This window comes from Desulfosporosinus shakirovi (assembly GCF_020595055.1).
Lineage (GTDB): Bacteria > Bacillota > Desulfitobacteriia > Desulfitobacteriales > Desulfitobacteriaceae > Desulfosporosinus > Desulfosporosinus shakirovi.
In genome coordinates, this window is the sequence record NZ_JAJDOO010000006.1 from 57,672 (window position 1) to 113,762 (window position 56,091).

At 41.8% G+C, this 56,091-nt stretch carries 64 protein-coding genes and 2 pseudogenes (1 of these 66 cut by a window edge); 19 read left to right on the forward strand and 47 right to left on the reverse strand.

The window, feature by feature from the left end; genetic code table 11:
• The 4 genes from LJE72_RS07025 to LJE72_RS07040 form a co-directional block, all read right to left on the reverse strand.
• Positions 1-611: the 5' portion of a DUF4097 family beta strand repeat-containing protein gene (locus tag LJE72_RS07025; RefSeq protein WP_229246913.1), read on the reverse strand. 358 nt of this gene lie to the left of the window's left edge; the window shows 611 of its 969 coding nt (coding positions 1-611); the start codon lies at positions 609-611; its stop codon lies off the left edge, out of view.
• A gap of 84 nt (positions 612-695) precedes the next feature.
• Positions 696-1,346, reverse strand: coding sequence for a TetR/AcrR family transcriptional regulator (locus LJE72_RS07030; RefSeq protein WP_229246914.1), 651 nt, complete (start codon positions 1,344-1,346; stop codon positions 696-698).
• A 166-nt stretch (positions 1,347-1,512) separates the two neighbouring features.
• Positions 1,513-1,662, reverse strand: a complete 150-nt coding sequence (locus tag LJE72_RS07035; RefSeq protein WP_229246915.1) for a hypothetical protein — start codon at positions 1,660-1,662, stop codon at positions 1,513-1,515.
• Positions 1,663-1,735: 73 nt separating this feature from the next.
• Positions 1,736-2,629: an AraC family transcriptional regulator gene (locus LJE72_RS07040; protein ID WP_229246916.1), complete on the reverse strand. Its 894-nt coding sequence runs from the start codon at positions 2,627-2,629 to the stop codon at positions 1,736-1,738.
• 209 nt (positions 2,630-2,838) lie between these two features.
• Between LJE72_RS07040 and LJE72_RS07045 the strand changes: the two genes are divergently transcribed.
• The gene (locus LJE72_RS07045) at positions 2,839-3,594 is read left to right on the forward strand and encodes an SDR family NAD(P)-dependent oxidoreductase (protein WP_229246917.1); all 756 of its coding nucleotides are present in this window, start codon (positions 2,839-2,841) and stop codon (positions 3,592-3,594) included.
• A gap of 180 nt (positions 3,595-3,774) precedes the next feature.
• Here the strand turns inward: LJE72_RS07045 and LJE72_RS07050 are convergent, their stop codons facing one another.
• From LJE72_RS07050 to LJE72_RS07065, 4 genes are all read right to left on the reverse strand, one after another.
• Positions 3,775-3,975 (reverse strand): hypothetical protein, encoded by a 201-nt coding sequence (locus LJE72_RS07050; protein ID WP_229246918.1) that lies wholly within the window; start codon positions 3,973-3,975, stop codon positions 3,775-3,777.
• Between the two features lie 669 nt (positions 3,976-4,644).
• Positions 4,645-5,124 (reverse strand): flavodoxin family protein, encoded by a 480-nt coding sequence (locus LJE72_RS07055; protein WP_092330711.1) that lies wholly within the window; start codon positions 5,122-5,124, stop codon positions 4,645-4,647.
• Between the two features lie 145 nt (positions 5,125-5,269).
• Positions 5,270-6,070, reverse strand: coding sequence for a hypothetical protein (locus LJE72_RS07060; protein WP_229246919.1), 801 nt, complete (start codon positions 6,068-6,070; stop codon positions 5,270-5,272).
• 383 nt (positions 6,071-6,453) lie between these two features.
• Positions 6,454-6,936 carry a MarR family transcriptional regulator gene (locus LJE72_RS07065; RefSeq protein WP_229246920.1) on the reverse strand — a complete coding sequence of 161 codons (483 nt, stop codon included), beginning with the start codon at positions 6,934-6,936 and terminating at the stop codon, positions 6,454-6,456.
• 193 nt (positions 6,937-7,129) lie between these two features.
• On the opposite strand from LJE72_RS07065, the gene LJE72_RS07070 reads away from it, so the two are divergent.
• The 3 genes from LJE72_RS07070 to LJE72_RS26700 are packed head-to-tail and all read left to right on the forward strand — an operon-like array spanning position 7,130 to position 8,447.
• A complete protein-coding gene (locus LJE72_RS07070) occupies positions 7,130-7,708 on the forward strand; it encodes a cyclase family protein (RefSeq protein ID WP_229246921.1) in 579 nt (192 codons plus the stop codon).
• A 45-nt stretch (positions 7,709-7,753) separates the two neighbouring features.
• Positions 7,754-8,167 (forward strand): hypothetical protein, encoded by a 414-nt coding sequence (locus tag LJE72_RS07075; RefSeq protein ID WP_229246922.1) that lies wholly within the window; start codon positions 7,754-7,756, stop codon positions 8,165-8,167.
• On the forward strand, positions 8,160-8,447 hold the full coding sequence (locus LJE72_RS26700) for a type II toxin-antitoxin system HicA family toxin (RefSeq protein WP_396390585.1): 288 nt from the start codon (positions 8,160-8,162) through the stop codon (positions 8,445-8,447). The genes LJE72_RS07075 and LJE72_RS26700 overlap by 8 nt, the downstream gene beginning before the upstream one ends.
• Before the next feature lie 202 nt (positions 8,448-8,649).
• Here LJE72_RS26700 and LJE72_RS07080 read toward each other — a convergent pair whose 3' ends face one another.
• The 4 genes from LJE72_RS07080 to LJE72_RS07095 form a co-directional block, all read right to left on the reverse strand.
• Positions 8,650-10,476, reverse strand: a complete 1,827-nt coding sequence (locus LJE72_RS07080) for a M56 family metallopeptidase (protein ID WP_229246923.1) — start codon at positions 10,474-10,476, stop codon at positions 8,650-8,652.
• Positions 10,473-10,832, reverse strand: a complete 360-nt coding sequence (locus LJE72_RS07085) for a BlaI/MecI/CopY family transcriptional regulator (RefSeq protein WP_229246924.1) — start codon at positions 10,830-10,832, stop codon at positions 10,473-10,475. Before LJE72_RS07085 ends, LJE72_RS07080 begins: the two co-directional genes overlap by 4 nt.
• Before the next feature lie 181 nt (positions 10,833-11,013).
• A complete protein-coding gene (locus LJE72_RS07090) occupies positions 11,014-12,210 on the reverse strand; it encodes a TIGR04053 family radical SAM/SPASM domain-containing protein (RefSeq protein WP_229246925.1) in 1,197 nt (398 codons plus the stop codon).
• A 213-nt stretch (positions 12,211-12,423) separates the two neighbouring features.
• Entirely contained in the window at positions 12,424-12,750 is a 327-nt protein-coding gene (locus LJE72_RS07095; RefSeq protein WP_229246926.1) for a hypothetical protein, read from the reverse strand.
• 221 nt (positions 12,751-12,971) lie between these two features.
• Here LJE72_RS07095 and LJE72_RS07100 point away from each other — a divergent pair, with 221 nt between their 5' ends.
• A complete protein-coding gene (locus tag LJE72_RS07100) occupies positions 12,972-13,271 on the forward strand; it encodes a hypothetical protein (RefSeq protein ID WP_229246927.1) in 300 nt (99 codons plus the stop codon).
• Positions 13,272-13,431: 160 nt separating this feature from the next.
• Positions 13,432-13,602, forward strand: a complete 171-nt coding sequence (locus LJE72_RS07105) for a transposase (protein WP_229246928.1) — start codon at positions 13,432-13,434, stop codon at positions 13,600-13,602.
• Positions 13,603-13,653: 51 nt separating this feature from the next.
• On the opposite strand, the gene LJE72_RS07110 is transcribed toward LJE72_RS07105, so the two are convergent.
• Positions 13,654-14,109: a hypothetical protein gene (locus tag LJE72_RS07110; RefSeq protein WP_229246929.1), complete on the reverse strand. Its 456-nt coding sequence runs from the start codon at positions 14,107-14,109 to the stop codon at positions 13,654-13,656.
• Positions 14,110-14,228: 119 nt separating this feature from the next.
• Entirely contained in the window at positions 14,229-14,408 is a 180-nt protein-coding gene (locus LJE72_RS07115; RefSeq protein ID WP_229246930.1) for a hypothetical protein, read from the reverse strand.
• Between the two features lie 250 nt (positions 14,409-14,658).
• Between LJE72_RS07115 and LJE72_RS07120 the strand changes: the two genes are divergently transcribed.
• Complete coding sequence (locus LJE72_RS07120) at positions 14,659-15,834, forward strand: Rho termination factor N-terminal domain-containing protein (protein WP_229246931.1); 1,176 nt, start codon at positions 14,659-14,661, stop codon at positions 15,832-15,834.
• Positions 15,835-16,010: 176 nt separating this feature from the next.
• On the forward strand, positions 16,011-16,604 hold the full coding sequence (locus LJE72_RS07125; protein WP_229246932.1) for a GNAT family N-acetyltransferase: 594 nt from the start codon (positions 16,011-16,013) through the stop codon (positions 16,602-16,604).
• Positions 16,605-16,982: 378 nt separating this feature from the next.
• On the opposite strand, the gene LJE72_RS07130 is transcribed toward LJE72_RS07125, so the two are convergent.
• The 10 genes from LJE72_RS07130 to LJE72_RS07170 all read right to left on the reverse strand — a co-directional run bounded on the left by LJE72_RS07130 (position 16,983) and on the right by LJE72_RS07170 (position 27,228).
• Positions 16,983-18,317, reverse strand: a complete 1,335-nt coding sequence (locus LJE72_RS07130; protein ID WP_229246933.1) for a cell wall-binding repeat-containing protein — start codon at positions 18,315-18,317, stop codon at positions 16,983-16,985.
• A gap of 398 nt (positions 18,318-18,715) precedes the next feature.
• Positions 18,716-18,856: a helix-turn-helix domain-containing protein gene (locus tag LJE72_RS07135; RefSeq protein WP_229246934.1), complete on the reverse strand. Its 141-nt coding sequence runs from the start codon at positions 18,854-18,856 to the stop codon at positions 18,716-18,718.
• A 289-nt stretch (positions 18,857-19,145) separates the two neighbouring features.
• Positions 19,146-19,952 carry an alpha/beta fold hydrolase gene (locus LJE72_RS07140; RefSeq protein ID WP_229246935.1) on the reverse strand — a complete coding sequence of 269 codons (807 nt, stop codon included), beginning with the start codon at positions 19,950-19,952 and terminating at the stop codon, positions 19,146-19,148.
• 16 nt (positions 19,953-19,968) lie between these two features.
• Entirely contained in the window at positions 19,969-20,529 is a 561-nt protein-coding gene (locus LJE72_RS07145) for a PadR family transcriptional regulator (RefSeq protein ID WP_229246936.1), read from the reverse strand.
• Positions 20,530-21,057: 528 nt separating this feature from the next.
• A complete protein-coding gene (locus LJE72_RS26175) occupies positions 21,058-21,192 on the reverse strand; it encodes a hypothetical protein (RefSeq protein ID WP_282437854.1) in 135 nt (44 codons plus the stop codon).
• A 60-nt stretch (positions 21,193-21,252) separates the two neighbouring features.
• Positions 21,253-21,657, reverse strand: a complete 405-nt coding sequence (locus tag LJE72_RS07150) for a cobalamin B12-binding domain-containing protein (RefSeq protein ID WP_229246937.1) — start codon at positions 21,655-21,657, stop codon at positions 21,253-21,255.
• Positions 21,658-21,676: 19 nt separating this feature from the next.
• Positions 21,677-23,437: an acyl-CoA mutase large subunit family protein gene (locus tag LJE72_RS07155; protein WP_229246938.1), complete on the reverse strand. Its 1,761-nt coding sequence runs from the start codon at positions 23,435-23,437 to the stop codon at positions 21,677-21,679.
• Between the two features lie 2 nt (positions 23,438-23,439).
• Complete coding sequence (gene meaB, locus LJE72_RS07160; protein WP_229246939.1) at positions 23,440-24,399, reverse strand: methylmalonyl Co-A mutase-associated GTPase MeaB; 960 nt, start codon at positions 24,397-24,399, stop codon at positions 23,440-23,442.
• 46 nt (positions 24,400-24,445) lie between these two features.
• Positions 24,446-25,192 (reverse strand): SDR family NAD(P)-dependent oxidoreductase, encoded by a 747-nt coding sequence (locus LJE72_RS07165; protein WP_229246940.1) that lies wholly within the window; start codon positions 25,190-25,192, stop codon positions 24,446-24,448.
• A gap of 269 nt (positions 25,193-25,461) precedes the next feature.
• On the reverse strand, positions 25,462-27,228 hold the full coding sequence (locus LJE72_RS07170; protein WP_229246941.1) for a sigma-54 interaction domain-containing protein: 1,767 nt from the start codon (positions 27,226-27,228) through the stop codon (positions 25,462-25,464).
• 944 nt (positions 27,229-28,172) lie between these two features.
• On the opposite strand from LJE72_RS07170, the gene LJE72_RS07175 reads away from it, so the two are divergent.
• Together LJE72_RS07175 and LJE72_RS07180 are read left to right on the forward strand one after the other, a co-directional pair.
• Complete coding sequence (locus LJE72_RS07175) at positions 28,173-30,212, forward strand: heterodisulfide reductase-related iron-sulfur binding cluster (protein ID WP_229246942.1); 2,040 nt, start codon at positions 28,173-28,175, stop codon at positions 30,210-30,212.
• A gap of 51 nt (positions 30,213-30,263) precedes the next feature.
• Positions 30,264-31,247: a M23 family metallopeptidase gene (locus tag LJE72_RS07180; RefSeq protein WP_229246943.1), complete on the forward strand. Its 984-nt coding sequence runs from the start codon at positions 30,264-30,266 to the stop codon at positions 31,245-31,247.
• Between the two features lie 158 nt (positions 31,248-31,405).
• Here LJE72_RS07180 and LJE72_RS07185 read toward each other — a convergent pair whose 3' ends face one another.
• From LJE72_RS07185 to LJE72_RS07220, 8 genes are all read right to left on the reverse strand, one after another.
• Positions 31,406-31,747 carry a TfoX/Sxy family protein gene (locus LJE72_RS07185; RefSeq protein WP_229246944.1) on the reverse strand — a complete coding sequence of 114 codons (342 nt, stop codon included), beginning with the start codon at positions 31,745-31,747 and terminating at the stop codon, positions 31,406-31,408.
• Positions 31,748-31,935: 188 nt separating this feature from the next.
• The gene (locus LJE72_RS07190; RefSeq protein ID WP_229246945.1) at positions 31,936-32,355 is read right to left on the reverse strand and encodes a type II toxin-antitoxin system death-on-curing family toxin; all 420 of its coding nucleotides are present in this window, start codon (positions 32,353-32,355) and stop codon (positions 31,936-31,938) included.
• Entirely contained in the window at positions 32,352-32,543 is a 192-nt protein-coding gene (locus LJE72_RS07195) for a hypothetical protein (RefSeq protein ID WP_229246946.1), read from the reverse strand. Before LJE72_RS07195 ends, LJE72_RS07190 begins: the two co-directional genes overlap by 4 nt.
• Before the next feature lie 104 nt (positions 32,544-32,647).
• Entirely contained in the window at positions 32,648-32,848 is a 201-nt protein-coding gene (locus tag LJE72_RS07200; RefSeq protein WP_229246947.1) for a hypothetical protein, read from the reverse strand.
• Positions 32,849-32,890: 42 nt separating this feature from the next.
• A complete protein-coding gene (locus tag LJE72_RS07205) occupies positions 32,891-33,490 on the reverse strand; it encodes a hypothetical protein (RefSeq protein WP_229246948.1) in 600 nt (199 codons plus the stop codon).
• A 96-nt stretch (positions 33,491-33,586) separates the two neighbouring features.
• The gene (locus tag LJE72_RS07210; protein ID WP_229246949.1) at positions 33,587-34,102 is read right to left on the reverse strand and encodes a GNAT family N-acetyltransferase; all 516 of its coding nucleotides are present in this window, start codon (positions 34,100-34,102) and stop codon (positions 33,587-33,589) included.
• The gene (locus LJE72_RS07215) at positions 34,099-34,848 is read right to left on the reverse strand and encodes an N-acetyltransferase (protein ID WP_229246950.1); all 750 of its coding nucleotides are present in this window, start codon (positions 34,846-34,848) and stop codon (positions 34,099-34,101) included. The genes LJE72_RS07210 and LJE72_RS07215 overlap by 4 nt, the downstream gene beginning before the upstream one ends.
• A gap of 191 nt (positions 34,849-35,039) precedes the next feature.
• Positions 35,040-35,735 carry a M23 family metallopeptidase gene (locus LJE72_RS07220; protein ID WP_229246951.1) on the reverse strand — a complete coding sequence of 232 codons (696 nt, stop codon included), beginning with the start codon at positions 35,733-35,735 and terminating at the stop codon, positions 35,040-35,042.
• Between the two features lie 152 nt (positions 35,736-35,887).
• Here LJE72_RS07220 and LJE72_RS07225 point away from each other — a divergent pair, with 152 nt between their 5' ends.
• Genes LJE72_RS07225 through LJE72_RS07235 form a run of 3 tightly spaced genes read left to right on the forward strand, consistent with a single transcriptional unit; the run spans position 35,888 to position 38,238 of the window.
• A complete protein-coding gene (locus LJE72_RS07225; protein ID WP_229246952.1) occupies positions 35,888-36,691 on the forward strand; it encodes an SDR family oxidoreductase in 804 nt (267 codons plus the stop codon).
• Between the two features lie 15 nt (positions 36,692-36,706).
• The gene (locus tag LJE72_RS07230; protein WP_229246953.1) at positions 36,707-37,405 is read left to right on the forward strand and encodes a nuclear transport factor 2 family protein; all 699 of its coding nucleotides are present in this window, start codon (positions 36,707-36,709) and stop codon (positions 37,403-37,405) included.
• Entirely contained in the window at positions 37,402-38,238 is an 837-nt protein-coding gene (locus LJE72_RS07235) for a nitroreductase family protein (RefSeq protein ID WP_396390601.1), read from the forward strand. The genes LJE72_RS07230 and LJE72_RS07235 overlap by 4 nt, the downstream gene beginning before the upstream one ends.
• Before the next feature lie 616 nt (positions 38,239-38,854).
• Here LJE72_RS07235 and LJE72_RS07240 read toward each other — a convergent pair.
• The 7 genes from LJE72_RS07240 to LJE72_RS07270 all read right to left on the reverse strand — a co-directional run bounded on the left by LJE72_RS07240 (position 38,855) and on the right by LJE72_RS07270 (position 44,790).
• A complete protein-coding gene (locus LJE72_RS07240) occupies positions 38,855-39,373 on the reverse strand; it encodes a PadR family transcriptional regulator (protein WP_229246954.1) in 519 nt (172 codons plus the stop codon).
• Between the two features lie 13 nt (positions 39,374-39,386).
• Complete coding sequence (locus tag LJE72_RS07245; protein WP_396390604.1) at positions 39,387-39,716, reverse strand: hypothetical protein; 330 nt, start codon at positions 39,714-39,716, stop codon at positions 39,387-39,389.
• Between the two features lie 12 nt (positions 39,717-39,728).
• Positions 39,729-41,723 (reverse strand): ABC transporter permease, encoded by a 1,995-nt coding sequence (locus tag LJE72_RS07250; protein WP_229246955.1) that lies wholly within the window; start codon positions 41,721-41,723, stop codon positions 39,729-39,731.
• Complete coding sequence (locus LJE72_RS07255) at positions 41,716-42,483, reverse strand: ABC transporter ATP-binding protein (protein ID WP_229246956.1); 768 nt, start codon at positions 42,481-42,483, stop codon at positions 41,716-41,718. The genes LJE72_RS07250 and LJE72_RS07255 overlap by 8 nt, the downstream gene beginning before the upstream one ends.
• A gap of 160 nt (positions 42,484-42,643) precedes the next feature.
• A complete protein-coding gene (locus LJE72_RS07260) occupies positions 42,644-43,225 on the reverse strand; it encodes a Uma2 family endonuclease (RefSeq protein WP_229246957.1) in 582 nt (193 codons plus the stop codon).
• A 302-nt stretch (positions 43,226-43,527) separates the two neighbouring features.
• Positions 43,528-43,854, reverse strand: a complete 327-nt coding sequence (locus LJE72_RS07265) for a hypothetical protein (RefSeq protein WP_229246958.1) — start codon at positions 43,852-43,854, stop codon at positions 43,528-43,530.
• A 477-nt stretch (positions 43,855-44,331) separates the two neighbouring features.
• Positions 44,332-44,790, reverse strand: coding sequence for a hypothetical protein (locus LJE72_RS07270; protein WP_229246959.1), 459 nt, complete (start codon positions 44,788-44,790; stop codon positions 44,332-44,334).
• 846 nt (positions 44,791-45,636) lie between these two features.
• On the opposite strand from LJE72_RS07270, the gene LJE72_RS07275 reads away from it, so the two are divergent.
• The 4 genes and pseudogenes from LJE72_RS07275 to LJE72_RS07290 form a co-directional block, all read left to right on the forward strand.
• Complete coding sequence (locus tag LJE72_RS07275) at positions 45,637-46,041, forward strand: BlaI/MecI/CopY family transcriptional regulator (RefSeq protein WP_229246960.1); 405 nt, start codon at positions 45,637-45,639, stop codon at positions 46,039-46,041.
• A 6-nt stretch (positions 46,042-46,047) separates the two neighbouring features.
• Positions 46,048-47,199, forward strand: coding sequence for a M56 family metallopeptidase (locus LJE72_RS07280; protein WP_229246961.1), 1,152 nt, complete (start codon positions 46,048-46,050; stop codon positions 47,197-47,199).
• Positions 47,200-47,230: 31 nt separating this feature from the next.
• Complete coding sequence (locus tag LJE72_RS07285) at positions 47,231-47,482, forward strand: hypothetical protein (RefSeq protein WP_229246962.1); 252 nt, start codon at positions 47,231-47,233, stop codon at positions 47,480-47,482.
• A gap of 164 nt (positions 47,483-47,646) precedes the next feature.
• Positions 47,647-47,766: pseudogene (locus LJE72_RS07290) on the forward strand (type II 3-dehydroquinate dehydratase); the annotation flags it as partial.
• Positions 47,767-47,916: 150 nt separating this feature from the next.
• Here the strand turns inward: LJE72_RS07290 and LJE72_RS07295 are convergent.
• Positions 47,917-48,210, reverse strand: a pseudogene (locus LJE72_RS07295) (ATP-binding protein); the annotation flags it as partial.
• Between the two features lie 169 nt (positions 48,211-48,379).
• Complete coding sequence (locus LJE72_RS07300) at positions 48,380-48,757, reverse strand: hypothetical protein (RefSeq protein WP_229246963.1); 378 nt, start codon at positions 48,755-48,757, stop codon at positions 48,380-48,382.
• 1,193 nt (positions 48,758-49,950) lie between these two features.
• Here LJE72_RS07300 and LJE72_RS26180 point away from each other — a divergent pair.
• On the forward strand, positions 49,951-50,220 hold the full coding sequence (locus LJE72_RS26180; RefSeq protein ID WP_282437858.1) for a DUF3102 domain-containing protein: 270 nt from the start codon (positions 49,951-49,953) through the stop codon (positions 50,218-50,220).
• Here LJE72_RS26180 and LJE72_RS07310 read toward each other — a convergent pair.
• From LJE72_RS07310 to LJE72_RS07320, 3 genes are read right to left on the reverse strand one after another with little or no spacing between them, the layout of a single operon-like run.
• Positions 50,103-51,149, reverse strand: coding sequence for a sensor histidine kinase (locus LJE72_RS07310; protein WP_229246964.1), 1,047 nt, complete (start codon positions 51,147-51,149; stop codon positions 50,103-50,105). The genes LJE72_RS26180 and LJE72_RS07310 overlap by 118 nt on opposite strands.
• 1 nt (position 51,150) lies before the next feature.
• Positions 51,151-51,822 carry a response regulator transcription factor gene (locus LJE72_RS07315; RefSeq protein WP_229246965.1) on the reverse strand — a complete coding sequence of 224 codons (672 nt, stop codon included), beginning with the start codon at positions 51,820-51,822 and terminating at the stop codon, positions 51,151-51,153.
• A 34-nt stretch (positions 51,823-51,856) separates the two neighbouring features.
• A complete protein-coding gene (locus LJE72_RS07320; protein WP_229246966.1) occupies positions 51,857-52,768 on the reverse strand; it encodes a DMT family transporter in 912 nt (303 codons plus the stop codon).
• Between the two features lie 121 nt (positions 52,769-52,889).
• On the opposite strand from LJE72_RS07320, the gene pdxR reads away from it, so the two are divergent.
• Positions 52,890-54,287, forward strand: coding sequence for a MocR-like pyridoxine biosynthesis transcription factor PdxR (pdxR, locus tag LJE72_RS07325; protein WP_229246967.1), 1,398 nt, complete (start codon positions 52,890-52,892; stop codon positions 54,285-54,287).
• A gap of 89 nt (positions 54,288-54,376) precedes the next feature.
• Here the strand turns inward: pdxR and LJE72_RS07330 are convergent, their stop codons facing one another.
• The 3 genes from LJE72_RS07330 to LJE72_RS07340 all read right to left on the reverse strand — a co-directional run bounded on the left by LJE72_RS07330 (position 54,377) and on the right by LJE72_RS07340 (position 56,043).
• A complete protein-coding gene (locus LJE72_RS07330; RefSeq protein ID WP_229246968.1) occupies positions 54,377-54,520 on the reverse strand; it encodes a hypothetical protein in 144 nt (47 codons plus the stop codon).
• Positions 54,521-54,649: 129 nt separating this feature from the next.
• Positions 54,650-55,621, reverse strand: a complete 972-nt coding sequence (locus LJE72_RS07335) for a DUF3658 domain-containing protein (RefSeq protein ID WP_229246969.1) — start codon at positions 55,619-55,621, stop codon at positions 54,650-54,652.
• Positions 55,622-55,776: 155 nt separating this feature from the next.
• Positions 55,777-56,043, reverse strand: coding sequence for a hypothetical protein (locus tag LJE72_RS07340; RefSeq protein ID WP_229246970.1), 267 nt, complete (start codon positions 56,041-56,043; stop codon positions 55,777-55,779).
• Positions 56,044-56,091 lie beyond the last annotated feature (48 nt).

A 56,091-nucleotide genomic window follows, 5' to 3' on the forward strand; every position in this document is an offset into this window, starting at 1 on the left:
GTAGTGTTGGCGCTGGTGGACTGAATATAAATGGTGTCCATATCAATCGTGTCAAAGGTTAAATTGCCACTTGTGCTAACAATTTTTAATGCAGACGCAGTAAAGCCTTTCCCTTCTGCTCTGCCGCTTGTTGTGGTAATGTTAATAGCCGATGCTTTTATATCGGACACATTTATCATCCCGCTCGTTGTATCAACACTAAAATTCCCGGACAAATTCAGAGGAATTTTAGTATCTACGGTTCCGCTTGTAGAGTGCAGGGATAGGCTGTCGCTATAATCCTGGGGAATACATAGCTCAATGTAAGATTCAAAGCCGGACCGCCTTGGCCGATCACCTTCTGTTATGAGCAGTTCTCCATTTTGAATGGTTGTTCTGGCGTAGTAATTCTTTTTATCCTCATTCATGTATTCTTTCAATACGACCTTATCGCTTTCGCTTTTTAAAACGTAAATATCATCCGCATCATAATCAAGCCGTATGCTTTGAAAATCCCCGATGTCGAACGCAAGAGTGTTCACAAGTGATATTGCTTTCTGATTGCCGCAACCCGACAGGGCTCCAATGAGCAAAATACATACAAGTGCAACAGATAATATATTGGGCTTCATAAATATCTCCTCCTTCTATTGATTGAATCGTTCATTCAATTTAATAGTATATTTTCACGGAGCCCGCGCTCCGTAAAAAATAGTTTATCCTTTATATGCGTGAAGTAGATTATCCATACACACGCTCTTGGACACTTCGAACGGAATATCCTTTTGCACCTCGAAGGCATCATTCGTGATGTGCATACCCCACCATGACAAGGTTTCGATGATGAGCCGTGTGCAGTACTCAGGATGTTCTACCTTTCGGAAGGTTCCTTTCCTCATATAAAGCGTAATATACGATAAAACCTGATCATAAAATTTCCGCCGATATTCTTTATAATGGATTGTCAGTTTTCCTAAATTATCCGGATTCTTTTCAATCACCAGACAGCCAATACTATATTTTGAAATGACATCAAAGGCATCAGACAGCATTTGTTCCAAAGGATAATCTGCAATATTGTCAAGATGCGCTGAAAAAGCTTTTGTATTCCTTTCAAAGGCATCCATAATCTCATTATCCAAGGAATCAAATATTTCCGAACATACTGGCAACTCGAATTCCTGCGTTATAAATGCCGGATCAATTGTACCTTTCATAATAAAGCTAAGAATATCTCGTTTCCCTGTAAAGTATACATACAGCATTCCTGTTGATAAGCCAATCTCTTTTGCAATGTCTTTCATCTGGGTTCTGGCATACCCCTTATTGATAAACAAGTGGCTGGCTGCGTCAAATATCAATTCCATTCTATTTTCCATCATACACCTCGAATAATTGAACGAACGGTTCATTTAATAGCATTATAAATCTATTTCTTTAGAATCGTCAAGCCGTTTGTTTATTCGAATGTTTGTCCGACTCCCAAAGTATGAGTTAAGGATACCCTCCAAACCCGTAAATCTGGAGGGCTTATTAGCGATGTTCAGGCATGGAAAGAGTCCCGGCAAACTCACGTTTTTTTGTTGGGTTTTGTCCTTTCTCATCAATGTGCAAATTAACATCTTGGTTAAAAAAAACACTGTTTTTTTGGCCGCCTTGCCAGACGCTGGACACTTTCTGCATTGAATACTCCTCCTATTTCCATGACAGCCTGCAGCTAAGGTTTCGAGGTGATCTGTTTATCGCGAACTGCCGGCTAATCCCTTGCGTTTTCGATGAGTCTTAGTTTTTCAGTGTCCCGGGCTGGAGATGAACCGAAGAAGCGGGAGTACTCCCGATTAAACTGTGAGGGACTCTGATAGCCGACTTGATATGCGGCACCGGCTACAGCATAGCCCTCAAAGGCAATGAGGTTTCTAGCCTCCAAAAGCCTTAATTGCTTTTGAAATTGAATCGGGCTTAAACCCGTTGCCCTTTTAAACTGACGGTGAAACGTATTTATTGCCATCCCGGATTTTGCTGCCATCTCACTGATGTCTACCTGCCTCGTATAGTTAACGCGAAGCCATTTTACAGTCTGAGAAATCCTGGAGAAATTACTTTCTTGCAAGCCAAGCTGCCTCAGATACCATCCCTGGGGTCCCATCAGAACCCGATAAAGAATCTCCCGTTCATAAGCCGGGGCAAGAGCCGGAATATCTCTTACTGTTCTCGTTAATCGCAATAAGCGCAGCCATGCCTCCATCAATTCAAAGTCTATTTTACAAGCTCCGAAATGTTCAGAAGCAGTTGGAATGAGATCTTCAGGAAGATCTCTCAATAAACTCTGAAGGACAGTCTGATTCAGCTCAAGACCAAGAGACATGTAAGGACGGCCCTCACTGTCCGGATGTACACTCGCCGTTGCGGGAACATGCAGCGGCAACACGTAATATGAAGGCCCTGCCATAATAGTGCTGCGCTCCCCAATGGAAAGAATCTTTGTTCCTTGAATCGTAAAACCAATCATTGGCTTGTAGAGGGCTGCAAGTTGATGGGCGGGAATGTCTCCCTTAATCATACTTAGCCCCGGTACTCCGGTTTCCATGGGTCGAGTGCCTGCTTCTTTCATCAGATCGATAATTTCATCTAAAACGTTATTCATATCCATAGTCTATCACACGCCTTGCTGTTTTCCAATACAAGACTGAAACCTCGCGGCATTTTCAGGCTATTTTTATATTGACACAGCAGATAATACAGGTGTTTCAAAATCGTCATTGGTGGTTTTAGGCAATCAAAGGGCACTATTGGATCTAGGTTATTTGAGCAGAAACGACTAAAATAGAATTCAGATCGGACAACAAAAAGGAGGACCTTATGAAAATAGCAATCGTAACAGGCGGAAGTAACGGCATCGGCAAAGCGACCGCCCTTGAGCTTGGCAAGCGCGGAATCAGCGTCATTCTCACCTACAATTCCTATCAGGATAGAGCAGAAGCTGTCGTTAAGGAGGTTGAGAAGAATACAGGAGTTCGAGCTGCAGCACTGAAGTTGGATCTGACTCAACTATCAACCTTCGAAGGTTTCGTTCTGGAAGTGAAAAAGAGCCTCAAAGAAATTGGGAACAGAACGACGTTTGACTATCTAGTTAATAATGGCGGCGTTGGCGGGCCCATGATGTTCTCTGAAATGAGCGAAGAGTACTTCGACAAGATTCTAAATACGAACTTCAAGGGACCCGTTTTTTTAACTCAACTTCTCGTCCCCTTCATGGATGATGGTGGAGCCATCGTCAATACCACGAGTACAGCCAAAAACCAATCTTTTCCCGGCTACTCCGCCTACGGCTCCATAAAAGCAGCCTTCTCCTCTTGGACCCGCTACATTGCCAAAGAACTGGCCCCCCGCAAAATCCGGGTCAACGCAGTTTCCCCCGGTCCTACCCACAGCAATTTTGGTGATGGAGCATTCGACAAACATCCTGAATTTATCCAGCCGCTGGCTGAGCAATCTGTGTTTGGCCGAATCGGCCAACCCGAAGATCTTGCCAAGGTGATTGTGAACCTATTGTCCGATGATTTCGGCTGGGTTACAGCCCAGGACATTGAAGTGTCCGGCGGACATTTGCTTTAAGAAGGTTAAGAAAAATTCGGCAGTTTTGAGGAGAATAATCTGGATTAGTCACTTCAAAACGCCGAATTTTACATTTAATTTCCCGAAAGTATTAGGCAAACATCTACAAAGGACGAGTGGTTCCCAAAACTGCCCCGAACGGGTTGAAAGGCTCCGCGGGCAGCAGTTCGCTGCGCATACCTACGTCTTGGGCTTTAAGCCGTCGGAACAAAAGCGCTTGCCTAAACCCGTTATCAGCTTTCTTAAAACTTTAGCATAAAATCCGTTCATCCTTTCCGCATTCCGAAGCTCATAAAGCAGATACAGATAATCCACACCCTCATCCTTGCAATAGCTGTACAGTACTTCATCTTTCTCTTTGTAACGGTAATACTTGATCATTTAGAACACCTCACTAGAATAATGTTGATTTTCCCGGGCTGAACTCTCTTTTTATGTAAAAAGAGAGTGGTTAAATCCTTTTCATCGGACTTAACCACTCTCCTGATAAATGCTCTTAAGTATAATCCTTATACCGGACATCATCGTATCAAAGAAGGTCATCGAGAAAAGTGAAACTTGAGTAACCAGAATCGGAAAAAGTATGATCAAAAACTGCCCGAGCTTTTCTTTAATAGAATGGGTTTACTCCATTTCAGGTAACCGTTGGGAAGACGTCTCTAGTGATGCTGTTGTAGCAGTACCACATCTAAATAGAGGCGTCTTTTTCCTTTCTTCAAGGATAACGTCATGGTCATTATATTCGTCAACTTAGGGCCAGGCAATACCAGCAGCTTTTGGACTTTTTAATTCAGCGTCAACACCAAGGAATAGAAATAAAAAAACAAAGGCATCCGTTTATTATCTTAGTGCCTTTGTTTTTTTCTGTGTGAAATTGTCATCATGCTGTCACCGGTTTCCCGCATCTATCGTTTTTCTGAAATAAACTACTGCAACTTAAAAATTCGGCGGTTTTGAGATGACTAATCTAGATTAGTCAGACCTCAAACTGCCGAATTTTTAAACATCCAGACCTTGGCATCTACCAATTGACCCAAGTGACTTTTGATGTTAGTTAAACAATTCCACCGCTTTTCTAGCGATCCTTTCCCCAAATATTTTTGCTCGCTCTTTTTGACCATCATCCCCATCTTTAATGCACACAGCTCCATAATGAATAAAAGGCTGTCCCTCAGCAACTCCTGAAGAGTAGACCAACATACCTTTTACCAACATCTCAGCAATCATGGAGATTTCCGCCACCTCTGCACCACCGCCAACATAATTTGCTGTAGCAAAAACAGCTCCAAGTTTTCCTCCGACATTTTTAGCTGTATCTAACCATTGCTTTAATTGCCCTGCAAAGGTTCCCGCAATCGTCGGCGACCCAAAGATAACTGCTTTGGCTTCGGTCAAGAAGTCATCGTCAATTGCTTCGATGGACATACTTTTGACTTCGACTTTTTCAATTTTCTTTGCACCTTCAGCTACAAGATCTGCAACCTTTTGGGTATTACCAGATTTACTGTAATATACAATAGCTATTTTCACAAAATCCCCCTCCTTTTGAACACTATTCTAATACTATTTCCATTGCTTGGAAATAGTTATTCAATGAGGATAAGCAATTCTAACCAGTATATACAAAAAAACGGGATTTACAGGGGCTGCAGTTCTGTTGAGGAAGAAATTAGGCCTAACGCTCTGCTTTATTTATTGAGTTATTCCAAGTATCTAATGAAAAGGGATTTTTTTGGCATTCCTCTAGAAACTTCTTAAACGATTCTTCATCTTCCCTTTTTTGCTCTTCATCAATAGTCACCATCATTTTTAATTTTTCACAAGAGATGACACCATGATTCTGATATTCTTCAATCACCCGCTCAATGGTATTAGTATCAAATTCCGGATCATTTTTAAACACCGAATCATCAAAACCTTCGGGTAACCTATAGGTCGTATAGTCATTAAAGAGCATGACTTCCATATGAGTTTCAGCTTTTCTAAATTCAAGGTTGGTTAATTCTGCAAAGCTTTCAAGGCAATTCTGATCATAACTTTGAGAAATAATATTCTCTACAAACAATCGTACTACTTTATCCCCCAGGAAACCTCCATGAAATTCCAGAATCATGGATTCCCTAGACTTTTCAATAATCCGAATTTTTGCTTCGTGAAAACCTGGCCAACTTCCCTTGAAACCTTTTACTAATTCATCCGAACCTTCTATCATTTCAGGAGCTAAAATTAAACTCATTTCTGCCGGACCACAGGGAATATGGGGACGTTCCTCCTTATTATGCAGGTACATAAAGGCGTTACTATTGAGAAAAAGAAGATAGTTACCATATTCATCCTTTCCTTTTTCAACGACAAAACCTTCCTGACATAGTTGATTTGCAAATTTCAGCTTATATTTATATGCCATCCCGTAATTACCTAAAAATTCTTCGTCCAGCCAAATTCTGTCTGATACCGCAGAGATATTTCTTTGCACTGTTCCGGTACCGTCTTTATTGTCAGTAACTATTGTATGGCTTTTGTTCTGAATAAAGGATTTGTTGTCCTCAGCTCTTATTACCTGCATGAATATTTTCCTCCTCTAAAAGCTATTGTGAATATAAAAAATCCCTCTCAATTCTCTTGAACCTTTCGCTAAGTTCTTGTTCCAGACATTAAGCATCAAATTTCCAAGATATAATTCCACGTCTTTTCTACATTTCCTCTTAAGATAAGATTCCTCTAAATGGGACGCTGCCGGCAAAGGCATCCAACTAGCTGGCGGCTGAAGCCGGTACCACTTTCTGCAATTTTCCGGAATTGGCGGTGCCTGTGGCAGATCGCGTCGACCTCCACGCAGTGCATATACCTCTAATGCTTCTAAATTATTTCAGAAAGACCACTAATAAATTCGATAATTTTTTTTAATTCTTCAGCAGTAAAACGATCTAGAAACAGGTTAGCCCTTTGATATAATTTTTCATGGAGTCTTTCATGAACTAAAAATACTTCTCTTCCAAGTGGAGTTAACAAGTAAAATATTTCCTTTTTATTCCCTTCTTGGCGATATATTTTAATCAGTTTCTTTTTTAACAATTTAGAACTAATTTTTGAAATGCCACCTTTTGTTATATTCATCTTTTGTGAAATTCCAATTGCATTAATTAACGGATTTCTTTCAATACAATCAATAACATGGCACTCTGTTAACGTAATATCTGATATATTTTTATATTGCTCTTCTCCTAGTAATTCTTTAAGATATTCATTCTCGTGGTTTTCCATATTAATTTTGTTTATAAAACGGTCAAAGTTTACAATAAGCTCTCTTTTCAATTTTTGTTCTCTCTCTAAGTTGTTCATAAGCTTTCTCCTTACAATGAATAGTATCGGGTATATTTAGAAAAGAAACGCTACATTTCTGTAAACTATTATCATTATACCAGATTTGAATTATTTGAAAACATCATGTTTAACAATGGTTGACAAGGAAACTATTACGAGGTATACTCACAATAGTTGACGAGGAAACAATTATATTGGAGGTAAAACAGAGATGATAATTGATTTGACTTACCCTTTACCCAAGGAAAAATTGGAGCAGTTACTGGAATTAGCGACAACAGCTAAGTATTCTGAAAAATTCGGGCACTTTGGAACTCATTTTGACTGTATGGGACATGAATTTTCAATTGATAATTGCAAAAGGAATGGAAAAATATTTGATATAAGTTCTATAAGGGAACGAGAAGTTAACCTAGAAGATATCGACATATCAAAAATTGAAGAAAACGATTTTATAATCTTCTATACCGGGATTATGGAAAAGAACGAATATGCAACGCCAGAATATATGAAAAATAATCCTGAGTTGTCTAATACACTTATTCGTTACCTGATTGATAAGAAGGTAAGTCTTATAGGTTTTGATATGGGAGGAATTAGAAAATCATCTGAACATGCAATCGTAGATCAATATTGCGCCGATAATGGTGTATTTATAATTGAAAATTTAACTAACCTGAATAAACTTATTGAATTCAAAGACAAGCAATTTATTGTGTATACCTATCCAATTCTGATTGTTGGTTCCACTGGACTACCTACACGAGTGATAACAGAAATCTTTCAGTAACAATTATAACTATCATAAAATAATGAACTCTTAGAAAGAAAAACAATGAATAGTTTAAGACAATTTTATCTGAAACTAAAATTACTGAATACAAAAAAATATTATGAGAATAGTAAAGGCTTTAGCCACACTGAGGGAGGTACTGAAGACGGCGGTTCCGCTGTCCGCCCAATGCAATCAAACTTATCCATATATGAATTAACAATAGAGTTTGAACAAAATGAAGACGGTCGATATGCCGGCAGCATTGAACAAATTCCCGCTATAGTTGCGGATGGAGAAACTTTAGAGGAGTTGCGAATGGAATTAGTTTATCATCTCTTTGAATATGCTAAAGATTACTACGCTGATTTTAACCGTTATTTCAACAGTCCCAATCGCCATTCCCACGCCTACTATATCCTCCGAGTGTTACTGGAAGATAACTTAGAATCAGTATCCGGTATGCTTCATGCCTAGTTGGAGTGATTTAGAAAATTACTTAAAGCGAAATGTGTGGGAGTTGGTTAAGCAAAACGGCAGAGATAAAATTTACGAAAAAACTATGCCTGACGGGATGATCCGCAGGACAGCGGTGTCAAAATCTAGTGGTGAAATTGGTAAAGGTTTATTTAGTCGGATACTAAAACAGCAACTTGGAATCAATAAAAAGGATTTTAATTCTCAAAAATTGTCAGTTGTGAAAAACTTAAGGGGATACGCACCTGTATTGCGCATCCCCTTTTTTGACTGTTATTAACTTTTGGCAGTAGTTTATAGTACCCGCCGTTCAATCCGCCGACTACAATAGCCCCAACTCCCGAAGTTCAGCACCTCCACCCGGCTGTGACTCCTCCCGCTGTCCCCGGTGAAGGTGAGGAGCCTCTGCAGAAGGAACCGGGCATCCTGGGTCCGGTTCAGAAAGATCATTTTTCTTAAAGATTACCTTAATCTATTCTAAGCTATAACCGGATTAGCGATCCTTTGGGAGCGTTTTGATGCACCCAGTCTATACCATTTTCATTCGCCAACCTTTGTATATGACCTTTATAGTTGTCATACCAATCTTGAGGGGTTGTTACCGCAGACTTAATATCCTCGCCGCCTAGAATAGTTCTACATAAGTTCATCATGATCTGTCCCTTTAATCCATTTTGTCCGCCTTTTTTAAACTCGGAAAATAAATAGGTCAGGGCTTTATGATCCATAGCGAGAATTGCGTTATATTCAGTTTCATGTGCCTTGATATAATCCTGTGGATTGGACGACATTTGAGGAGAAGACATGATTGTTGTAAGATTTTTCTCAATTTGGTCCATATATGGACCTTGCACCGTGATCTTGTTAGTCTCTGGCGGGATGATCTGTTGACCAAAGGGAATGCTGTTTATGCGGTCTATAAATTTTATAATCGTGCCGGTGTTGCTGGCATAGCCGCGAACATCACCATCCATCAACTGCTCTGCATATTCTCTAGTATGAGGAAAAGTAGATGTGGAAATAGAAGGCGTGTTGGTGATATCAAAGATTGAGCTGTAAATAACATCAACATTGTCCACTAAGCTAAAGAGCATTATGGCATTATGAAAAGCATACGTGTTATCTAGTCCTTCCAACTCACTCACCGTGTAATGAATGGTTATACTATAGGGCGTAGCGGATGTCTGAAGCTCTACGCTATCACGTACGACACCAGCGGGCAAGGGCATGGCATCGATGAGTGCAACAACCTTGCTGTTGTCACCTACGTATTGGGTTTTGTTGGCCATTAATGTCTCCGTTTTAAAGCCTGAGTAAACGCCTGTCGCCAAGAGATCATTCTTCGGATTTGCAGTAAGGAGCACAACCAGAGCAAATGTTACTATTAGCGTTGCTACTACAACCCAAAAAGGAGGTTGCTTGTAGCTTAAAACATTCTTGATCCTTGCTTTCGTGTTGCTTTCTCCAAAGGCTAGTGGACTTCCGGAAATCAACTGACGTTTACCGGTGGCCAGAGCTAACAAAGATTTGCTGTAATCGGCTCTAGTCTCATCGCCGAATAGTTTCAGAACGCTTTCATCGCAGGACATTTCCAGGTCTTTGCTCATCAGAAAAAAGCTGAGCCACATCAACGGATTAAACCAGTGAACTGACAGGACTAGAAACACAAACGGCTTGATGAGGTAATCTAGCCGTTTTATATGCACCCTTTCGTGTGCCAGGATATAGGGTAGCTCACTTTGTGAAATATCTGTTGGAATATAAATCTTAGGTTTTATGAACCCGCAAACAAACGGTGTAACGATTCTATCTGTTTCGAAAATCTCATCTCTTACGAGAGTCGATGTTTTAACATTGTTAATGACCTTCAGATAGGAAATTACATTATATATTATAAGCAGAGCGACACCGACCACCCATACTATACTCAAAATAGCCATAACCATCTGCATGGGGTTCACACTGGCAGTTTGTACCGCCTGCGGCAACGAACTATTGACCACTTTGTTTATGCTATCGACACCAACATCAATACCTGGAGTTTGCATAAGACCCATATTATAGGGCACATAAGCTAAAGCTCCCGTAGTTTGCTGCGTTCCCGGTTTAATCACGGTTAAAAAGCTAAATGTTGATGTGAAAGAGACAGGGATAACAAGTCGTATGAGTACCGCTGACCATAGTGAATATGAAAAAATCCTGGGCATTTTTTTGAGCATTAAACGAGCGATGATAACCCCTATGGCAACAAAGGATGCCGTGATGCTCATGTTGAGGACGGTTGTAAAAACCACTTGTAATGTATTCATTTGATCGCCTGCTCAATGATGGTTTTCAGTGCCGCTGCATCTTTGGATGTTAATCGTTTCCCATCTAAGAAAGCGGTCAAAAATTGTGGTAGCGACCCGTTGAAAGCTTTCTCAATCAATGTTTCACTCTCATATTTTTGGACCTCTTCACGTTTTACGAGTGAAGTGACAACCGCATCTTCGTTTTTCAAGATTCCTCTCTCACTTAATTTTCTGAGGACTGTGTAGGTAGTGGACTTTTTCCACCCTAATTTTTCGAGGCAAAGCCGTACCAGCTCTGTAGAATTCACAGGCTCGTTTTCCCAAATGAGAGATACAAATTTATGTTCTGCATCAAATAACTTGTATTTTTCCATAACGTCACCTCCCCTAAAGTTTATTGCGATAGACCTTGACTTGAGTTTATTGCAATAAACCTTTTCTGTCAATAGGAAGTTTTGTGACTTATTCTAATTCAATAAAAATTCATGATGGAACCCCAATTGATAGATGGAACAAAAAACGCCCACAATAATCGCAGGCGTTCACAATATAATTCTATTTCTTTCTCATCTTCTCTGGAATATACACGCAGAATGGCTCTGAGGCCATATAGTTTCCAGTTGCCGCGTAGGCACGTGCTCTTGATCCGCCACATACTTTGTTGTACTCACAAATACCACATTTACCTTCGTACTTATCAGGTGAACGCAAGTCTTTTAAAATAGGGCTTTCGCGGTAGATGTCGCGCAGTCTATTTTCCTTAACGTTACCAACTACTAATGGTAAAAATCCACTGGGTGAAACGTCACCAGTGTGTGATACGAAGATGAAACCATTTCCATCGTTAACTGCTTTTGGTGCTCTTGCCAGACCGTCAATGAACTGAGCCATGTCACGTGTCTTAGTACCTTCGAACGTGATTCCCTCACCTGTAGTACCATTTTCCTTAGCACGTTGTTGGAATACAACACGACGATAGTGCTGACCGGCAGTTGTTTTTATATCATAAGGCGCATTTTTACTTAACTCGTAAAGCCACTTGAATACTTCTTCGTGCTCAGCAGCTGTTATGCAATCATCCAATGATGCACGTCCAGTTGGAATCATCATTAAAATGTACCAAACCGACGTCTTCAACTCTTTCATCAATTCCGCCATTTGCTCAAGTTGGTGTAAGTTTGCTTTATTAATGCAAGTATTAATTTGGTGAGAAATACCAATTTCGTTTAAATATTTAAGTTTCTCGATTGTTAAATCAAACGTTCCCTCGACTCCACGGAAAGCATCGTGGGTCTTAGCATCTGCACCGTCAATTGAGAAACTCCAACGAGAAATCCCAACTTCTTTGGCCATGTCCATGCGCTCTTTTGTAACTTCAACAGTAGCACTTGGGCTCATCGAAACACGCATTCCTTTTTTAATAGCGTAGTCTGCTAATTCAAAAAGGTCTTTTCGAAGCATGCAGTCCCCACCGGTGAAAACTAGTATCGGGTTGTCCATTGCGTAGATTTCATCGATTAGCGCGATACCTTGCTCGTGGGATAACTCCTCCGGATGCGGATCAGGTTGCGCATCTGCACGACAGTGTTGGCACTTAAGCCCACATGCACGAGTAGTTTCCCAGATTACGATGAACGGGTTCTTATCGTAGTCAACGTTCATTCCTGGGTGCCCGCCTGGATGACCACCTTTACCCTGCGGATGTCCTCCCATTCCGTGAGGATGTCCACCTATTTTCATTTTATTTTCCATCTCAAATCACTCAATCCATTTTAGTTTTCTAAATATAGATTTTACACAGAAATCTGACGAACTTGCCGCAGTTACTCCTTGAGTCCGATACGAAGATTACGATAAGAACTGCTATGTGGGAAATGCTAGCCTCCTCATACCAGAACAGTATTAAGAAATTAGTATATCCACCGAGTTATTTGACGCTTATGGTTGACCTACAATGATAGGTACCTAAACTAATTTTATCTGCTTTGTTTCAAGTAAGTCTTCAATTGCGTTGGTTACAGCTAGGCCACCACAACGAAGTAAAAAGGTATAACCTTCATCATCTAGTTTTAATTGTTCACTCAGAGTTTTTAGTGTACCACCAGTAATCGTAAATCTCGCTATTTCTCGTATGATATAACCGGCAAGTAATCTTTTACGGCATTGAGGCGTATGCTCCCAAAGATTATCTATATCTTCTGTTATCTCATCGGTTTTACAGTCTACCTCTTTTTTATTTTCAGCTCCAGTCATCGAAATAAACTCTTTTAGTTCTTTAGCGAATTTCTCCAAGACTAGTTTTCGTCCTTCTTCATTCTCCCACTTTAATCCGCCTTTTCCACTGGCTAGTTAAGAGCTTTTTCCAGATTATCCAGTGAAACCACTATATTATGACGAACTTATGACAGAGGGACATGTTCAATAACGATTGAACTATATAATTCCCACATATTTATAAATTAATTTTTGCTTCTTTGGGTAGAATTAATATAAACTCAAGGAGGTAATTTTAAATGAAGATTATTAAAAATGACCTGAAGGAAACTAGGGAAAAACGCATTTGTGAGCATTTGTTAAACCTTAATAAGAATAACGATACATTTGCAGTTGAATTGGATAATCTTGATGTAAGGATTTATTCAACGTCTGAAAATGACGACGCAATTATTTATTTGAAAAAGGAGTCTTTTCACAGAAGTACGTGTGAACCTGAAGAACTTTATAGTTCTCTGATTATTTTTTACGACCTTAATGAAAGGTATCGTCTAATATTCAATGCGGATGATACCTTTACTATCAAGACATTGGATTAATAGTTATATTAATCTTTTTTCCATAAACTTCCTCCTCGTAAAGCTATTTTTAATGGGTGTCTTTACAGATTTATCCACAGTAAACTTTTTGTATACAATGATTATCTATAATGTTCCCAGGGGGTTGGACACGGAGCTGAAAAAGCAAGAGAATGAAGGTATGAGTAAGAAAAGAAAAACCTACAGCCCAGCGGAAAAAGCGAAGATCGTTTTAGAGGTTCTCAGAGAGGAAAGTAGTCTCAATGAGATAGCCACCACTATGGAGTCAGTCCACAGCTCATTAGCCGAAGGAAAGTTGAGTTTATTGTACAGTTTGTATGTACTATACTAAGGATATAGGATGTAACCCTCTGTAGTTGATTCGTGTTTACTTGCAATAGAGTTATTTTTTATTCAAAGGCTTCATATATTTTGCAACGATATATGAAGTGACAGCTCCAAGGATCATGAAATTTATATAGTAAATAAATTGAGAGTAGGGTTCATTGTTCATTTGAGAAGCAATTCCGGAAATAGGAGCTAAAATCCCAAACGTTCCAAGCCTCCACATTAAGGAAACACCTATTGCTTTAATAAGATAATAATCTTTTCCCGATATTCTTAATACAATTGCCGTTAAAACTCCTATGGCACAAGTCATAACAAGGGAGTTTGTAATCCCCGTTATATACCCAAAGGGCGTATGGACATAATGTTCTTTTAAGTAAATGTTAGCCCCTGCTTCCCATGGTGCAGTATAATCTGCCCCAAAAGAGCCAGTGATAAGCCAATCCACTATCTCATAGACGATTAAGGCTACCACTCCAGCTAGGGTCCCCACTGCAATTGTATCTCGCATAGACTTTTTCCTCTTTTTACGAAAGAAATTTATAATTACGAAAAAAACTTTTTTCGCTTAGGCACTAACCCCTTTAACATATATTTTAATTGTCTCCAGAACGAATCCCTGTATACACCTTATGCAATTAAAATCGTTACTCTTTTGTTTTCCTTCTCGATTTGTATTTGAACATCTCCCAACTTATTAGCTGTTCCAAAATAGACCAAAGCTGGTGAAATGATTAGAATAACTAACCTCAAATAGTCTCTATTACCTTTGAAAAACTCAAGTATCCCCCTGATTGTAAATGGTTTCATACAACCCCATGCATCGCTTCCATCTATGTGTTGTTTCCATTCTTCTTCCTAAATTATCTGGATTTCTATCACTGGTTCCAAGTGTTAACAATGGCACGTTGCGGTAAACTTTGATTAAGATACTTAGCGAGCCCGTTCGGTGTTTTCCCTCAAGGAAGAGCTTATAAAAAGGATTTCATTAACGATTGTAGAATAAAGATGTCTAGGCCAAATTAGTAATGATAGTCTGTAGCCAAAAGGAGTAAAAGTTGTGTCAAAACAAGCAAATCGCGATGACCCGGAAAAAGCCTTTCTTGATGCGGTAAAAGAAATCAACATAGAAAATGCCGCCCAGACCGAACCATTCTATTCTCTTAAAGAAATACTCGCGCTTAAAAATATGACTGAGTTGCGCCAGCTCGGAAAAGTGCTCCAAGTTAAATATTACAGCAAGCTCCCCAAGGCGGAACTAATTCCTGCTATCGCTGAAACGCTGAAGCAATCTGATACCCTCCGTAACTGCCTTTATACCCTCAATGAAATAGAGTGGGAATTTTTCCAAAAGGCCGCTGCAAAAAAACACCTGCAAACTGACAAAGTCTATATTGATTCCTATCATATACCACAAAAAATGGGGTTGCTCCAATGCTTCTATCACAAGGACAAGCTGTGGTTCATAGTACCGAAAGAACTTAGAGCTACTTTTAGAATAATTTCTGAAACGGACTTCCTTGAGGACAAGCGTTTTCGTGACCTCCTAAACAGATTCGCCATTGCTGCTGTTTCGCTATACGGCGTCATCAGTCAGGATGACTTCGTCGAACTTTTCAATAGTCATAATGAGCGACAAACCAACATCGACGAAATGTTTCCACTCTTGCTTAACAATGTTTACAGTGATGTAGGATATTGCTTTTGGGATGAGTACATAGTTGACGATAGTTTTGAACAAGATGAGTTTGCCGGTGTAAAGAGATTGTTATCAGAGAGAAGCGGGAAACCTAGATATAATCCAAAAAGAGAAGACTTTCTTAAATATTCCGACTGGGAGTATTACGAGGTCACTCCACAGCTTATCACTATAAAACAGCATCTTTCAAAGTTAATTGACGATCCGGATGTAGTTGAGGAAATCCTCGATGAAATTCATAATCTGAGTGCTGCGGAAGCAAGGACACAGAATTTTTTTGATTTGTTGGATTCTGCTGGCGTTGTCTTTGATAATATGGAGCAGGCGGGTGCGATGATGCAACTTATCGTTGATGTACGCAACAATACCCGCTTATGGACTAATTACGGCTATACGCCTAATGAACTTTCTTCACGTGAAAAATCGAACCTACGCTTACTTCCCTCTGTTCAAACTAAGTATAACCAGAAGGTCGGTAGGAACGACCCATGTCCTTGTGGCAGCGGAAGAAAGTATAAGAAATGCTGCGGAAGATAATATGTGCTCCTTAGTTATAAGGGCCAAAACTTCATTTCAAGGCAAGTACTCCTTAAGGATTGCTTGCTCTTTTTTTATTTAGGTTAAACTTAGCCTTGTGTAGGTGAAAAGCGGATCTTGTGTTTATAATATTATAGAAGGAAATATCGCATACAAATTTTCGAAAGGGCTTTAATATGAAGAAAACAGCCAATAATCATGACGCATCCGGATATATTCTAGAGAGCGCTCGCTTAAAGTTTCGCCAAATAACCCACGAAGATTTTGCTTCCCTCAAAGAAATGCTCTCTGACCCCAAGGTCATGTACGCCTGGGAACATACCTTTACTGATGATCAAATTCATGATTGGATACAAACTCAATTATCCTACTACAAGCAAGACAACGCAGGCTATTTTGCTACTATTGAGAAAACAACCGGGGCATTTGTGGGCCAGATGGGTCTCCATCGCTGTGAATTCAATCAGCAAAGTATTTTTGAAGTTTGCTACATGCTCAAGCACCGGTACTGGCACTCCGGCTATGCTTTGGAGGGTGTCCGGGCACTGACAAATTATGCTTTTAGAGAAATAAGTTTGCCTGAGGTCTATGCCCAGATCAAAACAAATAACGCTCCTTCCATAACTGTTGATGAGGGTGTTTTTTTGTGGAATCAAGTTTATTTAGAAGGCTATGTGGTCTTTTCTTGTCGTGTGCTTTGCGGATATCGCAATAGGATTGCGGCATCTTACAGTACGATTTTCGGTGCAAAAATATCCATTTTGATATAAAATTCTTAGATGAGCGAATATAATTTTCTCGCTTAACTCAGCAAATAATTGTGAAGTGAGATTCACATGAGATAGGAGAAGTTATGTTCACGGCATAACAATGGTCGGGATTCGTTAGACGCAGCAGAACAGAATCTTGATAAGATTCATGAGAGATCAGCCTAGGTTTCAACACATCCCCCCCAAATTTCATAATCAAAGGTAAAGGTAATAAATGTTACCAATACAACTCGTGAAATGTATAATGAATAATGTTATTTGCGTCCCAAAAAGTGCACTTAGTGGGGGACTAAGCTGGATTAGTTAGACCTCAAAACCGCCGAATTTTTAATCTCGTTTAAACTGCTGAATTCTGTCTGGCTTGGATGAAAATCAGGATTAAATTGTCCCAAAAATTGATTTAATAAACTCATCGAGTTGATTATAATCAAAGCCGTTTTTAACAATCTCGTAATCCTCGAAACGACCGTCTATTTTTATATTTAATGGGTGACCAAAGGTGATTGTCATTTCTTTCTGATCATTGATATAAAACACAGCCGCAGTTTTCCACCCCACCGCTAATTTCGGATTTTTTGCTTTTTTTAGCAAATAACCCTCCAGATAGCCTGTAAATTCTTTAACCTTTTGTTTATCCTCAACAATTATTGGCTTACCGGGTGAAACCTCCATATCAAATAATTCAATTTTTGTTATATCGCCGAAGTTTATCTTCGTCATATCACTTATGGTTTTCACCTCAAAATCAATAGTTTCCGAGCTTATGATTGTCGATTCAGGTATTGCATCGCCAAGAACCACGACATTATAATTGTTAATCAAATTATTATCCAAGTATTCTTTTTGTGATATCGAATTTTCTCCAACTAAAAGCAGTGGATTACAATTATTGCTTGCTGCAGCCGCACCTGATAATCCGTCAGCAAAATTCTTACCTGAAGTTAAATAAATAGCATTCAGATCCATTTCACTCTTAAACTTATCAATAACTGCTAAGTTCCTTTGATATTTATCTTCTCCGTTTATTGCCTCAACATTAGGCAGTTCACTTACTAAAGCCGCGTCTAAGGACGAACCTGCACCAATAACATAGGTTTTGGTTATGTTATGTATCTTTAAATATTCCTTTACAATATCCGGGATTACATTATGCCGGACGTAAATAATCGGCATGTTCTTTTTAGCCGCTATAGGTGCAACAGATAAGGCGTCAGCAAAATCTTCTCCGGTTACAATGAAGATTTCATTGACATTGTCCAGTTGGTTGGCAGCCACTATGTTGGTTTCATATTTGTCCTGACCGCTTAATCTGTCAGTTTCAATACCCATGGCCTGCAATTGAGCTTCTACAGACGACGAAATCACGCCCGGTCCGCCGATTATGGTAATATATTTAACATTTAAGTCCTTTATCAGCTTCAGGGTTTCAGCGGGTATATAATTGCTTTGGGTCAAAAGTATAGGCGCATTTTGAGGACCACGACCATATTTTTGAGTTAGGGGTACTGCACTTAACGCATCCGGAAAATCTTCTCCATATACGAGTATGGCATGAATAGCTTCCTCCCAGACATCAGATATAATTTCTGCCGAAGCAGCATACCGATCAATACCTGACAGGTTTTTCGTATTCGCTTGTATGTCAGTCGGAAAGGAAAATAAGAAAACCCCTATCACTAACAAAATCACCGGACTAAACCTGATCTTAAACATTCGATCACTTCTTTCTCTAAATGAATTGAGGTCATTATCCCATACCTTCAGATGTTCACTGCTTTGCTCTTCACCTAATTAGCTGAGAGTCCACAAGCTTTGATAAGCAGGTGGCTTGAGCAACCATTAGACCGGACAAATCATTACCCCCTCAACCAATGATCTTTATATCTCCTCTTCACTATAAAAAGTCTTTTTCCTCCCAAATAAAGCAATTAAATAAAAATAAAAAGCTGAATGACAAGTCGCCTTGCGAGCCATGCACGGTCATTTTCCGGACACTGTCTCCGCATTTTAGGTCAATTATATCGCCTACCGGATGATTAAAGGAGCTTGTTTCTGCGTTTCTCCTGTCATCCGCCTGCACACCTTCCGGAATGTAATTTCCCGATGCAAGCTTAGCCCCGTTCCTCAAGCAATTTTTCCCTTACAAAGGTTCTTCCGGGGGCACCTGCCAGCATGAACAATAATTCAAATTCCTTCAGCGGAAGTGTGATCTCTTCGATTTCTGTCTTCACCAGATATTTGATTCTGATCAATGATGATTTTTCCCACTTCAATAGTTTTTGATAAGGCTATATTACACCGTTTCAGAAGGGCTTTCACACGTGCTGTAAGCTCCTCCGGTTCAAAGGGTTTTGTCAGATAGTCATCCGCACCAAGTTACAAAGCCCTCTTTTTTTAGGATTAATCGGATTAGTTCACGTATATTTTCATCATCAACCACTATAATCTTGTTCATTGGCAATTTCCTCGACGCGAACTCTCCGCAGATTGCCCACAACAGAACCAAGCTAGCTCATCTGCTGAATTCTTTAATTTAATCAACTATTGCTTTAAGAAATCAAGTACAATCTGATTAAATTCTTCCGGCTTTTCCACATTAGGAAAGTGACTACAATCTTTCATCGTCACTTCCTTGGAGTGCTTGATCTTCTCGCGAATATACTCTCCTATCTTGAGAATAATTTCGCTATCTTTATCAGCAGAAATGAATAAAACCGGGATCTGAATCTCTGCCAAGCGTTCGTAAGGAGAAGGCTTCAACTCAGTCTCCCACATAGGATTCCATCGAAATATTTTGGTTGACTCTTTGACTATTTTAATAACCTTAGCTCTGGCGTCTGCCCTGTTTAGCGATGGAAAAAAGTATTCATAAAAAGGATTGGAAATAAACTTCAGTATCGCAACTTCAGGCCCTTCGGATTGCCCCGTAATATATATATTCACCATTTCAGAAATAAAATTAGGCGGATAAGGATACCCCGTCAAGCTAGGGCAAACCAAGACCAAGTTTTTTACCATTTTTGGATATTGTAGAGCAAAATCAGTCGCAAGAGCTCCTCCAGCAGATGATCCAATAATTGTAATTTCTCTTAGTTCTAAAGCGTCCATCAATGATTTAAAATCTTCCAAATGTGAAAAAGCATCTATGGGAAGATCCGATTTTCCATGCCCTCGTTTATCAAAACAGATCACTTTATACTTGCTCGATAAGGAATCGATTTGGTAGTCCCAAATACGATGATTGCAAAATGGGCCCCCATGAATAAGAACTAATGGATCGCCTTCTCCTTTTATAGAATAATACAAACGAGTGTTATTAATTTTCAGATAACCCTTAATATCTGACATAATAATTACCTCCTTGTTATTTACTTTCTTCGTGAAGATTATTATGAATTTTCAAGGCTTCATCACACCATTCGACAATCATTTTTGCCATACGTATTCCAAAGTCTGCAGATAATTTCCAGTATTCAGACTCAAGGCAGGCACGGCTGTCCTGACTTGCCTTTCTAATGATTTCGGCTTGGTCTGTTTCGTAAAAGTTCAGCAGGTTTTCGTAATAATTACGGAATTCCTCCAGGTGACCGGAAAACTTCTCTGGGTCTGCCTTATTGGCAAAAAAGACTTTGACTAATGCTGAGTATTTTTGTTCAATTTTTTCCAGAGGCTCATTTAGCCAGCGTTGAAGTTCTTCTAGCCCCTCTTCGGTTATACTATAAACTTTACGGTTTGGTTTTCCTTTTTGAATTTCAATTTCTGCCTTCAACCAGCACTGGGATTCCATTTGATTTAAAGTACGATAAATTTGAGGCAAAGTGGCATTCCAAAAAATCTTAATAGAATGGTCGAAGTCATCTTTTAGTTGATAGCCAGTTGTTGGATGGTAACGTATTAAACCTAGCAATGCATGGGCTAAAGACAATTCTAATCCCCCCATTCGTATAGTATTATATATACCAATGCACATATAATACTATGCTTCTATAATTAAGTAAATATTAATAATGTCAGTTCAAACACAAGTTAATTTCCTAGGCTTTGAATTTATTGCACACTCCTCCCCCTCATCCCACTCATCGACTCAAAAACAAAATACGTTGGCGTGAGAATTTCTATCTTCTCAACCAACGTATTAAATATTTCTTGCTGAGCACAAGGAAACATATGGCTTTACAAAACTTACAATGAAGTAACACCCACCTGCCTTGAGTAGACAAAAAAAATATCGCCTGAGCCTGATAGGGCCTTGGCGGCAAGTGCTTTTCGGTAACATATACTACTAGCTTAAACGGAAAACTCCACCATTCCCAAATTCAAATGTATAGTGGATCAGATGTCAAGACAAAAATAATCCTAAAGATAATGTACCAGATATTGCATAGTAGTAGTCTTCATTTAGTTAGAGCGCAACATTGAATTTTGTGCTATGTAGTGACTACCGACTGTAGGACTACGCACTCATTTGCAGTAAAGCAAGGTAATATATATCTGCCGGAAAATGCCCAGGAAGAACAAGCCTCCATATATAGCGAAAAAGAATGCCTTGGCTGCCACCGGAGATTCGTTCCATATCTATCCATGACATCCCCTCCCTTTTCGCCTGCCAATCTCATACAAACACTGCTTTACATCTGCAATGGCTGGATCAGCATAAAATATTAGCCGCATTTTTTATCACAGTCACTAATTCATCCCTTTTCGTGCCGCTAACGCAAACATCATAAAAACCCATATCCTTAAGAATTTTAACATCCTGGGGCGGAATGACTCCGCCAATGACAAAGGCCATACTTTTATCAATCCCTTTTTGTCTGGCTAATTCCAAAAGATGTTTGCCTGTACGCAAATGAGCTCCCGATAGTGAGCTGACCCCAATAATTTGTACATCTTCTTCCATGGCTGCTTTAAGGGCATTTTCTGCAGTGGTGTTGCCCATATAGACAACTTCCATACCTTCTTCTTTTAAAATGGTACTCACGACGATGATTCCGCGATTATGTGTCTCGGGTCCGAGACAACACATTAAAACTTTAATTCTTTTAGCTTCCAATGTTGTCCACCCCTTTCCTTTAAAATACACCCGGCCGTTTCCAAAGGCCAAAAACTTCTTTAAAAATCTTCCATTGTTCACCCACCGTACAACCTGCTCGAGCACAATTCACTGTATATTCCATGACGTTCTTACCCTCTCTGCAAGCTATTCTTAATTCATTAAGGGCTTTCTCAACCTTGGCACTATTTCTAGTCTTTCTGTGATCCTCAAGGCGTTGTAATTGTCTGGCCTCACATTCCTCAGGATAATGGAAGGCTTCAAAATCTTTTCCTGCACCACTTTTTTGGTAATTATGACCGACAATTTTAATTTCACCTTTTTCAATTCGCATTTGTTCTTTGTACATATAATTGTATATTTTCCGGCTGAGATAGCCGTTAGCAATAGCTTCCACATAGCCCCCTTGGTTCTCAATCTCGGTGATCTCTGCTAAGATTTTCTCTTCCATCTGATTGGTCAAAGCCTCTATGTAATAAGAACCTCCCAAGGGATCAACTACAGCGGTAACTCCTGTTTCATGTTCAATAATTTGTTGGGTCCGTAAAGAAAGCAGGGATGCTTCCTCAGAAGGAACCGAAATTGCCTCGTCATAGGAATCCACATGCAAAGACTGGACCCCGCCCAGAACAGCAGCCAGCGCCTCAAAAGCCGAGCGAATAGCATTGTTATAGGGTTCTTCCCTTACTAAGCTTATACCGGAAGTCTGGAGATGACATCTCATCCAGGTTGACCGATCCTTCTTAGCCTTATACTTATACTTAAGGATTCTGTACCAAAGTCTCCTCATGGCCCGCAGTCTGGAGACCTCTTCGAAGATATCCATCCCTCCGGACCAGAAGAAAGCTAATCTCTCAGCTACCCAATCCACTTCGTAACCGCGACGAATCATTTCATCCAGGATGGCCATCCCGTGAGTTGCTGCTACAGCCATCTCTGTGACACCGGATGTCCCAAATTCCCGAAAATTATAACCGTTAAGGGTAATGAAATTCCATTTGGGCACATTCTTACGGATGAATTCAATATTGTCACACTCAATCCTGAAACAATCTTTTGGAGGAATATATTCAGAAGAATTACGAACCAGTTCTTCAAGGGTCATATCATTTTGGGAACTGCCTTTAAGTTGATCCCAAGCTACCCCTCTTCTTTCGGCCATGACCAAATACATGGGAAAGAGGCAGGCAGTATTGGAAGGGTAGTGGGTAACGATGGAGGAGGTTTCTTTAGCAAGATCAATCCCTTCATAAAGCAATTCCCAATCAGGAACATGGTTGACACTGACTCCGCAGGACCCGACAGAACCTTGGGCCATTGGGTCGTCACAATCATACATTTGAATCGTTGGCATATCAAAAAGGAGATTAATTCCTGTAGCTCCGTGATTCAGCAAATACTTTATGCGCAGGTTCGTGTCCTCCGGACCGCCAAAACCCACCAATTGACGTTGGGTAAAGGTACGGCCGCGATACATATTATTATGAATTCCCCGAGTAAAGGGAGCTTCGCCTGGATTTCCCAGTTGATCACAGTAATCCGTATCAGCAATATTCAATGGAGTATAGATCATTTCCCGGGGAATTTCAGAACCCAGAACTGTTAAGGGAATATTTTCCCAATTGGCGAGATCCTGGGGATTAACCCTTTCTTTTTTCCATTGCTCAAGACCTTCTTGAACTTTGGCCAGATAAGTTGGGTCATAGACTTGACAATTTTCAGTTTTCTTCAGAGTCTCTTGAAGAATCTCTAAGGTTGTTGGCTGTTGCTCACTTGGCATAATTAGTCACCTTCCTCATGTCTCTTGGTAAAAAACAATTGCAGAATTTCATCCGCGGCCTGATAAGGATTTAAACCCTCCGCTTCAACTCTTACTAAAATTTTTTCAACTTCCTCAAGTTCTAAAAAACTTTCACGCAAGTAGTTCTTCAATCTTTCTTCTATAGCACCATAGCAGGCATGTGTACGCTGCAGATGGATCTGTTGTTCTTTTAATCCCCCTTGACCTAAAAATGTTCTATGCCTTTGAATGGCTTCATCGAGGTCTGAGATCCCCCGGTCATTGAGAGCTTCCGTCAGGACAATCTCCGGAGTCCAGTCACTTTCTTTCCTCAAATAGAGCATCATTTGCAGGTCATCAACAACCTCCCGAGCACCTGGAAGATCAGCTTTATTGACGACTAACACATCGGCTATTTCTAAGATCCCGGCTTTTAAGGCCTGCATCTGATCCCCCAGTCCCGGAACGGAAACAACAATCTTTGTGTCAGCATAACAAATGATATCAGCTTCCATTTGACCTACTCCTACGGTTTCGACGATGATAACCTCTTGCCCAAAGGCATCCATCAGTTTAATAATTTCACTTAACCCGGGAGCCAAACCGCCCAGCGCACCACGGGTCGCTAAACTTCGCAAATAGACACCGTCATCTTGATAAGCCCACTCCATTCGCACCCGATCACCCAGAAAAGCTCCCCCGCTAAAAATACTGCTAGGGTCTACACAGAGCACACCGACACTATAATCTTTACTTCTGAAATTACGGATCAACTTATCAACTAAGGTGCTTTTTCCGGCACCGGGAGGACCGGTAACCCCGAGAACATACGCTTTACCTGTCAGGGGATAGATTGCCTTCATAATATCCAGGGATTTAGGGCTATCGTTCTCGATCATCGTGATTAGCTTACTAAGAGCTATGCGATCTTTTTGGATTAAGCCTTCAATAAGTTTTTCCATCTCTGCATCTCCCATAGCAACTTTGAAATAGGCGTTTGAATGATCTCTAAATAAAATATCCTCCATTGATATCGATCACCGCACCTGTCATGTAGGATGCAGAATCAGCCGCGACAAACACCACGACATCGGCGATTTCAGCTGGTTCTGCCAAACGGCCGGCAGGAATCCTGGCAATGAGTGCCTGAAGTTGTTCTTCAGGATATTTCATCATCATATCCGTTTTAATATAACCGGGGGCCAGGGCATTACAGGTAATTCTTTTGGCCATATTCTCAACCGCTGTAACTTTAGTTAAGCCGATTAAACCCGATTTTGCCGACGCATAATACCCAGTCCCAGAGACCCCTAGTCTGGCCGTAAGAGATGAGATATTGACAATTCGGCCATAATTATTTTGTCTCATACTAGGCAATACAGCTTTTGTGCAGATGAAAGGCCCGGTAAGATTTACATTCATTACCGCATTCCAATTCTGTAAATCCCCTTTATGGATTAAGCCATCACGATTAATACCGGCATTGTTAACCAGGATATCGATACGACTGAAACGTGCTAAGATTTCCTCAACCATCTTATTGACTTCACTTTCTTGAGTCACGTCTGCGAGAAAAACCTCAGCCTCTGTTCCTATTTTACGAAGTTCTGAGACGATCTCCCGGGCTTTTACTTCATTCAGGGAGATATCGTTAATTGCCAGTTTAGCCCCTTCACTTGCTAAGGCGAAAGCAATTGCTTTACCTAATCCCTGACCGCTGCCTGTTACCAGAGCAACTCTGTCTTTAATTTTCATGGCTTACCTTCCTTTCGTCTTGCTCTTCAAATCCTCTCTACTCGCCCATTTTCAACTGTAACTGGCTGAGACGAGTCTGCCTGTTCTTTTAGACCTTTAGAGGGCTCATCTAGATTTAATGCAAAACATATGCCACTATATTTTAAATATTCAGATAATAACAAGGGCATTTTTATTGTGATTTTCAGACAAATATTAGTTAAATAAAAAGAAGCGATGCTCTATTGCATCGCTTCTTTTTATTTAACCGAAAATCTCTGATGCACCAGCTAATCAGTGATGTCTCTCGGCATCACCAAAGTCTCTTTTCTATAAAGCTTCAGCTTGCGCACTACGGTAGATTGATTAATTCCTAACATTGAAGCAGCTTTCCTGGTACTTTGGGTCAAATGATAGGCTTGTAAGATCATTTTCTTCTCTGTTTCGGCTAAGGCATCTTTTAAAAGTCTTAGCGGAGGCGGATCTGCAGTTGTTTCTTTTGAGCCATTGCCTTTAAATAAAGAAGGATCGATCCCTTCATCTGGGCTTAAAATCACCATTCGTTCAATGGTGTTTTCGAGTTCACGAATGTTTCCCGGCCAATCGTGTTCCGTAAAGGCTTGCATGATTTCCGGAGAAATTTTGCGATTAAGGTTATATTTCTTAGAGAATTTTCGCATGAAGTACTCCACTAATATAGGAATATCGATGACACGTTCGCGGAGAGGCGGGACATAAATATTGACAACATTTAAGCGATAAAAAAGATCCTGGCGAAATGTCCCCTCTTTAACCATTTGCTCTAAATTTCGGTTTGTCGCTGTAATCAAGCGCACATCAACAGAAATACTCTGCGTCCCACCCAGGCGGGTAATCTCCTTTTCTTGAATCACTCTTAGTAACTTGACTTGAAGGCCAAGAGGAAGTTCACCCACTTCATCGAGGAATAAGGTTCCATTGAAAGCAAGTTCAAAGATTCCGGGCTTCCCCTTCTTGGCTGCCCCTGTAAAGGCTCCTTCCTCATAACCAAATAGTTCAGACTCTATCAGACTCGGGGAGAGAGCTCCACAATTAATTTTAATGAAAGGTCCGGTAGATCGTTGGCTTGCTTCGCGAATCATCCGAGTTATAATTTCCTTGCCTACGCCGGATTCCCCAGTGATTAGTACATTTGTATCCACTCGCGCCACACGAATGGATAATTCCACAACTTTTCGGATTTCAGGGCTATTAAAGATAAAGCCCTCCTCCAGGGCCTTTATCTTTAAGCGGGATAGTTCAGAGCGATAGTTATCCATCTCTTGAGAAAATTTATGGAGACTTCGTCTTAGGGAATTTAGTTCAGTCAGGTCTCGTATATTGGCAATGACACGTACTACCTTTCCCTTAGTATTGAAAACGGGGGTCCCTGTAAACAGAATTTCTCTGCCCCTAATTTCTTGAATCATCGTAGCGATGTTAAGGGTTTGGAGGACTTTGGCTGTGACAAGTTCTGATAAGTAACCTCTTGTGACAAGTTCTGTTACAGGTTGTCCTGTAAAATTCTCTTCAAGGGGAATACCCAGCATTAATCGGTAGGCCTTGTTCATGCGGATTATGCAGCCTTGACCATCTGAAATTACTAAACCATCCGCCGAAGAATCGATCAAGGCGCTAAGTTCGCTATTCAGTTCTTGAACAGAATGTATTTGGTGAGAGACCAATTCCAGGTCAGTAATATCTAAAAAAGAGCTTACTGCTCCGGTTATTTGCCGATTAATGATAATGGGAGTGCGATTGGTTAAGACTGTTCTGTCTCCAATCTGCAGCTTAACCCCATATTGGGGCTTAGCACTGTGTAAAACATCTTTAATTCTAGACAAAGGAATAAGTTCATTAACATCACGGCCAATAATTTCTTCACCGCAGACCATAAACTTCTTGGCAGTTTCGTTGATATAGGTTATTTTTCCATTGATATCAACAGCGATAATTCCACTGTAGATTGAGTCAAGCACAGCTCGAAGTTCATTCATCAGAATCTCTGGCTTCTGGCTCTCTGTACTTTCATAGCCCATTAAAGGCCCCCCCAATCCTAAAGTCTGAAATTCTAAAATAGCTCGATTTGAACAAGTCTATGGCCAGTTCGCTACTTTGCTCCATCCTTTGAGCAGTCATGAAGCAGTCCCTTCCTTTTCACGATACTATTCTATCATGAAATTAACATACTGGGTGTAGCGGAACCCATTTTAGCCAGGAGCTTGTTCAGCCTCGGAGGCAATCTTTTCACTGAGAAGCCGATTGCCGGCAGCGTCCATCTGTCGGCAGTGGGTTTTTCATCATAAAGGAGCTTTTTTGAATAACACCAGATAATTTTTCCTCCAACTCGATGTCACCTGCCGGACTCTTATTTCCTCATCACCGGACGGGAGTATATTTAAGAGATTAACAAGTTTAATTTTGTGCAAATAGCTTTGGTAATGCTCGATCGCCATAAATATTTATAATATTCAAATACGAATATTCGTTTGTAGAATCTTTCTGAAAGCGCCAAACGCCATTGAAGTTTATTATGCCTGAGGGTATAATAAACGCAGCAAAACTAGTTTGAATTATCAGAACAATTAAAATTATATGATATAATCCTTTATAACAGGGCTTTTTTGCGATCGTTTTCTTCTATTCATCAAAAAGTTAATAGTTGTAAAGTGAAAAATGCCGTCGTCTTCATAGTCTATATTTATGGAAAGGAGTTATTTAATAATGTAAAGAAGAGCATTGTCAATGGCCTTACCCCCGGATATTTTAATAGTACCCGAACCATTACTTGGAAAGTACACCTTCGAAATTGATGGGGTTTGTGATCTTTGTGCTAAAAAGGATAAAAAGGAAATGAAATAAACATGAACTCCACAGTATGTTTTACCCTTAGCTATAACAAAAACAGAAGCTTCTAAACCATAAATTCGATCGGCAAAGCACTTATTCAGGTGCTTCGCAGATCAAATGAGGAGAGATGAGCATGGCCACACGTCAAGTGTATTGGAACATTGAAGGAGAGCATTGGCTCTATTTGTTCTTCATCATTGCCCTTATTTTCTTCGGCTACGGAGTGTACAAACGAGTGTCACTTTGGAAATTAGGTCAGCCTGAGAATCGCTGGAAGAATCTATGGCCAGGCCTAAAAGATATTATTGTCTATGGATTCGGGCATAAGAGAATCCTCAAAGATTCTTATCCGGGAATTATGCACCTTTGTATTTTTTGGGGCTTTGTATTCTTAGCCTTTGCAACAGCAATAATTACTTTGCAAGCTGATTTTGGCTTACAAATATTCCACGGCTGGCTTTATCTGTTTATAAAGCTGACCGCAAATCTCTTTGGCTTGGCGGCTATCCTCGGTATCCTAATAGCAGCCTACCGCCGCTATATCCAAAGACCCGACCGCCTAGACAATAAAACAGATGACGCAATCACACTAGGCTTAATATTTGTAATACTGCTAACCGGCTTCCTAATAGAAGGAGCTCGGATTGCGGCAGCACCTGATCCCTGGGCCGGATGGGGATTTATTGGCCAATGGATATCAATTCCCCTCAAAGCCTATCTCAACCAGGCACAGTTACTTTCCTTGCATAGGTTTTTATGGTGGTTCCATCTGCTCTTAGCAATGTCGTTCATCGCTTACTTCCCTTATTCGAAGCTGTTCCATGTACTATTGGGTCCATTAAATATGGTTTTCCGTAACAGAGAACCCATGGGAATCCCTGAGCTTATTAATTTTGAAGATGAAAGTCTGGAAACCTTTGGCAAAAGTCAGCTTCGCGAATTTTCTTGGAAAACTTTATTCAATACGGATGCTTGCTTGCGTTGTGGACGTTGCCAGGATAACTGTCCGGCTTATTTAAGTGGCAAACACTTAAATCCCAAAAAGATCATTCAGGATATGCGGGTTTTAATGGAAGAAACAGGTACGGCCGTTAAAGCCGTACAGAAAGACGCTTTAGCCAATCAGACGGCGGAAGCGGAAACTGCTGCAACCGAAGAGACCGTCGAACTGCCGGTACCTGCTCTCATCGGTGAAGTTATTCCTGAGGAAGACTTATGGTCCTGTACTACCTGCCGTGCTTGTGAACAGCAATGCCCTGTCTTCGTCGAGCATGTTGATAAAACCATTGATCTGAGACGACATTTAGTCTTAATGGAAAGCAGGTTCCCCGCTGAGGCTCAGTTAGCCTTCAGAAATATGGAGAATAACGGGAATCCCTGGGGCATCGGTTGGACAACACGGGCCGACTTTTTAAAAGGATTAGGCGTAAAAACCTGCGCAGAAGATCCTGCAGCTGAATATTTATATTGGCCCGGCTGTTCAGGTGCCTTTGATGCACGTAACCAGAAAGTCTCCGCTGCCTTAGTCAAACTGTTACAAAGGGCTGGTGTTCATTTTGCAATCTTAGGCAACGAAGAAAAATGCTGTGGTGACTCTGCCCGTAAATTAGGAAATGAATACTTGTTTTATACATTAGCCTCAGAAAACATCAGAGTCATGAAGGGATATGGGGTTAAGAAAATTATCACTCAATGTCCTCACTGCTTCAACATTCTTAAAAATGAGTATCCTCAATTCAACGGGAATTTCGAAGTCGTGCACCATTCAACCTTCTTGCTTGAGTTCGTAAAATCCGGAAAACTTAAGCTGAACAATATTTCCGGAAAATCAATTACCTATCATGATTCTTGTTATTTAGGCCGCTATAATCAGATCTATGCTCAACCCCGTGAATTGCTCAAAATTGTTGGCCTCGAAATAAAAGAAATGGCTCATATTGGTGAAAAAAGCTTCTGTTGCGGAGCCGGCGGCGGTCGAATGTGGCTGGAAGAACATGAAGGCAAACGCATTAATGTCATGCGTACCGACGAAGCAATTGCCGCTAAGACAGATTATGTAGGTACCGCATGTCCTTTCTGCTTGACCATGATCGTCGACGGAATAGCGTCTCGTGAAGCGGAAGAAGCCTTAAAAGCTCTCGATATTTCCGAAATTTTAGAAGGCTGTCTATAATATCGACCTGTCAGACGGGTAAAATCTCAAGAGCAGGAAGCCCTCTAACAAATGGGCTTCTTACTCTTGGCTTTCCTGCAGGGCATCATGGCTTTGATCCAACCTCTGAATTCACAAATTTATGTTATAATGGAAAAGAAAATACGCAACCGGGAGGTTTATATGAACCGAATTGTTTCTATATCCGGCAAACTAAAATATACAGGTCTTTTGGGCCTGCCAATGTTCTTTTCGGATGCGCCGATCTGGAAATACTTTTGGTTATTCTGGCTGTTTGCTTTTGTGGAGATTTTCTCCTCTTTCTCAATTTTTGTGCAGTCCTTACAGCAGTTGATTGCTATACCCTATATCTATCTTTCCCATGGCTTTCGACTGCCGGATCAAAATAACTATCAGCCTGCCATACGCTATTCTCTGCCCTTCAGCGGAGAATGGACAGCAGTCAACGGCGGACCGGACAAGGAAACCTCTCATTCCTGGAGCATTTTAACCCAGCGCTACGCCTATGACTTTTTGATCTTGGATGACAACGGTCAAAGCTGTTCCGACGACAAAACCCTTTTGCCTAACTACTATTGCTACGGCAAGGAAGTCTTAGCTCCGGCTGACGGAGTTGTTGTGGAAGCAATGGACAAATACCCTGATTCCCGCACCTATGGCAACGGTTCCGTGGATCATGCCGCCAAGGACATTCGCGGCAATTACATCGTAATCAGGCACGCGGCCAAAGAGTATAGCTTGCTGGCTCACCTTCTGCCCCACAGCATTAAGGTCCAGGCGGGCCGGCAGGTAAAGCGCGGCGAGCCCATCGCGCTATGCGGCAACTCCGGCAATACAACTGAGCCGCACATCCATTTTCAAATTCAGGATGGCCAAAGCTTCCTTGCCTCGGCGGGATTGCCCATTTCCTTTGAGGGAATTGAGGCGAAGCCCGCTGAAAACTATGCCAAATTTGATCCGCGTCCGGCATCTGAGCAAAAGGAAAGGGATACATCAAGGATTCAACGCGGCTCTTGCGTAGGGAATATGGAATAAGAAAAGCACTCTGTCCGGAGTGCTTTTCTTATTCCATATTCGGAGGGTCTTATAAGCATCCCTCGTCATAGAGAGTTTACTTGACATACCATTGGCTTCCAATGGATAACGGCAGGGTTTATAAATGTTAACAATACCGTTTAGAACTCGAAAAATGTTTACGGCATATTACAAAGCCGGTCGATTTTTTTCTTCTTAGGTTTTGGAATCGGAATAACCGGCTCCAATAAAGAGATAACTTCTTTGCTTAATAGGGAATTGTCTATGTCCAATATATAATGTTCTTTTGCTCTGTCATAGGGAAAGCCTGTCTCTGCATCTTTCATCTTTTCACTAATACAGTCAATTATTTTCACAAAGACCATATTATCACAGACGAGAAGTATAGGCTTCTCATTCACGTAAACCATATATTCTCCAAACATTTTCTTATATCTAACAGCACCAACGCCGCTGATCTGTTCACAAACATATTCAATAAAATCTGTTGTTGTTGCCATACCATCACCTCTCGATCATTGGTATGCTTCTCTTTATCTGATATATTTGTTATAAAGCAGACTAAGCACCAAGCTCTCAAACATTTTAATAGCTTCTTTGGAACCTCATTAATTCCATGGTAATTAAATCCTGAGTAATGGAGTACCAGATTTCTTAAGTTAAATTAAAAGGGCTAGAGGAAACATCCTCAAGCTCTTTTAAGTCTTGCACCTATCCATTTTTTCATTCTCGAAATTATCATGTCTTTTAGTTGCGAATCACTGTCAGCAACGTTTATAGCGAAAAGTTCTAGTTCTTTTTCATTTGCGTGGAGATGGAACCCGTTAATATTAAGAAACACCATTCCTGACAAAAGACCAGTTCTTTTATTTCCGTCTGGAAATATATGACCTTTTATTATCAAATACATTAAATAAGCGGCAAGTGCTTCAACTGCTTTATATCGCGAGGATACATAATGAAATTGAGCTATAATTGATTCTGCTTTTCCTAATGAATCTGGATAATGTCCCTTAGCACCACCATGCCGGGCGATTAGTTTATCATGAAAGTCAAGTATTTCTCTTGGTAAAAGATTATTAAAGCGTTTTTTTTGAAACCTGCTCATTTATTACGAAGCTCTCTGAAAGTCTTATCATATCTTGTAATTAAGTTATCTGCCACGGCACTTTTATCAATAATTCTTCCCGAACAACTATTACGAACAATCCAATTTCCACTAGAAGAGTTTATTTTTGAACTGGAAGTACTCTTTGAGGATACGCCATGTTTTTTTACATTATGAGATTTCGTCATCTGTAAACCCTCCTTTTGGTAGTCTAATATATTCTATTATAACATTAAAGATGATTCTGCGTCCATTTGACAAAGCACGTGTTGGTGTGAGAATCTCTATCTTCTCAGCCAACGCATCGAATATTTCTCCAATGCTTATCCAGACGTCCCCCATCTGGCAATCCGATAATACGCCCCAGATGCCTTGAGTAGTCAATCTTACCTAAGATGTCGTTCAAAGCTCGCCTGTATTTTTTCCACTGACGGGAGCCTTTTTGACAGTTGGCCATTTTCTTTTGCAGTTCCTTCAGTTTCTTGTTGCGCAAGCGTTTGAGACTTCGGATCTTCCTACCGGTGATGATCACTCCTTAACCGTTATCACAAACCGAAACTATGGTGTGAATCTCACCCAGGTCGATGGCTGCTATACCCACATTATTGTTCGCCTTTAAAGATTTGCCGTCATCGTAGGCTATAGCTAATTGCAGACCACGGTCATAGATAAGTTCAATTTCTTTAATTTTACCGGGAGGCAAATCCTTAACCCGAATCGGGATAGGTTTTTGGCGTCTGCTATTCAAAAGCCCCAAACTTAACTCAATTCTTCCGTTGTTACCAATCCGAAGGCCATCTTTTTTCCACTTGGTATTGAAGTGCTTTTTATCTTTATACGGGTACCGAATTTGGGTGAATCCCAAGGCTCTAGCTTTATGGGCATTTTCTCTAGCATCGAGGTATTTTTCGTAGATCGCCTGAATGGACTGACTGTGGATTGGGTATTGACCTTTTGTTGCTAAATGCAACATCCCTTGGTCAATCCAGAGACCGGTTTGTTGAAAATGCTCTTTTGCCAAACCTAGACAATCATTCCAAACTTGAGCAGATGTGCGATTGCAGGCAAAGAGACGGTCAATGTTGTCTTTAGTAGCATAGAAGTTCGTTTTTAAGACACGGATTATTTTGAACACCCCCTCCAATATTGTATACCCTTATTTTACCACAGAGGGAACGAATTTAGAACGGGTGTTCTGTTAATGTTTTGGGGCGGCGATTCATCTCACCACCTACAGAGGATGGGAGTCTTCTCGTCGCACTATGATGAACAATTCATTTTCTTCATCATAGGTATACCCCGCCGCCAGCAGCGTCTGGCGTGAGGCCAGGTTATCCTCGTCGGGCTGGGCAATAATTCTTTGCCCATTGGGAAGGGCAAAGATGAGGGATTGAAGCAGCTTCAGGGCTTGACAGGCACAACCTTTACGCAAAAAATCCACTTCGCCGATTAAATAATCAATACTGTAGGTCTCTTCGACTGGAATGCTGCCCTGCCAATCCTCTCCGCTTCGCCAATAGGGATAATACTGACAAAACCCAATGGGCGTTTCCTCGGCCAAAATGATGTAATGCCGTATCCAGCTGTATTCACTTTCCCGCTTGCTTACTTCGTCGATCCAGGCTTCCACAGGCGCATACCAGCGCTGAATACGCTCACTGTGAAGCCAGTTGACAAACAACGTCAGGTCACTGTCTGTAAAAGGCTTGAGTTGAATATTCATGCTCATCTCCCTGTTTTTCTTCATTTTTTGAGTATTCTCTTTAAGTAGTCGACATCTAACAAATTCACTGTCTCAAAATTCCCTTTATAAAACACACCCCAGTTATTGAAAACACAAGGCAATTCCTTTGCTTTTTGCAGCGTATCCACTTGAATTAAAGATACAGGTACGTCATTCATTTCACAATACTGTTTTATCATCTCAATGTTTTGATAGACATAGGGGCATTGCATATCATAATAAATTGTTAGCTCTTGGCTTTCAATTTCTTGGTTTTTAACATTTTGTGCGAACTTTGGCGTTGTTCCGTCAAAAGAAAGTGCAAGCAATTCATATCCATTATCCGTAGTATCAACAACCTCAAAGCCGAACCTCTTCGCAAATGATTGGTCAGAAAGCCAAGATTTTTGTTTTTTTGCTCCAAGCATACAAATGCCGGATTTCCCCCTTTCTTTGGCATCAGCCAGACAATACTCCATCAGCGATTTCCCATACCCTTTTCCTTTGTGACTACCAGAAACCCATAAGCAATACAGATAATAATAGTTGTCACCAATTATGGGAACCCAAGCTGTTTCAAGAGGAGCATATTCAATAAAAACCGTAGCCCTTGCATTTAACTTTCTAAAGACATGACCGTCCTTTAGCCGGTCTGAAAGCCATTGTCGCTTGGCGTCAATACCTTGATGGGGCTTTTTACTGCGGATAATGCAGCATAAATGCTCATTGACAAGGTTTTCTGTTGTTATGTTTACAAAATCAGTATTCATATGTATCCTCCCTTCAAATCTAAACTTGTAGTTCATGCTTTTTCGTCTTAATTACCAAATGCGTACAAGTTATTAATTACCTCAAAACTTTTTTCAGGTTCCATTGTCTGCCTCATGCAAATTTAGCGCCGCCTGTTGCCATCGTTTTCTTGGCAATAGGTTACCTTTTTTTGCTTTACTATCTATTTAAATTATGAAGCACAAAAACGTATATGATCCTTATCTGTGGGGATTCCGTTATACACTTTTCGCCATTCACCGTCTTTGAATGATTCATACTGCTCAAAAGCGCAAGGCAGTCCCCTTGCTGAAAGTATGTCACTACTATCCATGAGCTGAAAATGCAAATGTGGAGAAAATGAATTGCCTGAATGCCCTACTTTACCTATAACGTCACCTTTTTTCACGCTTTGTCCAATCGAAACCCTAATTGAACCTTTTTGAAGATGGACTAATCCGGCATATACATCGTTACTACATTTCATAATGATATAGTTGCCGGCAACGGATTGTATAGTGTCTTTTCTCAGGTTAAAGGCATACGCGCTCTTTAGAGCAACAAACAAATCCGAAAGTAAATGCGCTCTGGCTCTTTCCTTATAACCATCTTCGGCTCTAACAATTACCCCGTCGCAAGGCGCATATACCTCTTGCCCCCAACAGTAACACTCATTTAGAGGAACACCTATAAGGAGATACCGCAGCCAGTGAGCACCATAACTGGGCCAGCCTTTTCTTTTCCAATCCACTTGTAAAAAATCGTAAGCATATCGTGTCCCTAACTGATCTGTTCCGTGGCTTGGAATCTTTTTGCCCGGCGTATTGGGAGCCAACCATTCTCCCCTTAAAGGAAACTCAACTATTATCGGTTTATATATTTCTTTCATTCCATACCTCCGCAAGTACGTCCAATTGTATTTCTGCCATACTCAATAGTATGTATATCGAAACATAACCTGACCCAATGTTGTCAGGTTATGGTCTGTATAATGGAATCAGGTAATATCACAGGCAAAATGAAGTCAAGGAGGATAAGAACATGGAAGAACCATCAAAAGACACATTCGTCACAAAGGAACTTGACGGAAAGCGCGTTCTTGTAACCGGCGGGACTAAGGGAGGAATGGGCGAAGCGATTGTAAATCGGCTTACTCATGCCGGAGCAACGGTCATCACGACAGCACGCAATATCCCGGATGAGTTAAAGGACTCAGATTTATTTATTCAGGCTGATATCAGCACTCCCGATGGCACCGCAAAAATTGTGGAAAATATACTTGAACGCTTTAACGGCGTCGATATCCTCGTCAATAACGTAGGAGGATCTTCTACTCCGACAGGCGGTGTTCTTAAGCAAACTGACGCGGGCTGGCAGCAGACGTTTGAGACCAATTTATTCGCTGCTGTCCGACTGGATCGGGGGTTGCTGCCTCCGATGCTTAAACAGGGCTATGGCGTTATTATTCATGTTACATCGATTCAGCGCCGCTTCCCAGGAGAAAACACTATGGCCTATTCAGCGGCCAAGGCCGCCCTCGCAAATTACAGTAAAGCGCTGGCAACAGAACTCGCACCAAAGGGCATCCGTGTTAACAGCGTTGCACCTGGGTTCACGGAAACAAAAGCCGCCGGAAGACTCATCGAGCGAATAGCGCAGGAACGAGGATGCGATTATAGCGATGCCCGGCAGGCTTTGATGGACTCTCTCGGCGGTATCCCGATTGGCCGCACCGCACGTCCGGAGGAAGTAGCGGAACTCATCGCTTTTCTGGTGTCCGATCGCGCTTCTTACATTGTCGGAGCGGAGCATACAATTGACGGCGGCATTGTCCGCACAATATAAAGGAGAATGATGATTATGATAAACAATAAATTTCAATTATCTAAACCGATTGAGGCACATTTTCAGGCAACAAACGCGGACGATCCTGTGACCTTCCTTTCAATTTTTACCGATGACGCCGTTGTAATAGACGCCGGTAAAGAATATCACGGGAAAACCGCCATCAAAGAGTGGAGCGACCGCGACTATTTCGGCGTCCATCTGAGACTGGAAGTCACAAATGCCGTTCAGGATGCCGCAGAAATTGTCGTAACTGCAAAATCAGATGGAGACTACGACAAGAGCGGGTTGCCGGACCCACTATATCTGGATTTTCACTTTACGGTGGAGGGGGATAAAGTCACGCGTTTGCGCAACGTCCTTTCCTCCAACGGCAGGTCAATCCCGTTACCGCAGCCGATTGCAACCTTTTATCATGCCTCTGATGTTTATGACAACGCCCTGCTTGCGGGCTGCTTCGCAGCGGATGCAGTGTTGGTTGACGAGGGAAAGGAATACCACGGTCCCGAAGCCGTCAGTGGGCATATTCTGGAGGCAAACCGGGATGCTAAGGTCATGACGGAAATCACTGACTGCGTAGAAAAAAACGGTGATACGATTGTCACCGCCACGCTTTCCGGCAATTTCGAGGGCAGCCCAATTCCGTTGGATTTCCTTTTTAATCTTGAAAACGGAAAAATCAAAGCCCTGAATATTGTGTTGGCGGGTGAATGAAAATGGCAGGAGAAAATTTAATTCAGGTAAATCAGGATAAATGCACAAAGTGCGGACTTTGCGTAAAGGTCTGCCGGGGTACTCTTGGCCTGGGAGAGCAAGGTCCGGAGATCGTTCATGATTTCTGCATTGCTTGCGGGCACTGCGTGGCCGTCTGCCCGAACGGTGCCCTGGATCACACTAGAGCTCCGCTGAAAAATCAGGTTTTGCTTGAGAAATCACCGGTGCCAGATGTGGAAACGGCAGCCCGCTTTCTCCGGTCGCGGCGGTCTGTTCGTACCTTTCAAAAGAAACCTATACCGCGCGAGAATATCCGAGAGTTGCTTGACATTGCCCGGTTCGCGCCGACAGCCTGCAACTCGCAGGGAATATCTTACTATGTCGTGGACGACCTAGATACTTTAAAAAAAATTGCGGCCGTGATCGCCGACTGGGCGGAAGAGGATTTAAAACACGGCTCTTTGGGAAAATCCCCATGGTCGCAAAATACCTCCAATACGATCCGCTGTTACCACGAAAATGGTGAGGACACGATTCTGAGGGATGCCCCCTGCCTGATCATTGCCACAGCGGATAAAAACCGTTTCCCTCTCGGCCGGGACAACACCCATTTTGCACTTACGTATGCTCAGCTTTACGCACCAACACTCGGGCTTGGTACCTGCTGGTCAGGACTGTTTGAATACTGCGCCACGTCAGGATATGAACCGCTTCTTAAACTTTTGAAGCTTCCGGAAAGCAGAACTATCACGGGTGCTTTCTTAGTAGGATATCCGGTCTACACCTTTAAACGGTTGGTTGACAGAGATCCTTTGCAGATTACATGGCAATGATGTGTTTGACACTCCCCACAGATGAATCTGGGGGATTCTTGGGTGATGAAACGAAAGTCCGTTTCCGGCAATCGAGTATGACCCCAAGTTAAGGCTATGCCATTAGCCCTCCTAAGACAGTGCGTATAGCATCTTAGGCTGACAGACTGTTACTATCTGCCACAGACGATTAGGTCCGTTTGTTGTTTTAGCGACTTTTGCTTGTCGAATACCAATTGACTCGTTGAACATTTTACGTAGCAGACTTTCTGCCACAACCGCATATGTTCAATTTTCAAAGATCGTATTAAGTTCAATTATACCATAAAATGCAAACTAAGAACTCTTTAGATTGCCTTATATCCCCATAGTTGAAACTAGGGGCTTTACGGCAACTAGTGGTAAATTGATGCTGTAATAATGTAAGCGGCGGATTGCTTGGTTTTAAGCAATCCGCCGCGTTTATTTGGTTATATAACTGGGGGTTAAACACCGGGTTTCTCTGGTAGTTGCCTCGGTTCGTAATTAAAAGTCATTTGCTGCTCCATACGCTCTTGTTCTTGTGCTAAGAGTATTATATAAGCCTTTGAAAAACCTGCAATTAATGCTTGAGTTATTTTACATGTGGGTTGGAAATTTATAGACAATCCACATCCTTTAGAAGCGAATTAAACCATTCTAAGTTTACTAAATGGTGTGAAACCGAGTTCTCTAACATCTTTCTAAAATATTTTGAGAGTTGATGTTCTCCATCCAAGGCATCCTTTAATAATAGAATTTTTGCATCAGTCTGCTCAATTTGAATCTTAATAAGCTTGACCATATTATCGCTTTTGTATTCCTTGGCAAATAAAAGCGCTGCATAAAAGGACAGGTTAACATACTCCGTTTTTGCACCGTATTGATACATCAACTTTTGAAACTCGGCTTCCCCCGGCTCCGTGATAACATAATGGTGACTTTCCCGACTTTGTTCTGATTGATTAACCTGCTTGATTAAGTTTTTCTCTTCTAACTGTTGAAGATTATAGTAAAATGAACCCTTCGTGAAATTCACAATATACTTGTAGTGCCTTTCTTCCATTTGTGCCAGAAGCTCGTATCCATGGGCTCCAGGGTTTTGTATTAATAGCCCCAAAATCAGCAATGGAATCATAATCTGTGCCTCACTATTCGTTGATTAGTGTTTCGTAAGAAATTTTTCCAAGTGCAAAGTCCATCTGTTTCACAAACATCAATTCGGTTGGGGTATGCCTTCTCGCACTGAGTCTATCCAAAAGCTCAACCTCGTGGCTTAGTGGTGCTAAAACGTGAGTTTTTTTATCGAAGGCCTCAAAGTAGCGCAGACCAAAATATCTTTGAGATAATGAATTCACATGAATTCCATCTGGATTCGCAGTCAACCCTTGGGCAGATACAAAATAACAATGTGCTTGCTCAAAAGCAAATTTTTGAAGAGAATCATTTATACGGGTCATACTCAACGCAGTACTGCCCAAATCCTGTTTTACCTAAAAAGTCTCCCAACTGACAATCCGATAATACACTTTGGCCGTCAGCCCGTAGACAAGAGCATAAAACAGGGCAAAAACCAAGATGGTACCCGCTGTGCACCAGGCGAATAACCCCACATTGGTGAGATTCAGTACGGCCAGCAATTTAGTAATGATGGGAAAAGCGAAGGCAATATGGATCCCGGCGGCAACCAGGGGCAGGAAAAATACGATCAGAACCTGACTGCGGATGGAGCCTCTGACCTCTTCACGGCTCATTCCCACCTTCTGCATAATTTCAAAGCGAGCCTTATCGTCATACCCCTCGGAGACCTGCTTGTAATAGATGATCAGCACGGTGGCCATGATGAACAGCGCCCCCAAGAAAATTCCCAGGAAGAACAAGCCTCCATATATGGCGAAAAAGGATTCCTTGACTGCCACCGGGGATTCGATCCTGCTGCCGGGATAATCATTGCCCACGGCCGTGCGGATGTCCTGGTAAACAGCCAAGATGTCAGCCTCGTCGGCCTCCAGATCAAAGCCCAGATAATATCGATACCCTGAGGGATCATCCCCATTTTCTTCGTCCTGGGCCTCCGCCATGGCTTTGACCACCTCCATATCCTTGACCACGACATAATAGCTGCCCGAGATGGATACCCTATTCAGGTTATTTTCAAAAAACGAGTCCAACCTTTCCTTGACTGTCAATGTCCGGTTTAATACCGTCAGGGTATCTTCTTCATACTTGCTGGAGCTGGAATAGATCAGAATCTCATCATCCCCCAAGCTGACCCTTCTCTTGGCCAGCCGGTTATAATCCTCCAGCGGAATCAGATAGAATTCCCTGACGGAAGAAGAGTCGTCGGAGATGTTGCTCATATCCGTGATCACCCTGTCCCCCTCTTGATTGCCGACTAAGGCCGCATACCTGTAGTCCAGTCTATCCTTCCCCTCCAGCCCATGCTTCGCCAAGACCTCCTTAACCGACGTCTGCAAGCCCTCCACGGATTGCTGAGCAGGCACGGGGGTGGAAATCATAATATGTTGAGGATACCGGGTGCGCAGCACGTCCTCCATCCCAATGTACAAGGACACGGTGGTAGACACCATCACCAGCACAGCCGTGGCCATGATGCAGATATTGGCCAGCCCCACGGCGTTTTGCTTCATCCGGTACATCATCCCCGCTACAGCGGTAAAATGCCTGATCTGATAATAATACCCCTTGTTCCGGCGCAGCAGTTTAAGCACTGCGATGCTGCCGGCGGTAAACAAACAATAGGTGCCGACCATCACCAGGAGGACGGCAAAGAAAAATTGGTTTAGTGCGGCCAGAGGAGATTCGGTAGTGAGGGAAATATAATACCCCCAGCCCAGGCTCAAAGTTCCCATCACCACTAAAAGCCATTTTGTTTTCGGCTCCTTCTCCCCTGTCTGACCGCCCATCAGGAGTTCAACAGGCTTAGCCAGATGGATTTGGCGCAAGGTATTGAGCAGGGTCAACAGGAAAATTCCGGCGAACAGGAACAGCACGGCAGTAAGAGCGGGGCCGGAGACGGTAAAGCCCAGGGGCACCTCAAAGTTGAGGATTTTCAGCAGAACCATGAAGATCAGCTTGGAGAGAAGTATCCCGCCCAGCAGGCCTGCCCCCAGGCTGATCACCGCCACATACAGGGTTTCGATGGCTAATACTCTGGCGATATGCTTCTTCTCCATGCCCAGGATATTAAAAAGGCCAAATTCCTTTTTCCGCCGTTTGATCAGAAAGCTATGGGTATAGAAGAGAAAAATCGCCGAGAAAATCGCGATCACATAGCAGCCCAGGTTAAGGATGGTTTGCACCTCGGAGCCGCCGGTCATTTTTCCCAAGCCCTCATTTTCAGACAGAAACACCATGATGTAATACATCATCACCGTACCGATGCAGGTCAGGATATAGGGCAGATAGGTTTGGGCATTTTTTTTCAGATTGGTGGCGGCCAGCTTAGGATAAAAGAATCTACTCATGGTGCCCACCGCCTGTGGCCATGGTGGTCAGGGTATCGGAGATCTTCTGGTACATGGCTTCATCCGACATGTTGGCTTTATAAAGCTGGTGGAAGACCTCACCATCCTTAATAAACAGTACCCGTTTAGCATGGCTGGCCGCTTTCACGCTGTGGGTCACCATTAACAAAGTCTGCCCCTCCAAATTGATTTCCTTAAACAGGCGGAGCAAGCCCTCAGCGGACTGAGAGTCCAGGGAACCGGTGGGTTCGTCCGCTAGAATCAGCTGGGGTTTGGTAATCAGAGCCCGGGCCACAGCACAGCGCTGCTTCTGCCCTCCCGACACTTCATAAGGATATTTGGCCAGGATATCACCGATGCCCAGCTTGCGGGCAATGGGCTCCAGCCGCCGGCTCATCTCCTCATAGGACTTGCCGGAGAGCACCAGGGGCAGGAAAATGTTATCCTGCAAGGAGAAGGTATCCAGCAGATTAAAATCCTGAAACACAAAGCCGAGATTTTCCCGGCGGAAGGCGGAAATCTCCTTTTCCTTAATGGTGCTGAGCCCTTTCCCCTTGAGCAGCACCTCACCGCTGGTGGGTTTGTCCAGGGAGGCCAGAATATTGAGCAAGGTGGTTTTGCCTGACCCGGATTCACCCATAATCGCTGCATATTCACCCTCCTCTACGGAGAAGGACACATTGGCTAAGGCCTGAACAGGGCTGCCGCCAAAACGGGTGGTATAGACTTTTTTAAGATTATTCACTTCTAAAATGGTCATGAAGAAGAACCTCCTTTGCTGAGTAGGTTCAGTATAGCAAAACTGGAAAATGCCCTGCCATAACTTTGGCTTACATTTTCCAGTTTAAGCTTACCCTTTTGTAAGGTAGATCATCATTTTATTCAGCCAAAGGAGTTCACTCCGTCACCGTATCCTACCCTTATAAAACAGAAGGAAATACCCCATTCAAATCTATGGTTAATTCTGGAAATATCCCTACATTTATTGTTTCCTCTTCTGTGTATATTTCTGGCCTACCATACCTACCGTTACTTTGCAATAAGAACACACTGACAAGTTTACCTTCTGGCTCCACAATCCAGTATTCTAAAACTCCAGCTTTTTCATACTGATTAAACTTGGTAACTCTGTCATGTTTAATCGAAGATGGAGAAATAATTTCAATTATCAAGTCGGGTATACCCTTACAGCCTTGTTTATCAATTTTAGATTGGTCACATACAACGGTAATGTCAGGCTCAAAAACATTCTTAACGTCTTCGTCTTCCTTTTCGTCACCCTTAATTAACCTGACAGAGAATGGTGCTGCATAAACTTTACAAGGTTTTCCCTTTAAGTAGACGGAAATCTGAGTAGATAAATTCATGGATATCTCCTGATGCTCTGGTGAAGGGGTTGCTTGCATATACGGAACACCCTCAATGATTTCTACTCTTTCATCTTCAGGCCATGCCAGGTAGTCTGCATATGTGTATTGTCTTTCTTTTTGGGGTAATGGCATAATGGCACTCACCTTTATTCAAAATAACCTTCCTCTGCATCTAGCCATTGAGACATTGAGCCATTTATCAATGAGGATAATACCATTATATCACAAAAAGGTAAATATCTCCGTATGTGACATTGGTTTCATGGAATCACCTCTTTGACAAGCTGCCCCAATGCCCTTTAGATTCACTCCATCACCATATCCACCTTATCCAGGCCGATTCTTCACTTTCGTGCCCGTAGCCATGGGAATGAAGGGAAAGTATAATGGCCAAAAAACAATCATTTTACTTGACTACTTACACCTCATATAGATCAAACATTAAGTCTTTTTTCTGTAAAATAATAATATATACCTATTGTAAATACAAGAACTAGAATAACTGCCATAATGTTTTTTACTAAAAGATTATTTTTAAACACTAGTAAGAAAGCCCCATTAAGGAAAAAAATAGCTCCCCATAACTGGTGCTTTTTTTTTGAATTACTATATTTTATTGCCATTGCAAGTGCAATAATACCTGACAGTGTTACTTCTAATATAAAAGAAATCCAAGACGTATCCACATTGAAAAATCTGAGTATTACATACAAAAGTATAAATGCAATAGCTATTCCTAATATAAACTTTATTATTTTCACTAAATACAACCTCCCTTGAAAGATAGCCTACAAAAATATATGTACCAGTGTAAGTAATAATTATTTTTTAAACATACTTTTATTGTTATTTGACCTCTGTCAAGCGATGAACATTATACTTTTTAACCATACTATCATTTAGCACTATCGTATACCAGTGATTTTGTCCAATACTATTAAGATATTCCAATGCCATATAAGCTATTTTGAGAGCGCAAGTTGCTTTTGGATCGTTACTTCTGTTTCTTCCGGTATTAATTCAAATAGTAGCATACTTTAAATAAGACCGTATTTCACACTTATCTTCCTTATATGGAGGTACTGATTCAAGCTCGAAGACACCTTCCAAAAAATGAAGCAAGTGGTCGGTGCCTTCGATTATCGGCTTTGGAGTCAATCCAGACCCAAGGTTCAAGAAGTATTTGCGCAAAGTTGATCTTTCATCCGTTGTAGCAGTGATGAATAAAGTAAGAATGTTTAAAACGGAAGAATCAATTCAAGTATAGCCACAATCCCAGGTACAGCTGCTTGTGCAAAGTCTGGCAATAAATAGCTAACAACGTTCGTTAATAATTCATTAATGGTATCAGAAAAACCAACATAAGCATCAATGACTTTAGTAAAGGCATCAAATTCAAAATATTTTTGATATTTAGTAGGTATTTTATTTAACACTTTATCATAATTATCTTTGAGCCATTTTGCAGCAGCTTTAACTGCCGCTGAAGGAACTGAATTTGGTTGAATAGTACCATCTTCAACTTGGGCATTTATCGTATTAGTAATTGCTTCATTAGTAATAGCCCTGGTTTGTGATTCAACAGCAGATGTAACTAAAGTACTATTATTCGAAGAGCTAGCAAATACACAAGAAGATCCAACAATGTTAATTGAAAGTACCATTACTAGCATTAAAGCTATTTTTTTAATTTTCACGCTAAAACCTCCAAATATTTTAAATTTTTAAATAATACAATTCATAGCATATCCACCTCTCTTCTGTAACATCAAATATCAGGAACTTTATCTCATAAATAGGTAAAACGCTGTGGTCATAAACGAGTAATCATTTATTAACATTATCCTTGTCTGGGTATTTAATCTTATTTTAGGTTACCTCTACAATAAGTTAAGTGCTTTTGCACTGAAAATCGTACTGCAATATGCCGCATTTTTGGTTTTAACTCGTAAACGGTAAATAATGAGTACCTGTCTTAAAGTTACTTGTCATGATAACCTTGGATATATGAATCTCTAGTACTTAAAACTTCTAACAGTTTTTCAAGTACTAGAAAAACTATAATCAAGGAGCTGCGCGTATGGACAGAAAGAGAAATCATTAACCACTCAGTATCGTTACCATAGCTGGGTTGGTATCATTTCAGAACGCAATGCTAGTGCATTAAGCAATAACGATGAATTAATGAACAAATTTACGGCGAGGCCTTGATGTTACAGCATTCTTAAATTGACCTCGTTATAAATTCCGGGAACTTAGATTTCTAAATAGCGCCATCAGGACTGGTCCTGATCGAACAAATTACTCTGCGGAGTTTAAAGTATTAGAGATATTATCAGAAACCACAATCAGTATAACGATCACCTGTTTAAGCAGTTATATAATAAATTATATAGTAATGTTTTATATAACTATATAATATTATAGACACACGTGCCTGTCAATATATAATTTAGTTGTTTTTTGCTTTACAATCTATCAATATTTGTATACTATTATATTATCTATCGTTAGATTACATTAGAAATGAGGCTATAAGCTTGGTGGGAAAAGCTACTTTAGATTTAACAAAAAACGAGCTGGAAATTATGAGTCTCATGTGGGTACAGTATAAATCCCTTTCCCGTTCTGAAATTATTGAGCTTTCCCCTGAACGATCATGGAAAGCCAGTTCAATTCATATCTTGTTAAATCAATTATTAGAAAAAAAAGCCATCGTAGTTGATGGCTTTGTAAAGACCGGGAAAAATTACGGAAGAACCTATTCCGCTGCAATAACTCCGGAAGAGTATCAAGTGATGCAAGTCAAACAAGGTATCGTTTTTTTTCAGTCTAAATCGGCTGCTCTCACCAGCCTCGTATCGGAGCTTGTAAAAGACGAAGATATCGATGATGAAACGCTGGATAGGCTGGAAGCTATACTACGCGAGAAGAGGCGCGGAGGTTAATAGGATATGATGATTACGGCCTATTCAGTTTTTATGGCTATCCTATGGTGCAACGTATTTATTTGCGTTGTAGCGCTGATAAGGCGACGTGACAGTTTTATTATATATTTCAGCATTTTTCCGTTGCTTTTTTTGGTGTTTGCCAGTATTTTTCGGCTGCTGTGTTCTATAGAACTTCCAATCACAACTGTCATCCGATCTGAAGTGATCTTACCGGCTGTAATAGATTCTTTTACAAAACCACTGTTCATTGTGGGTAACAGCGACAGTACCATAAATATCGCAACTATACTGATTGTTATCTGGGCAGGGGGATGTTTCTATCACATTCAACAATACATAAGGTCATTAATACGGTTCAATAAAAGGATAGCCAATGTTCCAGGAACAAGTGAGCCGCAGATACTCATAGCGGTCAATGAAATCATTACCGAAAGCGGGAAAAGCCACCCAGTAAAAATTATTAAGTCTACGGAAGTCATATCCCCAATGGTAACCGGTTTCTTTCAACCTGTGATTTTCCTGCCGGATATTGAACTTTCCGATAGTGAACTTAAGAACATCCTGCTGCACGAATGGACACATTTTTTACATAAAGACGCCTGGGTTAAACTGATGATGTATGTGATACTATCGGTATTCTGGTGGAATCCGTTGATTCATCTCCTGAACAAAGATTTGGATCATATACTTGAGATTCGATGTGATTTGAAACTTACTGCTCAATGGGATATGGAAAAGCGGTTTTATTATCTGGAAAATATCACAAAATTCATCAAATGGACACGTTGTAAGAAATCCCTGCTTGATACGCCGTCCCACGCTACTGCCTTAATCAGCACAAAAAGTTCTTCGAAGATTGAACAGAGGTTTAATTTAGTCTTAAATACAGAATTACCGAAACAATATCCTTTACCAAGCCTGTTGATCTGCGGTCTGACGCTGTTAGTTTTAGGTTTTTCGTATATATTTGTGTTCCAGCCAGCGGGGTTTCCCACGGCTGAACCGGAATACGAGGATTTTTATATGGTCACGCCTGAAAATGCCTATTTGATAATCAATGAAGACAACACCTATTCTTTATATGTGGATGGCCAATACAAACTAAAGTTAAAGACAATAGCTAGTGAGCCATATTTGACATTGCCAATAAAATAAACAAACTATACGGAAAGGGGACTTTATTAAGATGAGGAGAGTTTTAACCGGTTTTTCTATTTTTACCTTAACGGTGGTCTTTCTAGGAGGTAGTTTTTCTTCTGTGGGTGAAGTCTATGCAGCTGAAATAAACAGCAAGCTGAACATTTCAGGCTATGAAGAGACTTCGGTGGCTCGCGCCGAAGAAACTGTTTGGTATTACCGGATGCAAAATGGTGTAACGGAAAAACGCCTGTGGTCTATTACCAGAAGAGTATGGCTCACCGATTGGATGCCCGTGTAACCAAGTGATGTAATTATAGAAACTTAGAAATGATGTCACATCTGATTGCAGAGAAGGCTAAGGCAGAAGGTCGATCTCTGCTTTTTTTGTCGTGGCATTTGGTGTAAAAATTAAATTATGATAAAATTTAGTATTTCACGACCTGCCGTTAAGAAGTGAAGACAATGGGGAAGATTTGGGCGCTGCATGGCCCTAATTTGAATTTGTTAGGACGGCGTGAACCGGATAAGTACGGGCCTCAGACTCTTGAATCAATCCACAACAAGGAACTTCTACATAAGGCTCAAGATTATTCACTTCTAAAATGGTCATGAAGAAGAACCTCCTTTGCTGAGTAGGTTCAGTATAGCAAAACTAGAAAATGCCCTGCCATAACTTTGGCTTACATTTTCCAGTTTAAGCTTACCCTTTTGTAAGGTAGATCATCATTTTATTCACTCCAGCACCATATCCACCCTATCCAGGCCGATCTTCACTTTCGTGCCCTTGCCCGGCTCCCCTTCGATCACAATGGTGTGGGACAGCTGGGTCAGGATCCACTGGCACAGATAGTGACCGATCCCGGTGGACTTTTTATCCCTTCGGCCGTTATAACCGGTAAAACCTTTTTCAAAGACACGGGGCAGGTCTTCCCCGGCAATGCCTATACCTGTATCGGCGATCACCAAGGTTTTGGCACCGTCCCCTTCCAGATAAATGGAGATCTTCCCCCGGTTGGTGTACTTCAAATTCCAAATCACCTTAAGGTGCTGTTGTCAAATGCAATGGCACTGAGCGTTAAGGAAAAGTTACAAGTAAAGAACTTACGAGGACGAAATACGAAAAGCGGCATACTGGGCCGGAACAGCTTATAGTAGTGATGAGAACCTTATAATGAGGTCGGAGCAAAGAAATGGTTTACTGTTCACTTTGTATCCTGTAAGCTAAATGAGAAAGGACTTCCATACCATCTATCTGTCGAATAATCGTTTCAAAATCTGCTTCCTCATTGAAATTCTCAGGTTGGTGTTTTATTAATATATCGCGACACTTATCAACTATGTCTAAACACCACTGCAGAAACTTTTCAGGAGAATCAACGCCTGGGAACCTACCCTCATCATCAGTGTACACGTAATTACAGTTTCCTTTAGTCTTGATAGTGTACAACGGACCATCAAGAGCATCTCTTAGCCCCTCTAAATCCCACCATATGTCAATAAATCTCTCCGTCTTTAAAATAGGTCTGCAAAAAGATAGATTAAATAATTTTTTAAACATTTGCAGATCATTCATTTTAAGTATCATTCCTTTCGATGTGCACAAGGCACAAAATTAAATGAAAGTACAATCTTGTTAAGCTCTGAGGTAATTATATTGTACACCTGTGCAAATTCAATAGGCATTACTCATTGACTTATCTCCCATTCAGGTTATTGTATTTTTGTCTGTTTCACCTTGTTCAGCTAATCTCTTTGACTCCTAAGACATACAGTAGTGAACACATTACAAACTCCGGCAACGGCTCCTACAATGCTGACCTATACCGAACTAAGAAATCCTTCCTTCTTTGTAGCCTTTCTATATGTGAACCGGTTGCATATATTACAATCTATGGATATAATACTAAATAAGGACTGACGTGTTGCGAGCACGCCAGCCCGGCAGATTGTCTAACCAAACGGTTAGCCGGATTTACGTGTTATAAGAAATAACCGCAAACCTTGCCAGGGGCGGTTATTTCTTCTTCATGATCATAACAATGAGTGTCGCAAATGCAATCATGAGATACATCGCCTCAACCATTGAGATCATCCTACCACCCCCTTTCTAAAAGGGTGTGGCCAACCGTCCCTCGACAACCTGTTGCAACTATTATAGCATAATCTTCCAGACAAAATAATGAAACTTATCTCTGACTATTCACAGGGTTCAGACCGCCTCATAACCCGAGGCGGTCTGATTTTGTATTCTTCCATGAAGTGAATTTTAAAATTTTTCATAAGTTAGAATATCTCTTCGTCTATAGTGTTGCCCTGTGTGACCCGGTTGCATATTTTACAGTCCATGGGTATAATATTATGAAAGGACTGACGTGTTGCAATCACGCCAGCCCGGCAGATTGTCTAACCAAACGGTTAGCCCGAATTAGAGATTATAAGAAATAACCGCCATCCGGCTAGGGGCGGTTATTTCTTCTTCATAATCATAACAACGAGTGTCGCAAATGCAATCATGAGATACATCGCCTCAACCATTGAGATCATCCTACCACCCCCTTTCTAAAAGGGGGTGGCCAACCGTCCCTCGACAACCTGTTGCAACCATTATAGCATAATCTTCCAGACAAAATAATGAAACTTATCTCTGACTATTCACAGAGTTCAGGCCGCCTCATAACCCGAAGCAGTGTACCTCATCTAAAAATCACCTTCAAAGGCCCGACCACATCCTTTAGCCAATATATGGATAAAGGATGGAAAACCGAGATGAATAATGTGGTCAACGAACGTACGCCCCTCGTGATTGCAGCTGAGATTAACATGCTTAAAGATCACACCCATAAAACCGTGCTTATCAACTCCGTTGAGATCGGCCGACGTCTGACAGAAGCCAAGGCTTTACTCAAACATCATTTTATTCACTCCAGCACCATATCCACCCTATCCAGGCCGATCTTCACTTTCGTGCCCTTGCCCGGCGCCCCTTCAATCACAATGGTGTGGGACAACTGGGTCAAGATCCGCTGGCACAGATAGAGACCGATCCCGGTGGACTTTTTATCCCTTCGGCCGTTATAACCGGTAAAGCCTTTTTCAAAGACACGGGGCAGGTCTTCCCCGGCAATGCCTATCCCTGTATCGGCGATCACCAAGGTTTTGGCATCGTCCCTTTCCAGATAAATGGAGATCTTCCCCCGGTTGGTGTACTTCAAAGCATTGGACAAGATCTGCTCAATGACAAACACCAGCCATTTTTCATCCGTCAGCACCTCACAGTTCAGCGGGGAGAAATCCAGGCTGATCTTCTTGCGGATAAACATCTTGGCATATTTGCGCACCGCCTGCCGGACGATATCATCCAGAGCATAGCGCTTCAGCACAAAATCGGAAGAAGGGCTCTCCAGCCGCAGGTATTGGAGCACCATTTCCACATACTGTTCAATTTTAAACAGCTCTATGGCCAGCTCCCTGTTCTGCTCCATACTCTGAACACTACTCCCATCGTCCTCCGCCGAGGGGAGGGACTGGAGGAGGAGGCCCATAGCGGCAATAGGGGTTTTGATCTGATGAGCCCACAGGGTATAATAATCCACCAAATCCCTCCGCTCATTATCCGCCCGGGAAACCAGCCTGATCTTCTCCCGGTAGAGGGCGGTGATCAGCTCCTGATACTCCTTTTCTAATAATCCCTTAGCCTCAGGGAGCCCTTCCAGGCTGAACATAATCTGTTTCTGCAAATCCCGGAGCACTCTGCAGCGTTGATAATAGCCATGAAAATCCACCGTCAGGACCAGGAGAGCCAGGGCGGCACAGAGCAACCCAGCATAAAGCCCCGCTTCCGCCGGCAGATGATACAGATAAAACACCAAGGCAAAGACCCCGGCAGAGATGCAGTACAAAAGAATTCCCCGGCTCTGCCCCCGGAGGTACTGCTTCCCCGCTGCCCCTAGGCTGATCTCTTTCATATCACGTCACCATATACCCTATCCCTTTTTTGGTCACAATAAATCCGGCCAGCCCTGCCGTCTCCAATTTTTTGCGCAGCCGGGTCATGTTCACCGTTAGAGTGTTTTCGTCGATATAACTGTCCGTTTCCCACAGGCGGGCCATGATTGCTTCACGGCCCACGACCTTCCCTTTATTCTCCAGCAGCATTTTCAGAATTTTATAATCGTTCTTACTCAACTCCACCTTGCTGTCATGATAGGTCAAGGAAGTATCGCTGGTATTGAGGATGGCTCCCCGGTGCTCCAACAAATCCGTCTGTCCGGCAAAATCATAGGTCCGGCGCAGCATGGCCTGCACCTTGGCCGTCAAGACACTCAGGTCAAAAGGCTTGGCAATAAAATCATCCCCACCCATATTGATAGCCATGACGATATTCATATTATCGGCAGCGGAGGAGATAAAGATGATAGGTACCTTGGACACCTTGCGAATCTCGCTGCACCAGTGGTAGCCATTATAAAAAGGCAGCGAAATATCCAGGAGCACAAGCTGGGGATTGAAAGAGATAAACAGAGACATCACCTGCTCGAAGTCCGTCACGCATTCCCCTTCCCACCCCCAAGTCCCCATATGATTTTTAATCGCTTTGGCAATGACGGCATCGTCTTCAACAATCAGGATCTTATGCATGAAGCAGACCCTCCCTTTTCATGCTACTATTCTATCACAATCCCTCAGTCCCGATAAGGAACATGCCGAGGATTACAAGAAGACCGCCCAACCACTGCTGGTAACCGGCGCTTTCCCCTAACACTGCATTCGCCAGCAGCAAGGAAGTAAGGGGCATCATGCCCGAAAAAGCCGCAGCTGTAAACCCACCGCAGCGCTTTATGCCAGAGTACCAGCAGATAAATGCCAGAGCTGTTACAAATACGCCATACCAAAGAAGAGCCGTCCATTCCATCATGCCGATTCCTGCAAGTTCCTTCAAGGGATGCTCAAAGGCTGCCGGGATCAGGCAGAGAATCAGAGCAATTGCCGATACAATGGCGGTCTGAGCAAGAGGACTTGCCGGTTCATTCAAGTCCGACGCCGCTTTGACAGCGGAAATACGTGACAGCGTATTGAAGGCCGACTCACAAGCTGCCGCACAAAGTATGAGCAGATTCCCGCCGATGTGTTCTAAGGATAAACCCTTTCCCGGCGTTAATACTCCTTGAATGATCAGAATACCTCCTACAGTACAGAGTATTCCGGCAAGTTTTCTGCCGCTGACCGGCTCCCTTAATACAATCATAGCCAGAAGGGCTGTTATGGCCGGCGTCGCGCCGGTGAGTATGCCCGCTTCTCCGGAGCCGGTATAATGAAGGCCCCATAGTAAAAACATACGGAACAGAAAAATACCGCATAAGGCCTGAAGTGACAAAAAGAGAAAATTGCGCAAGGACATTAATCGAAGATACCGGACAAGTTGTTTTCTGCATAATGGAAACAAAAACACGAGGGAAAAAAACAGACTTACTGCCGTGATGGTAAATGTACCCAGCTTTCCCGTAACGAACCTGGCCGATATGACGCTGGTTCCTGCCAGGGAAAAAGCGCAAATCAAATATAATTTCCCGCTCAAACCATCCATTCTAACATCTCTCCAAAAATGCATTACATTCTTTTAACCTGATGGTATAATTCTACCCAGATCACTGGTTCTGTTAAAGAGCCAGTATAGAGCAGAATTTACAGAGCCAGTTGGAGGGGTTATGTTAGGAATTGAATTGAACCGGAACCATGAATTGCAGTTATGGCGTCAAATTTACCAGCACTTAAAGGAACTGATGCTATCCGGGCAGCTGAAAGCGGGAGAAGCTCTGCCCTCCTCACGAGAATTAGCGAAGGAGCTGAAGGTTTCCCGCAATACAGTTTGCGAGGCTTATGACTTGCTGATTGCCGAAGGCTTTATCATCAGCCGTCAGGGAGCCTCCACACGGGTTTCGGAGGGTTTATGCCTTGAACCCGTTAAACCGGCATCCTCTCCTATGCTAAAAAGCAAGACAGTCCGGTCAATTTCCGTAAGCTTTCGGACGGGCAGACCCGACTTAAGACAATTTCCCCGGTTTCTTTGGCAGCAGTTGCTGCATAAGGCCTCCGAAGAACTGCCCCTTGAGGATTTTGGTTATACCGGACCCCAGGGATTGCCTGCCCTTCGAGAGGAAATTGCGGCTTGGTTGTTCAGAAGTCGCGGGCTTAAGGTTTCATCGGAGGATATCTTTATTACCGCCGGCGCAACGCACGGTCTGCATCTTATTGCGGATATTCTCTGTGGAGAGGGCCAAAAAATATTGATGGAGGACCCCTGTCATCTCGGCATGCTGGGCACGTTCCTAAACAAGGGCTGCTCCATTATTCCTATCCCCGTTGACGCCGAGGGGATGCAGACTGATTACCTGTCAAAATGCGGAAGTACAGGCCCAATCTATGTTACCCCATCTCATCAGTTTCCCATGGGCGGAATTCTTCCCGCCTCACGCCGTGCCGCGCTGATTCGCTTTGCCAGAGAAAAGGATCTTTATATCATCGAAGACGATTATGACAGCGAATTCCGCTATAGCGGCGAGCCCATTGCTCCCCTTTACACTTTGGACCCCCAACGTGTGATTTATGTCGGCACCTTCAGTAAAGCAGTTTTTCCGGCCCTGAGAATAGGCTATGTGATTTTACCCTATCAGCTTCAAGGGCGCTGGCGAGATCTGCGTACTCACACGGATGTACAAAATCCAATCTTTGAGCAGGCTGCTCTGGCAGAATTTTTAAGAACACGCAAGCTTGACAGACATGTCCAAAAGATGCGTAAAATTTATGGCCGGCGCCGGCAGGTGTTGTTGGATTCCCTAGCAGAAACTTTTGGCAGAGAGTGGATTGCTTATGGAGATTCCGCCGGGCTGCATGTTGCTATAGATTTTCCGGGAAGACGATTTGACCAGGGGTTTAAAAGCAGCTGTCTAAAAAACGGAATCTATATTACTCCCGTAGAAAGCCACTGCCTTGAAAAAGGCAGACATCAAAGCAAGCTGCTTATGGGCTATGGACATCTGGAACCTGATGTCATCAGAAAGGGTGTTGGCCTATTGTCTGATATTATTAAGAAATTAACTATCTGAGTTGATACCTGGCTTGCATTTATATTATAAAAAGTCAACAGACCGCTGCACAATGCTGTTGCAAACGATGATTGCAGAAAAAATTAACCTTACTTTTTTTCCGTTAACTTCTTCTGATAGGCTTTCCAACCTGGACACCATCGAGTATGCCAGCGCCATAGTTTCGCTAAAATTGAACTTGGCTTCTGTTCTGCTTTAATACGCATCTTGCAATTTTCGCAGTTCGAACTCATTTTTTGCCCCTCCTCTAATACACATCTTGCCTTAAAAGAAATTTACATTCTCTCAACTTTCTGAGAATAATAAACCGGCTTTCTCAAAGAAATTCTCTGTCATATTTAATTTTTCAATGCCCAGTTTACTCATAATCTGTAAGCACACTTTTTCAACACTCGATGATAGACGGGCATATCTTCAGCAACCTCAGACACAGCCTCAAGTTTTCCTTCAAGAATCATTTCTTCTATGCGGAATGCGACCCATGAATCACTAATTCCAAGTTGATATTTACCAAGCACCCGTCCGATAACCTTTACCTCCTGAAATTCCTCACCTTCTGCTGCGATTTCACGAAGGATAAAGTCATCATAGAGGGTTTCCGGTGCACTGATCAATTGTCCATTCAGCGTGGCCCGCAAAGGTGCGTTCTCCCTTTGCAGCTTTTGCCAATGAGCTGCAAAGCTTTGTTCAAATACCGGCAACACAAGTTTTTGCAAGGCAAGATACCGATGCCATTCTTCGGGAGCAACTTCACCCCAGCCGCTTTTCTGCACGATATTTCCCTTTTCGTCAACTTTCCATTCCGGGAGCTTGACAATAGCAATCTGTTTGCAAGGCACTTTCCACTGATTCAATTGCTCCATGAACCAATAGAGTCCACAGATTTCATCGGGCTGATTGCTGTACCAGATTCGAAGGAATTCTCCCCTTACTGCCTGTTCCTGAACCCTTTTCAGATCTTCTTTTGCCCTTTTAAATATTGCCTCAACCGCCTCATGGCCCACGTCATTGGGAAAAACGCTGTATAAGTGTTCCAACGTCTGCTTCCGCTTGATACCGGGCTGATTCTCGGAAATATCTCCTACGCTCAGCATCAAGTTGAAACCATAGATGTCTGCTGTATTTCCACCTAAGGGGACAGCACTCTCCCATGCTAAGCGTGCCTTTTTCTCTGCTTCTCGTCGGACATCTTCAACTTCCTCTTTGGTTGGCTTGCTTCCATCCGCATGACTAACGCTAAAGCCAAAACCCCTACCTTGATATTTCCCCTTGCCATAGTGTTGTGCCACTTTAAGACTTCCACAAGCACTTTCGCTGAATACTATTTCAATCATATTATTCGCCTTTCAAATCCATAATTGCTTATATCGGATTATCCTTGAATAAATTCTTGCTAACTTCGCATTTTTAGCCGAATAGGATAATAGGAACCAGGCAATTTATACTGAGTGCCCTACTCTTAATGAGAATGATGTCTAGCTAATATATTTTATAATGAATATCCTATAGCCATAGTTACAAAGAAACTAAAAATAATTACTATATTCAATATGAGATATAACCACTGTTTTTTTAAGAAACTAAAGATTCCTCCAATTATCCCTAAAACAGGATTTATAAATAGACTTACGAGTCCTAATGGTCTTAATCCTTGTCCTAATAAGGATTCTAGGCTATCATACGGAATTAAAGAGGCTATAATTAGTAAAACTATACCTAATACAACTGTTAACTTAGGAGTATTCCTTAAATCCATATTTAACTCCTCCCCCTTTCTTAACAATATAATTCTACAATTACGAAG

What these genes read in the sequence shown, in the direction of transcription:
- LJE72_RS07215 (WP_229246950.1), bottom strand. Translation starts at nt 34,848, where the DNA reads ATGAATACTGATTTTGTAAACATAACAACAGAAAACCTTGTCAATGAG.
- LJE72_RS07230 (WP_229246953.1), top strand. Translation starts at nt 36,707, where the DNA reads ATGATAAACAATAAATTTCAATTATCTAAACCGATTGAGGCACATTTT.
- LJE72_RS07070 (WP_229246921.1), top strand. Translation starts at nt 7,130, where the DNA reads ATGATAATTGATTTGACTTACCCTTTACCCAAGGAAAAATTGGAGCAG.
- pdxR (WP_229246967.1), top strand. Translation starts at nt 52,890, where the DNA reads ATGTTAGGAATTGAATTGAACCGGAACCATGAATTGCAGTTATGGCGT.
- LJE72_RS07110 (WP_229246929.1), bottom strand. Translation starts at nt 14,109, where the DNA reads ATGCGAGATACAATTGCAGTGGGGACCCTAGCTGGAGTGGTAGCCTTA.
- LJE72_RS07195 (WP_229246946.1), bottom strand. Translation starts at nt 32,543, where the DNA reads ATGACGAAATCTCATAATGTAAAAAAACATGGCGTATCCTCAAAGAGT.
- LJE72_RS07100 (WP_229246927.1), top strand. Translation starts at nt 12,972, where the DNA reads ATGAAGATTATTAAAAATGACCTGAAGGAAACTAGGGAAAAACGCATT.
- LJE72_RS07115 (WP_229246930.1), bottom strand. Translation starts at nt 14,408, where the DNA reads ATGAAACCATTTACAATCAGGGGGATACTTGAGTTTTTCAAAGGTAAT.
- LJE72_RS07140 (WP_229246935.1), bottom strand. Translation starts at nt 19,952, where the DNA reads ATGTCAGATATTAAGGGTTATCTGAAAATTAATAACACTCGTTTGTAT.
- LJE72_RS07085 (WP_229246924.1), bottom strand. Translation starts at nt 10,832, where the DNA reads ATGGAAAAATACAAGTTATTTGATGCAGAACATAAATTTGTATCTCTC.
- LJE72_RS07310 (WP_229246964.1), bottom strand. Translation starts at nt 51,149, where the DNA reads ATGAAAGAGATCAGCCTAGGGGCAGCGGGGAAGCAGTACCTCCGGGGG.
- LJE72_RS07185 (WP_229246944.1), bottom strand. Translation starts at nt 31,747, where the DNA reads ATGGCAACAACAACAGATTTTATTGAATATGTTTGTGAACAGATCAGC.
- LJE72_RS26180 (WP_282437858.1), top strand. Translation starts at nt 49,951, where the DNA reads ATGAATAATGTGGTCAACGAACGTACGCCCCTCGTGATTGCAGCTGAG.
- LJE72_RS07030 (WP_229246914.1), bottom strand. Translation starts at nt 1,346, where the DNA reads ATGGAATTGATATTTGACGCAGCCAGCCACTTGTTTATCAATAAGGGG.
- LJE72_RS07260 (WP_229246957.1), bottom strand. Translation starts at nt 43,225, where the DNA reads ATGCCATTACCCCAAAAAGAAAGACAATACACATATGCAGACTACCTG.
- LJE72_RS07080 (WP_229246923.1), bottom strand. Translation starts at nt 10,476, where the DNA reads ATGAATACATTACAAGTGGTTTTTACAACCGTCCTCAACATGAGCATC.
- LJE72_RS07050 (WP_229246918.1), bottom strand. Translation starts at nt 3,975, where the DNA reads ATGATCAAGTATTACCGTTACAAAGAGAAAGATGAAGTACTGTACAGC.
- LJE72_RS07165 (WP_229246940.1), bottom strand. Translation starts at nt 25,192, where the DNA reads ATGAAAATTAAAGACAGAGTTGCTCTGGTAACAGGCAGCGGTCAGGGA.
- LJE72_RS07320 (WP_229246966.1), bottom strand. Translation starts at nt 52,768, where the DNA reads ATGGATGGTTTGAGCGGGAAATTATATTTGATTTGCGCTTTTTCCCTG.
- LJE72_RS07250 (WP_229246955.1), bottom strand. Translation starts at nt 41,723, where the DNA reads ATGAGTAGATTCTTTTATCCTAAGCTGGCCGCCACCAATCTGAAAAAA.
- LJE72_RS07255 (WP_229246956.1), bottom strand. Translation starts at nt 42,483, where the DNA reads ATGACCATTTTAGAAGTGAATAATCTTAAAAAAGTCTATACCACCCGT.
- LJE72_RS26175 (WP_282437854.1), bottom strand. Translation starts at nt 21,192, where the DNA reads ATGTCATGGATAGATATGGAACGAATCTCCGGTGGCAGCCAAGGCATT.
- LJE72_RS07190 (WP_229246945.1), bottom strand. Translation starts at nt 32,355, where the DNA reads ATGAGCAGGTTTCAAAAAAAACGCTTTAATAATCTTTTACCAAGAGAA.
- LJE72_RS07180 (WP_229246943.1), top strand. Translation starts at nt 30,264, where the DNA reads ATGGGCTTCTTACTCTTGGCTTTCCTGCAGGGCATCATGGCTTTGATC.
- LJE72_RS07065 (WP_229246920.1), bottom strand. Translation starts at nt 6,936, where the DNA reads ATGAACAACTTAGAGAGAGAACAAAAATTGAAAAGAGAGCTTATTGTA.
- LJE72_RS07315 (WP_229246965.1), bottom strand. Translation starts at nt 51,822, where the DNA reads ATGCATAAGATCCTGATTGTTGAAGACGATGCCGTCATTGCCAAAGCG.
- LJE72_RS07125 (WP_229246932.1), top strand. Translation starts at nt 16,011, where the DNA reads ATGAAGAAAACAGCCAATAATCATGACGCATCCGGATATATTCTAGAG.
- meaB (WP_229246939.1), bottom strand. Translation starts at nt 24,399, where the DNA reads ATGGAAAAACTTATTGAAGGCTTAATCCAAAAAGATCGCATAGCTCTT.
- LJE72_RS07220 (WP_229246951.1), bottom strand. Translation starts at nt 35,735, where the DNA reads ATGAAAGAAATATATAAACCGATAATAGTTGAGTTTCCTTTAAGGGGA.
- LJE72_RS07075 (WP_229246922.1), top strand. Translation starts at nt 7,754, where the DNA reads ATGAATAGTTTAAGACAATTTTATCTGAAACTAAAATTACTGAATACA.
- LJE72_RS07340 (WP_229246970.1), bottom strand. Translation starts at nt 56,043, where the DNA reads ATGGATTTAAGGAATACTCCTAAGTTAACAGTTGTATTAGGTATAGTT.
- LJE72_RS07225 (WP_229246952.1), top strand. Translation starts at nt 35,888, where the DNA reads ATGGAAGAACCATCAAAAGACACATTCGTCACAAAGGAACTTGACGGA.
- LJE72_RS07035 (WP_229246915.1), bottom strand. Translation starts at nt 1,662, where the DNA reads ATGCAGAAAGTGTCCAGCGTCTGGCAAGGCGGCCAAAAAAACAGTGTT.
- LJE72_RS07045 (WP_229246917.1), top strand. Translation starts at nt 2,839, where the DNA reads ATGAAAATAGCAATCGTAACAGGCGGAAGTAACGGCATCGGCAAAGCG.
- LJE72_RS07130 (WP_229246933.1), bottom strand. Translation starts at nt 18,317, where the DNA reads ATGTTTAAGATCAGGTTTAGTCCGGTGATTTTGTTAGTGATAGGGGTT.
- LJE72_RS07040 (WP_229246916.1), bottom strand. Translation starts at nt 2,629, where the DNA reads ATGGATATGAATAACGTTTTAGATGAAATTATCGATCTGATGAAAGAA.
- LJE72_RS07155 (WP_229246938.1), bottom strand. Translation starts at nt 23,437, where the DNA reads ATGCCAAGTGAGCAACAGCCAACAACCTTAGAGATTCTTCAAGAGACT.
- LJE72_RS07170 (WP_229246941.1), bottom strand. Translation starts at nt 27,228, where the DNA reads ATGGGCTATGAAAGTACAGAGAGCCAGAAGCCAGAGATTCTGATGAAT.
- LJE72_RS07240 (WP_229246954.1), bottom strand. Translation starts at nt 39,373, where the DNA reads ATGATTCCATTGCTGATTTTGGGGCTATTAATACAAAACCCTGGAGCC.
- LJE72_RS07280 (WP_229246961.1), top strand. Translation starts at nt 46,048, where the DNA reads ATGATGATTACGGCCTATTCAGTTTTTATGGCTATCCTATGGTGCAAC.
- LJE72_RS07210 (WP_229246949.1), bottom strand. Translation starts at nt 34,102, where the DNA reads ATGAAGAAAAACAGGGAGATGAGCATGAATATTCAACTCAAGCCTTTT.
- LJE72_RS07285 (WP_229246962.1), top strand. Translation starts at nt 47,231, where the DNA reads ATGAGGAGAGTTTTAACCGGTTTTTCTATTTTTACCTTAACGGTGGTC.
- LJE72_RS07105 (WP_229246928.1), top strand. Translation starts at nt 13,432, where the DNA reads ATGAGTAAGAAAAGAAAAACCTACAGCCCAGCGGAAAAAGCGAAGATC.
- LJE72_RS07335 (WP_229246969.1), bottom strand. Translation starts at nt 55,621, where the DNA reads ATGATTGAAATAGTATTCAGCGAAAGTGCTTGTGGAAGTCTTAAAGTG.
- LJE72_RS26700 (WP_396390585.1), top strand. Translation starts at nt 8,160, where the DNA reads ATGCCTAGTTGGAGTGATTTAGAAAATTACTTAAAGCGAAATGTGTGG.
- LJE72_RS07300 (WP_229246963.1), bottom strand. Translation starts at nt 48,757, where the DNA reads ATGAATGATCTGCAAATGTTTAAAAAATTATTTAATCTATCTTTTTGC.
- LJE72_RS07330 (WP_229246968.1), bottom strand. Translation starts at nt 54,520, where the DNA reads ATGAGTTCGAACTGCGAAAATTGCAAGATGCGTATTAAAGCAGAACAG.
- LJE72_RS07175 (WP_229246942.1), top strand. Translation starts at nt 28,173, where the DNA reads ATGGCCACACGTCAAGTGTATTGGAACATTGAAGGAGAGCATTGGCTC.
- LJE72_RS07235 (WP_396390601.1), top strand. Translation starts at nt 37,402, where the DNA reads ATGAAAATGGCAGGAGAAAATTTAATTCAGGTAAATCAGGATAAATGC.
- LJE72_RS07090 (WP_229246925.1), bottom strand. Translation starts at nt 12,210, where the DNA reads ATGGAAAATAAAATGAAAATAGGTGGACATCCTCACGGAATGGGAGGA.